The 55,382-nt window shown below is 38.3% G+C and carries 69 protein-coding genes (1 of these 69 only partly in view); 25 read left to right on the forward strand and 44 right to left on the reverse strand.

Going from position 1 to position 55,382, the window contains the following annotated elements; translation table 11 throughout:
• Window positions 1–179 precede the first annotated feature (179 nt).
• The 4 genes from frdA to frdD are packed head-to-tail and all read left to right on the forward strand — an operon-like array spanning window position 180 to window position 3,519.
• Window positions 180–1,979: a fumarate reductase (quinol) flavoprotein subunit gene (gene frdA / locus ACPT9C_RS00535; protein ID WP_021034728.1), complete on the forward strand. Its 1,800-nt coding sequence runs from the start codon at window positions 180–182 to the stop codon at window positions 1,977–1,979.
• Complete coding sequence (locus tag ACPT9C_RS00540; RefSeq protein ID WP_005639269.1) at window positions 1,972–2,742, forward strand: succinate dehydrogenase/fumarate reductase iron-sulfur subunit; 771 nt, start codon at window positions 1,972–1,974, stop codon at window positions 2,740–2,742. Before frdA ends, ACPT9C_RS00540 begins: the two co-directional genes overlap by 8 nt.
• Before the next feature lie 10 nt (window positions 2,743–2,752).
• Window positions 2,753–3,163, forward strand: a complete 411-nt coding sequence (gene frdC / locus ACPT9C_RS00545) for a fumarate reductase subunit FrdC (protein ID WP_061671283.1) — start codon at window positions 2,753–2,755, stop codon at window positions 3,161–3,163.
• Window positions 3,164–3,174: 11 nt separating this feature from the next.
• A complete protein-coding gene (gene frdD / locus ACPT9C_RS00550; protein ID WP_061671284.1) occupies window positions 3,175–3,519 on the forward strand; it encodes a fumarate reductase subunit FrdD in 345 nt (114 codons plus the stop codon).
• 107 nt (window positions 3,520–3,626) lie between these two features.
• On the opposite strand, the gene mtgA is transcribed toward frdD, so the two are convergent.
• The 11 genes from mtgA to ACPT9C_RS00605 all read right to left on the reverse strand — a co-directional run bounded on the left by mtgA (window position 3,627) and on the right by ACPT9C_RS00605 (window position 13,505).
• Window positions 3,627–4,367: a monofunctional biosynthetic peptidoglycan transglycosylase gene (mtgA, locus tag ACPT9C_RS00555; protein ID WP_061671285.1), complete on the reverse strand. Its 741-nt coding sequence runs from the start codon at window positions 4,365–4,367 to the stop codon at window positions 3,627–3,629.
• A complete protein-coding gene (gene trpR / locus ACPT9C_RS00560) occupies window positions 4,354–4,659 on the reverse strand; it encodes a trp operon repressor (RefSeq protein WP_041175277.1) in 306 nt (101 codons plus the stop codon). The genes mtgA and trpR overlap by 14 nt, the downstream gene beginning before the upstream one ends.
• A 32-nt stretch (window positions 4,660–4,691) precedes the next feature.
• A complete protein-coding gene (locus tag ACPT9C_RS00565; protein WP_111688743.1) occupies window positions 4,692–6,473 on the reverse strand; it encodes a transglycosylase SLT domain-containing protein in 1,782 nt (593 codons plus the stop codon).
• A 15-nt stretch (window positions 6,474–6,488) separates the two neighbouring features.
• The gene (locus ACPT9C_RS00570; protein ID WP_105892946.1) at window positions 6,489–6,785 is read right to left on the reverse strand and encodes a YciI family protein; all 297 of its coding nucleotides are present in this window, start codon (window positions 6,783–6,785) and stop codon (window positions 6,489–6,491) included.
• Window positions 6,786–6,801: 16 nt separating this feature from the next.
• Complete coding sequence (gene yciA, locus ACPT9C_RS00575; RefSeq protein WP_111688744.1) at window positions 6,802–7,278, reverse strand: acyl-CoA thioester hydrolase YciA; 477 nt, start codon at window positions 7,276–7,278, stop codon at window positions 6,802–6,804.
• Complete coding sequence (locus ACPT9C_RS00580) at window positions 7,278–7,835, reverse strand: septation protein A (protein WP_111688745.1); 558 nt, start codon at window positions 7,833–7,835, stop codon at window positions 7,278–7,280. The genes yciA and ACPT9C_RS00580 overlap by 1 nt, the downstream gene beginning before the upstream one ends.
• A 5-nt stretch (window positions 7,836–7,840) precedes the next feature.
• Entirely contained in the window at window positions 7,841–8,575 is a 735-nt protein-coding gene (locus tag ACPT9C_RS00585; RefSeq protein WP_111688746.1) for a hypothetical protein, read from the reverse strand.
• 145 nt (window positions 8,576–8,720) lie between these two features.
• Complete coding sequence (gene mglC / locus ACPT9C_RS00590; protein ID WP_005686030.1) at window positions 8,721–9,731, reverse strand: galactose/methyl galactoside ABC transporter permease MglC; 1,011 nt, start codon at window positions 9,729–9,731, stop codon at window positions 8,721–8,723.
• 17 nt (window positions 9,732–9,748) lie between these two features.
• Entirely contained in the window at window positions 9,749–11,269 is a 1,521-nt protein-coding gene (gene mglA / locus ACPT9C_RS00595; protein WP_012055245.1) for a galactose/methyl galactoside ABC transporter ATP-binding protein MglA, read from the reverse strand.
• A 64-nt stretch (window positions 11,270–11,333) separates the two neighbouring features.
• Window positions 11,334–12,329: a galactose/glucose ABC transporter substrate-binding protein MglB gene (gene mglB, locus ACPT9C_RS00600; protein ID WP_021034716.1), complete on the reverse strand. Its 996-nt coding sequence runs from the start codon at window positions 12,327–12,329 to the stop codon at window positions 11,334–11,336.
• A 174-nt stretch (window positions 12,330–12,503) separates the two neighbouring features.
• The gene (locus ACPT9C_RS00605) at window positions 12,504–13,505 is read right to left on the reverse strand and encodes a substrate-binding domain-containing protein (RefSeq protein ID WP_012055243.1); all 1,002 of its coding nucleotides are present in this window, start codon (window positions 13,503–13,505) and stop codon (window positions 12,504–12,506) included.
• Between the two features lie 208 nt (window positions 13,506–13,713).
• Here ACPT9C_RS00605 and galT point away from each other — a divergent pair, with 208 nt between their 5' ends.
• From galT to ispC, 14 genes are all read left to right on the forward strand, one after another.
• Complete coding sequence (gene galT, locus ACPT9C_RS00610; RefSeq protein ID WP_114934744.1) at window positions 13,714–14,757, forward strand: galactose-1-phosphate uridylyltransferase; 1,044 nt, start codon at window positions 13,714–13,716, stop codon at window positions 14,755–14,757.
• A 143-nt stretch (window positions 14,758–14,900) separates the two neighbouring features.
• Complete coding sequence (galK, locus tag ACPT9C_RS00615; protein ID WP_114934745.1) at window positions 14,901–16,055, forward strand: galactokinase; 1,155 nt, start codon at window positions 14,901–14,903, stop codon at window positions 16,053–16,055.
• A gap of 9 nt (window positions 16,056–16,064) precedes the next feature.
• The gene (gene galM / locus ACPT9C_RS00620) at window positions 16,065–17,087 is read left to right on the forward strand and encodes a galactose-1-epimerase (RefSeq protein ID WP_111688751.1); all 1,023 of its coding nucleotides are present in this window, start codon (window positions 16,065–16,067) and stop codon (window positions 17,085–17,087) included.
• Window positions 17,088–17,257: 170 nt separating this feature from the next.
• Window positions 17,258–17,806, forward strand: a complete 549-nt coding sequence (locus ACPT9C_RS00625) for a YecA family protein (protein WP_005663084.1) — start codon at window positions 17,258–17,260, stop codon at window positions 17,804–17,806.
• An 11-nt stretch (window positions 17,807–17,817) separates the two neighbouring features.
• Window positions 17,818–19,110 (forward strand): Xaa-Pro aminopeptidase, encoded by a 1,293-nt coding sequence (gene pepP, locus ACPT9C_RS00630; protein WP_118879795.1) that lies wholly within the window; start codon window positions 17,818–17,820, stop codon window positions 19,108–19,110.
• Window positions 19,111–19,211: 101 nt separating this feature from the next.
• A complete protein-coding gene (gene uspA / locus ACPT9C_RS00635; protein WP_005690415.1) occupies window positions 19,212–19,637 on the forward strand; it encodes a universal stress protein UspA in 426 nt (141 codons plus the stop codon).
• Between the two features lie 186 nt (window positions 19,638–19,823).
• Window positions 19,824–22,448 carry an alanine--tRNA ligase gene (gene alaS / locus ACPT9C_RS00640; RefSeq protein ID WP_118879796.1) on the forward strand — a complete coding sequence of 875 codons (2,625 nt, stop codon included), beginning with the start codon at window positions 19,824–19,826 and terminating at the stop codon, window positions 22,446–22,448.
• A 77-nt stretch (window positions 22,449–22,525) separates the two neighbouring features.
• Window positions 22,526–22,717, forward strand: a complete 192-nt coding sequence (gene csrA, locus ACPT9C_RS00645) for a carbon storage regulator CsrA (RefSeq protein ID WP_050822941.1) — start codon at window positions 22,526–22,528, stop codon at window positions 22,715–22,717.
• A gap of 21 nt (window positions 22,718–22,738) precedes the next feature.
• The gene (galU, locus tag ACPT9C_RS00650; RefSeq protein ID WP_005632779.1) at window positions 22,739–23,626 is read left to right on the forward strand and encodes a UTP--glucose-1-phosphate uridylyltransferase GalU; all 888 of its coding nucleotides are present in this window, start codon (window positions 22,739–22,741) and stop codon (window positions 23,624–23,626) included.
• A 125-nt stretch (window positions 23,627–23,751) separates the two neighbouring features.
• Window positions 23,752–25,125 (forward strand): argininosuccinate lyase, encoded by a 1,374-nt coding sequence (gene argH, locus ACPT9C_RS00655; protein WP_050948731.1) that lies wholly within the window; start codon window positions 23,752–23,754, stop codon window positions 25,123–25,125.
• A 143-nt stretch (window positions 25,126–25,268) separates the two neighbouring features.
• A complete protein-coding gene (gene hslO / locus ACPT9C_RS00660) occupies window positions 25,269–26,150 on the forward strand; it encodes an Hsp33 family molecular chaperone HslO (protein WP_050948732.1) in 882 nt (293 codons plus the stop codon).
• A gap of 172 nt (window positions 26,151–26,322) precedes the next feature.
• On the forward strand, window positions 26,323–27,939 hold the full coding sequence (gene pckA / locus ACPT9C_RS00665; protein WP_032824375.1) for a phosphoenolpyruvate carboxykinase (ATP): 1,617 nt from the start codon (window positions 26,323–26,325) through the stop codon (window positions 27,937–27,939).
• Window positions 27,940–28,089: 150 nt separating this feature from the next.
• The gene (gene frr / locus ACPT9C_RS00670; protein ID WP_005632773.1) at window positions 28,090–28,647 is read left to right on the forward strand and encodes a ribosome recycling factor; all 558 of its coding nucleotides are present in this window, start codon (window positions 28,090–28,092) and stop codon (window positions 28,645–28,647) included.
• Window positions 28,648–28,756: 109 nt separating this feature from the next.
• Window positions 28,757–29,950 carry a 1-deoxy-D-xylulose-5-phosphate reductoisomerase gene (ispC, locus tag ACPT9C_RS00675; RefSeq protein ID WP_050948733.1) on the forward strand — a complete coding sequence of 398 codons (1,194 nt, stop codon included), beginning with the start codon at window positions 28,757–28,759 and terminating at the stop codon, window positions 29,948–29,950.
• A gap of 31 nt (window positions 29,951–29,981) precedes the next feature.
• On the opposite strand, the gene ACPT9C_RS00680 is transcribed toward ispC, so the two are convergent.
• Window positions 29,982–30,791 (reverse strand): sulfite exporter TauE/SafE family protein, encoded by an 810-nt coding sequence (locus ACPT9C_RS00680; RefSeq protein ID WP_050948734.1) that lies wholly within the window; start codon window positions 30,789–30,791, stop codon window positions 29,982–29,984.
• Between the two features lie 133 nt (window positions 30,792–30,924).
• Here ACPT9C_RS00680 and ACPT9C_RS00685 point away from each other — a divergent pair, with 133 nt between their 5' ends.
• Together ACPT9C_RS00685 and ACPT9C_RS00690 are read left to right on the forward strand one after the other, a co-directional pair.
• Window positions 30,925–32,007 carry an anaerobic sulfatase maturase gene (locus ACPT9C_RS00685; protein ID WP_021034702.1) on the forward strand — a complete coding sequence of 361 codons (1,083 nt, stop codon included), beginning with the start codon at window positions 30,925–30,927 and terminating at the stop codon, window positions 32,005–32,007.
• A gap of 118 nt (window positions 32,008–32,125) precedes the next feature.
• Window positions 32,126–32,722 (forward strand): Crp/Fnr family transcriptional regulator, encoded by a 597-nt coding sequence (locus ACPT9C_RS00690; RefSeq protein WP_021034701.1) that lies wholly within the window; start codon window positions 32,126–32,128, stop codon window positions 32,720–32,722.
• 126 nt (window positions 32,723–32,848) lie between these two features.
• On the opposite strand, the gene rplQ is transcribed toward ACPT9C_RS00690, so the two are convergent.
• The 29 genes from rplQ to ACPT9C_RS00835 all read right to left on the reverse strand — a co-directional run bounded on the left by rplQ (window position 32,849) and on the right by ACPT9C_RS00835 (window position 47,690).
• Window positions 32,849–33,235, reverse strand: coding sequence for a 50S ribosomal protein L17 (gene rplQ / locus ACPT9C_RS00695; protein ID WP_005648400.1), 387 nt, complete (start codon window positions 33,233–33,235; stop codon window positions 32,849–32,851).
• 40 nt (window positions 33,236–33,275) lie between these two features.
• Window positions 33,276–34,262 carry a DNA-directed RNA polymerase subunit alpha gene (locus tag ACPT9C_RS00700; RefSeq protein ID WP_005690395.1) on the reverse strand — a complete coding sequence of 329 codons (987 nt, stop codon included), beginning with the start codon at window positions 34,260–34,262 and terminating at the stop codon, window positions 33,276–33,278.
• A 31-nt stretch (window positions 34,263–34,293) separates the two neighbouring features.
• Window positions 34,294–34,914 (reverse strand): 30S ribosomal protein S4, encoded by a 621-nt coding sequence (rpsD, locus tag ACPT9C_RS00705; protein WP_005648404.1) that lies wholly within the window; start codon window positions 34,912–34,914, stop codon window positions 34,294–34,296.
• A 29-nt stretch (window positions 34,915–34,943) separates the two neighbouring features.
• Window positions 34,944–35,333, reverse strand: coding sequence for a 30S ribosomal protein S11 (rpsK, locus tag ACPT9C_RS00710; RefSeq protein ID WP_005543603.1), 390 nt, complete (start codon window positions 35,331–35,333; stop codon window positions 34,944–34,946).
• Window positions 35,334–35,348: 15 nt separating this feature from the next.
• Window positions 35,349–35,705, reverse strand: a complete 357-nt coding sequence (gene rpsM, locus ACPT9C_RS00715; RefSeq protein ID WP_005648406.1) for a 30S ribosomal protein S13 — start codon at window positions 35,703–35,705, stop codon at window positions 35,349–35,351.
• Between the two features lie 139 nt (window positions 35,706–35,844).
• On the reverse strand, window positions 35,845–35,958 hold the full coding sequence (gene rpmJ / locus ACPT9C_RS00720; RefSeq protein WP_005625868.1) for a 50S ribosomal protein L36: 114 nt from the start codon (window positions 35,956–35,958) through the stop codon (window positions 35,845–35,847).
• A gap of 28 nt (window positions 35,959–35,986) precedes the next feature.
• Window positions 35,987–37,312 (reverse strand): preprotein translocase subunit SecY, encoded by a 1,326-nt coding sequence (secY, locus tag ACPT9C_RS00725; RefSeq protein ID WP_005652382.1) that lies wholly within the window; start codon window positions 37,310–37,312, stop codon window positions 35,987–35,989.
• Between the two features lie 7 nt (window positions 37,313–37,319).
• Window positions 37,320–37,754 carry a 50S ribosomal protein L15 gene (rplO, locus tag ACPT9C_RS00730; RefSeq protein WP_005648410.1) on the reverse strand — a complete coding sequence of 145 codons (435 nt, stop codon included), beginning with the start codon at window positions 37,752–37,754 and terminating at the stop codon, window positions 37,320–37,322.
• 3 nt (window positions 37,755–37,757) lie between these two features.
• On the reverse strand, window positions 37,758–37,937 hold the full coding sequence (rpmD, locus tag ACPT9C_RS00735; RefSeq protein WP_005543631.1) for a 50S ribosomal protein L30: 180 nt from the start codon (window positions 37,935–37,937) through the stop codon (window positions 37,758–37,760).
• A gap of 6 nt (window positions 37,938–37,943) precedes the next feature.
• A complete protein-coding gene (rpsE, locus tag ACPT9C_RS00740; protein WP_005625871.1) occupies window positions 37,944–38,444 on the reverse strand; it encodes a 30S ribosomal protein S5 in 501 nt (166 codons plus the stop codon).
• Window positions 38,445–38,458: 14 nt separating this feature from the next.
• Window positions 38,459–38,812 (reverse strand): 50S ribosomal protein L18, encoded by a 354-nt coding sequence (gene rplR / locus ACPT9C_RS00745; protein WP_005690393.1) that lies wholly within the window; start codon window positions 38,810–38,812, stop codon window positions 38,459–38,461.
• A 13-nt stretch (window positions 38,813–38,825) separates the two neighbouring features.
• Window positions 38,826–39,359, reverse strand: a complete 534-nt coding sequence (gene rplF / locus ACPT9C_RS00750; RefSeq protein ID WP_005690391.1) for a 50S ribosomal protein L6 — start codon at window positions 39,357–39,359, stop codon at window positions 38,826–38,828.
• Window positions 39,360–39,374: 15 nt separating this feature from the next.
• Complete coding sequence (gene rpsH, locus ACPT9C_RS00755; RefSeq protein WP_050948735.1) at window positions 39,375–39,767, reverse strand: 30S ribosomal protein S8; 393 nt, start codon at window positions 39,765–39,767, stop codon at window positions 39,375–39,377.
• Between the two features lie 36 nt (window positions 39,768–39,803).
• Window positions 39,804–40,109: a 30S ribosomal protein S14 gene (gene rpsN / locus ACPT9C_RS00760; protein WP_005625879.1), complete on the reverse strand. Its 306-nt coding sequence runs from the start codon at window positions 40,107–40,109 to the stop codon at window positions 39,804–39,806.
• A gap of 11 nt (window positions 40,110–40,120) precedes the next feature.
• Entirely contained in the window at window positions 40,121–40,660 is a 540-nt protein-coding gene (rplE, locus tag ACPT9C_RS00765; protein ID WP_005625881.1) for a 50S ribosomal protein L5, read from the reverse strand.
• A gap of 17 nt (window positions 40,661–40,677) precedes the next feature.
• Window positions 40,678–40,989, reverse strand: coding sequence for a 50S ribosomal protein L24 (rplX, locus tag ACPT9C_RS00770; protein ID WP_005635734.1), 312 nt, complete (start codon window positions 40,987–40,989; stop codon window positions 40,678–40,680).
• A gap of 10 nt (window positions 40,990–40,999) precedes the next feature.
• A complete protein-coding gene (rplN, locus tag ACPT9C_RS00775) occupies window positions 41,000–41,371 on the reverse strand; it encodes a 50S ribosomal protein L14 (protein ID WP_005548786.1) in 372 nt (123 codons plus the stop codon).
• Between the two features lie 232 nt (window positions 41,372–41,603).
• The gene (rpsQ, locus tag ACPT9C_RS00780) at window positions 41,604–41,861 is read right to left on the reverse strand and encodes a 30S ribosomal protein S17 (RefSeq protein WP_005625886.1); all 258 of its coding nucleotides are present in this window, start codon (window positions 41,859–41,861) and stop codon (window positions 41,604–41,606) included.
• The gene (gene rpmC, locus ACPT9C_RS00785) at window positions 41,861–42,052 is read right to left on the reverse strand and encodes a 50S ribosomal protein L29 (protein WP_005625888.1); all 192 of its coding nucleotides are present in this window, start codon (window positions 42,050–42,052) and stop codon (window positions 41,861–41,863) included. Before rpmC ends, rpsQ begins: the two co-directional genes overlap by 1 nt.
• The gene (gene rplP, locus ACPT9C_RS00790; protein ID WP_005625890.1) at window positions 42,052–42,462 is read right to left on the reverse strand and encodes a 50S ribosomal protein L16; all 411 of its coding nucleotides are present in this window, start codon (window positions 42,460–42,462) and stop codon (window positions 42,052–42,054) included. The genes rpmC and rplP overlap by 1 nt, the downstream gene beginning before the upstream one ends.
• 13 nt (window positions 42,463–42,475) lie before the next feature.
• On the reverse strand, window positions 42,476–43,183 hold the full coding sequence (rpsC, locus tag ACPT9C_RS00795) for a 30S ribosomal protein S3 (protein WP_021034699.1): 708 nt from the start codon (window positions 43,181–43,183) through the stop codon (window positions 42,476–42,478).
• Between the two features lie 17 nt (window positions 43,184–43,200).
• A complete protein-coding gene (gene rplV, locus ACPT9C_RS00800) occupies window positions 43,201–43,533 on the reverse strand; it encodes a 50S ribosomal protein L22 (protein WP_005625897.1) in 333 nt (110 codons plus the stop codon).
• An 11-nt stretch (window positions 43,534–43,544) separates the two neighbouring features.
• Window positions 43,545–43,820 (reverse strand): 30S ribosomal protein S19, encoded by a 276-nt coding sequence (gene rpsS / locus ACPT9C_RS00805; RefSeq protein WP_005539416.1) that lies wholly within the window; start codon window positions 43,818–43,820, stop codon window positions 43,545–43,547.
• A 25-nt stretch (window positions 43,821–43,845) separates the two neighbouring features.
• Window positions 43,846–44,667: a 50S ribosomal protein L2 gene (gene rplB, locus ACPT9C_RS00810; RefSeq protein ID WP_050948736.1), complete on the reverse strand. Its 822-nt coding sequence runs from the start codon at window positions 44,665–44,667 to the stop codon at window positions 43,846–43,848.
• Between the two features lie 17 nt (window positions 44,668–44,684).
• On the reverse strand, window positions 44,685–44,984 hold the full coding sequence (gene rplW, locus ACPT9C_RS00815; RefSeq protein WP_005632756.1) for a 50S ribosomal protein L23: 300 nt from the start codon (window positions 44,982–44,984) through the stop codon (window positions 44,685–44,687).
• On the reverse strand, window positions 44,981–45,583 hold the full coding sequence (gene rplD / locus ACPT9C_RS00820) for a 50S ribosomal protein L4 (RefSeq protein ID WP_050846563.1): 603 nt from the start codon (window positions 45,581–45,583) through the stop codon (window positions 44,981–44,983). The genes rplW and rplD overlap by 4 nt, the downstream gene beginning before the upstream one ends.
• A gap of 15 nt (window positions 45,584–45,598) precedes the next feature.
• Complete coding sequence (rplC, locus tag ACPT9C_RS00825; RefSeq protein WP_050948737.1) at window positions 45,599–46,225, reverse strand: 50S ribosomal protein L3; 627 nt, start codon at window positions 46,223–46,225, stop codon at window positions 45,599–45,601.
• A 16-nt stretch (window positions 46,226–46,241) separates the two neighbouring features.
• Window positions 46,242–46,553 carry a 30S ribosomal protein S10 gene (gene rpsJ / locus ACPT9C_RS00830; protein WP_001181005.1) on the reverse strand — a complete coding sequence of 104 codons (312 nt, stop codon included), beginning with the start codon at window positions 46,551–46,553 and terminating at the stop codon, window positions 46,242–46,244.
• A 234-nt stretch (window positions 46,554–46,787) separates the two neighbouring features.
• A complete protein-coding gene (locus ACPT9C_RS00835) occupies window positions 46,788–47,690 on the reverse strand; it encodes a LysR family transcriptional regulator (RefSeq protein WP_032822986.1) in 903 nt (300 codons plus the stop codon).
• A 250-nt stretch (window positions 47,691–47,940) separates the two neighbouring features.
• On the opposite strand from ACPT9C_RS00835, the gene atoD reads away from it, so the two are divergent.
• Genes atoD through ACPT9C_RS00855 form a run of 4 tightly spaced genes read left to right on the forward strand, consistent with a single transcriptional unit; the run spans window position 47,941 to window position 51,812 of the window.
• Window positions 47,941–48,594: an acetate CoA-transferase subunit alpha gene (atoD, locus tag ACPT9C_RS00840; RefSeq protein WP_005648442.1), complete on the forward strand. Its 654-nt coding sequence runs from the start codon at window positions 47,941–47,943 to the stop codon at window positions 48,592–48,594.
• Between the two features lie 10 nt (window positions 48,595–48,604).
• Window positions 48,605–49,270 (forward strand): 3-oxoacid CoA-transferase subunit B, encoded by a 666-nt coding sequence (locus ACPT9C_RS00845; protein ID WP_038440343.1) that lies wholly within the window; start codon window positions 48,605–48,607, stop codon window positions 49,268–49,270.
• A gap of 2 nt (window positions 49,271–49,272) precedes the next feature.
• The gene (locus ACPT9C_RS00850; RefSeq protein WP_005652362.1) at window positions 49,273–50,616 is read left to right on the forward strand and encodes a TIGR00366 family protein; all 1,344 of its coding nucleotides are present in this window, start codon (window positions 49,273–49,275) and stop codon (window positions 50,614–50,616) included.
• 14 nt (window positions 50,617–50,630) lie between these two features.
• Window positions 50,631–51,812 (forward strand): acetyl-CoA C-acetyltransferase, encoded by a 1,182-nt coding sequence (locus tag ACPT9C_RS00855; protein ID WP_050948738.1) that lies wholly within the window; start codon window positions 50,631–50,633, stop codon window positions 51,810–51,812.
• A gap of 94 nt (window positions 51,813–51,906) precedes the next feature.
• Here ACPT9C_RS00855 and ftsX read toward each other — a convergent pair whose 3' ends face one another.
• Genes ftsX through ftsY form a run of 3 tightly spaced genes read right to left on the reverse strand, consistent with a single transcriptional unit; the run spans window position 51,907 to window position 54,738 of the window.
• Entirely contained in the window at window positions 51,907–52,836 is a 930-nt protein-coding gene (gene ftsX, locus ACPT9C_RS00860; protein WP_050948739.1) for a permease-like cell division protein FtsX, read from the reverse strand.
• A gap of 9 nt (window positions 52,837–52,845) precedes the next feature.
• Window positions 52,846–53,502 carry a cell division ATP-binding protein FtsE gene (gene ftsE, locus ACPT9C_RS00865; RefSeq protein WP_005635730.1) on the reverse strand — a complete coding sequence of 219 codons (657 nt, stop codon included), beginning with the start codon at window positions 53,500–53,502 and terminating at the stop codon, window positions 52,846–52,848.
• 18 nt (window positions 53,503–53,520) lie between these two features.
• Window positions 53,521–54,738 (reverse strand): signal recognition particle-docking protein FtsY, encoded by a 1,218-nt coding sequence (gene ftsY, locus ACPT9C_RS00870; protein WP_050948740.1) that lies wholly within the window; start codon window positions 54,736–54,738, stop codon window positions 53,521–53,523.
• A 96-nt stretch (window positions 54,739–54,834) separates the two neighbouring features.
• Here ftsY and rsmD point away from each other — a divergent pair, with 96 nt between their 5' ends.
• Window positions 54,835–55,382 carry the 5' portion of a 16S rRNA (guanine(966)-N(2))-methyltransferase RsmD gene (gene rsmD, locus ACPT9C_RS00875; RefSeq protein WP_014551074.1) on the forward strand. The gene runs 34 nt beyond the window's last position, so 548 of the gene's 582 nt are visible here — the first part of the coding sequence; its start codon is at window positions 54,835–54,837; its stop codon lies off the right edge, out of view.

Below are 55,382 nucleotides of genomic sequence, written 5' to 3' on the forward strand. Positions count from 1 at the left end.
GTAAACGAGAGCTGCTCTCAACTCAATCTTAGCTTTTTTGAGGTAGATCACAAAATACGATCTTTTCCATCTTTAGACATAAAAAACGTTATTAATTTGTAACAAAAAATGGCACAATGCCCACGTAATATTACCCTTTTAGGGGATTTATTTTTACTTTCTATTGATTGGAGGATATCGTGCAAACAGTTAATGTCGATATTGCGATTGTTGGTGCTGGTGGCGGTGGTTTACGTGCAGCGATTTCCGCAGCAGAAGCAAATCCTAACCTAAAAATTGCATTAGTTTCTAAAGTATACCCGATGCGTAGCCATACCGTGGCAGCAGAAGGTGGCGCAGCGGCAGTTATCAAAGAAGAAGATTCTTACGATAAACACTTTCAAGATACCGTTGCTGGTGGGGACTGGCTTTGTGAGCAAGATGTAGTGGAATATTTCGTACAACATTCCCCTGTAGAAATGACTCAATTAGAACGTTGGGGATGCCCTTGGAGTCGTAAAGCTGATGGCGATGTAAACGTGCGTCGTTTTGGTGGAATGAAAATTGAACGTACTTGGTTCGCAGCGGATAAAACAGGTTTCCATTTACTACACACACTTTTCCAAACTTCTATTCAATATCCACAAATCCAACGTTTTGATGAACACTTCGTATTAGATATTCTTGTTGATGATGGCCATGCTCGTGGTATGGTTGCAATGAATATGATGGAAGGTTCACTTGTTCAAATTAATGCCAATGCGGTTGTGATTGCCACTGGTGGTGGTTGTCGTGCATTTAAATTTAATACCAATGGCGGCATTGTAACAGGTGACGGCTTATCTATGGCGTATCGTCATGGTGTACCACTTCGTGATATGGAGTTTGTTCAATATCATCCAACAGGCTTACCTAATACGGGTATTTTAATGACCGAAGGTTGTCGTGGCGAAGGCGGTATCTTAGTGAATAAAGATGGCTATCGCTATCTTCAAGATTATGGTCTAGGACCTGAAACGCCAATTGGCAAACCTCAAAATAAATATATGGAGCTTGGCCCTCGTGATAAAGTTTCTCAAGCATTCTGGCAAGAATGGAAAAAAGGTAATACCTTAAAAACCGCGAAAGGCGTGGATGTTGTGCATTTAGATTTACGTCATCTTGGCGAAAAATATTTACACGAGCGTCTGCCATTTATTTGTGAATTAGCAAGTGCTTATGAAGGTGTAAATCCAGTAAATGAACCAATCCCAGTTCGTCCAGTTGTTCACTATACAATGGGCGGTATTGAGGTTGATTTTAACAGCGAAACTCGTATCAAAGGTTTATTTGCTGTAGGAGAATGTGCATCTTCAGGTTTACACGGCGCAAACCGTTTAGGATCTAACTCTTTAGCTGAACTTGTTGTGTTAGGTCGTGTAGCAGGGGAATATGCGGCACAACGTGCAGTTGAAGCTCAATCGGTAAATCAAAGTGCGGTTGATGCTCAAGCAAAAGATGTTGTTGCTCGTTTAGAAGCCCTTCATAAACAGGAAGGTAATGAATCTTGGTCTGAAATCCGTGATGAAATGGGTACTGTGATGGAAGAAGGTTGTGGTATTTACCGTGACCAAGCAAGCATGCAAAAAGCAGTAGATAAAATTGCAGAATTAAAAGAACGTTACAAACGTATTCGCATATCAGATAATTCAAGCGTGTTCAATACAGATGTGCTTTACACCGTTGAGTTGGGTTACATTCTAGATGTTGCACAATCTATTGCAAATTCAGCGATTGAACGTAAAGAATCTCGTGGTGCCCATCAACGCTTAGATTACACTGAACGCGATGATGTAAATTATTTAAAACACACACTTGCTTTCTACAATGAAAATGGCGCACCGCGCATTGAATATAGCCCAGTGAAAATTACCAAATCTCAACCTGCAAAACGTGTTTACGGTGCGGAAGCAGAAGCTCAAGAAGCAGCTGCGAAAGCTAAGGAGCAAGCAAATGGCTAATTCACCAGTAATGAATGTAGAAGTATTACGCTACAATCCTGAAATCGATCAAGAGCCGCATCTAAGTACGTATCAAGTACCTTATGATAATCAAACCTCCTTGCTTGATGCATTAGGTTATATTAAGGATAAACTTGAACCCTCTCTTTCTTATCGTTGGTCTTGCCGTATGGCGATCTGCGGTTCTTGCGGGATGATGGTAAATAATAAACCGAAATTGGCTTGTAAAACGTTCTTACGTGATTATAGCGGCCATATGCGTATTGAGCCGTTAGCAAACTTCCCAATTGAACGCGACTTAGTGGTTGATTTAAGCCACTTTATCGAGAGTTTAGAGGCAATTAAACCTTATATTATTGGTAACGAAGCGCCAGCATTAGATGGTAAACCACATCCATCAAAAGAGTTGCAAGTAAGCCGTACTAAACAAACGCCAGCACAGCTTGAGAAATATCGTCAATTCTCAATGTGTATCAACTGTGGTTTATGCTATGCCGCTTGCCCTCAATTTGGTTTAAATCCTGAATTCTTAGGCCCTGCAGCTATTACTATGGCTCATCGTTATAATCTTGATAACCGTGACCATGGTAAAGCAAAACGTATGTCATTATTAAATGGTAAAAATGGGGTTTGGAGTTGTACTTTCGTTGGTTATTGCTCAGAAGTTTGTCCAAAACATGTGGATCCTGCTTCTGCAATTAACCAAGGAAAAGTGGAAAGTGCCAAAGATTATGTTATCTCTATGCTAAAACCAAAAGGCTAAGGGGAAGAATATGTCAGTAACAGTGAGTAAACGTAAAAAATATGTTCGTCCAATGACAGCGACTTGGTGGAAAAAATTGGACTTCTATAAAGCTTATATGCTACGTGAAGCGACTTCAATCTTTGCTGTATGGTTTTGTATTGTATTGCTTTATGGTGTTCTTTGTCTCGCAAGCAATCCAATACCAGGCTTAGGCATCTTGAGCTTTATTGAGTTTTTAAGAAACCCAATTGTGGTTTTCTTAAATATTATTACGCTTATCGCAACGCTTTATCATACGGTGACATATTTCTTAATGACACCAAAAGTGATGAATATCATTGTGAAAAATGAACGCTTACCACACCACGTTGTAAGAAATGCACTTTGGGCGGTAACCGCATTAGTTAGCGTGATTGCGTTAGTTTTAGTTTATATCTAAGGGGAGAAAAAATGGTTGATCAAAATCCAAAACGCTCCGGCGAACCGCCAGTATGGTTAATGTTCGGAGCAGGTGGCACAGTGAGTGCAATTTTCCTTCCTGTCGTTATTCTAATCATCGGTTTGTTATTACCATTTGGTTTAGTCGATGCGCATAATTTAATTACTTTTGCTTATTCTTGGATTGGTAAATTAGTTATTTTAGTGCTTACTATTTTTCCAATGTGGTGTGGTTTACACCGTATTCATCACGGTGTGCACGATCTTAAAGTGCATGTGCCAGCAGGTGGATTTATCTTTTATGGTTTAGCCACAATTTATACTGTTTGGGTGTTATTTGCGGTAATAAACCTGTAATAAAAATGATATAAAATAAAAAAACGAGTCTAAGACTCGTTTTTTTATTTTATATATCAAGTAAACATTTTTTAGTTTGTTTTACTTTAGAAATTTGATTGGATTTTTTATAAATGGCTCAAGCATTCAGTACCTAAATTTCCCATTTGTCTCAAAATCCAAGTTTGTTTTTTACGAACTAATAAGCTTGGCTTATTTACTTTATAAATGATTGGATTGGGCAACACCGCTGCTAAAAGAGCGGCTTCATTTTGCGATAAATTTTTAGCTGATTTTTTAAAGTAATAGCGACTTGCCGCTTCCACACCAAAAATGCCGTTCCCAAATTCTGCAATATTTAAATACACTTCTAAAATACGTTTTTTTGACCAAGTCAGCTCGAGCAACATAGTTGCTGGAACTTCTAAACCTTTTCGTAGCCAGTTTTGTCCGTGCCAAAGCATTAAGTTTTTAGCGGTTTGTTGGGAAATGGTTGATGCCCCTCTAATTCCTTTTTTAGATTTTTCGTTATACCGAATTGCTCGTTGGATAGCCTCAAAATCAAAGCCTAAATGTTCAGGAAAACGCTGATCTTCTGATGCAATCACGGCTAGCTGAATATTGGGAGAAATATTTTCTAGGCTGACCCAGTCATATTGAATTTGGTATCGAAAATCGCCTTGTAAAAGATTAGCGACTTTTTGTTGTACCATATAAGCGGAAAATGGAATAGGGACAAAGCGAAAAATCAGTAACAAAGCAAAAACGGCGAAAAAAAAACGAAAGACAACTCGCTGCCAGTTTTTTTTCCACCATTTAGGACTAAATAAGCGTGAAAGTGCGGTAAAAATTCGCTTAGTTTTTTTCAATGAGATCAAGATGTTGTTTCATCCATTGCATAAAATCAGGATCCATCGTTTTAATCATATTGGAACCTCGAGTAATGGTGGCGGCGCTTGTATTCAAGTTTTGCTGAATTTCTCGTTGTGGGAGATTTTTATCCAAGAGTTGAGAAACAATTTGCAAGCGTAATCCTACGGCATCTCGTTCATCAGCTGTTAATAATAAAGTGAGAAATTCTTGGGCTTTATCTTGCTCAAATGCTGTCTTCAGCATAGTCAAAAATGTGTTCCATTGTTCCAAATTACGACTAATATACATAATGATCACCTTATACTATTAAACTAGTATGTTTAGTATAGCCGATCCCATTCTTCATGGCGAAAAGTTTTTGGGCGTGCTTTGTTTTGTAAAATTTGGTAGTAAAAATCATAAGCGACGACATTTTGCACATAACCACGAGTTTCATAAAAAGGAATAGATGCGACAAATTCGTCTAATGCTAATTTTCCATTAGATCGTGCTAACCATTTTTCTACTCGATTTGCCCCTGCATTGTAAGCAGCTGCAATCAATATTCGATTATTAGGATATTTTCCATTGAGTTCATTCAGATGTGCTGTGCCGAGCGAAATATTATTTAATGGTTTAAATAAATCTTGTTCGCCTTGATAAGGTAGTTGATTATTCTCTGCAGTCAATTTTGCCGTGCTTGGCAGAAGTTGCATTAAGCCCCGCGCATTTGCTGAAGATTGTGCCATTGGATTCCAAGCACTTTCTTGACGAGCGATTGCCATAGCAAAAGTTTTGCTGACATTCAAATTTTGCAATGCTGCATTGAAGTATTCAGAATAAGCATTTGGCAGACGAAGGGACAGATAATCCCACGCTTTTGCCACAATAGAAGCATCAACAGCTAATTCAAACCATTGCTGATTTTTGGCATATTGTGCAAGTTTTAGCTGAGTTATGAAATCCGCATTATCCAGCATAATTCGCCAACGTTGTTTTGCTAAACCATTTCGTCCAAGTTCTCTTAATTCTGTAATCATTGCAAAAACTTGCTTAAAAGGAAATTGTTCAGCTTGAGTAAAACTTGGCGCGACAGGGACATTCAGTTGATATATTTGTTTTAATTGTATTGCCGCTAACATTGGATAAAAGCCACGCTCTTTGGAAAGTGCGGTCAGTTTTTCTGTATTTTTTGATATATCTTGTTTCGCTTCCCAGTAACGCCATTCTTGCTTACTTTTTGATTCAGCAGAAAGCAAATTCAGCCAAGAGGTTAATTCAGTTTTTTGCCAAATTGCCATTCGTAAACGGCGCTCGGTTAGATTATCAGTTTTTAATTGTTGGATTTGTTCATCACGCCATTTTTGAAAATCAGCGTTTTCATTATCAAAAAAACGATTTAAAAAAGCGACTTTCCACTGTTTAATTTCATCCTCTGAAAGCTGCCAAGTATTTGCCCATTTTTGATAAGATTCAAAATTTGGGTTATTCATTTGTTCAGGTAACGTTTTAAGATAACGTGGGAAAGCATCAATTAATACGGTTTTATCTAAAGTGTTAGGATCGTTTTTTCTTACAATTTCAGCAAGTTGTTTAGGATTTTCTACTTGATTTTGTTCTTTTTGATTCGTGTTATTTTCTTTAGCATTATCCGACGTTGCTGATGTTTGCTGTTCGTTTAAAGTGGATAGCTTTTGTAATAAGGCTTGAAATGCTGGCGTTACAAAAGGGTAATTTTGTTGCACTAATGCATTCAGTTCATTTATTGCTTGTTGTTTGCCTTGAATGTCATCACTTTTTAAAAAAGCGATTTTAGTTTCCCAAAAGCGTGCTAGTAAATCGTATTGCAAAGGATAGCCTTGCAATAAACCTATTAAGTTTTTTGTGATATTTTGAGTCGCTTCAGAAAACTGTTGATTTTTTACCGCACTTTTTAGCATTCCTTCAACTTGCAAGAAGATTTCACGTTGCTTTAAACGTTTTAAATAGTCTTGATGCTGTACAGACGCCCAGTTTTGTTTTTCTTGCTCAAGATTAATGGAACTACTTGCCGTGTTAGATGATTCGGCAAAAGCAGAAAGTGCGGTCAAAATACAGAGAGAAATTAAGGCAACTTTTTTCATATTACGTTATTTAAATTAAAAGACTTTTTTAAACGGCTTTACAATAACATCCGCATATACGCCAGCTTCTACATAAGGATCTTGTGCCGCCCAGTCTTTTGCTGCTTGTAAGTTTGCGAATTGTGCAATAACGGTTGAACCAGTAAAACCTGCTTCTCCTGGATTTTCATCATCAATTGCAGGATTTGGGCCTGCTGTAAGTAATCGGTTTTCTGCTTGAAGCTGTTTTAAACGAGCTAAGTGTTGCTCTCGTACGGCAAGACGTTTTTCTAACGTATTGGGAATATCTTGGGCAAAAATAACATAGTACATAATGATTTCCTTTTATTTACAAGGGTTGTTCTACTTCTAGTTCTGAAATTAAGGCTAATGCTTTTTCTAACTCTTGGTTATTTTCACGGGGAATCGTGCGAGAGCGACCATTATTATCAACTGCAACAAAAGTAAATACCGCATCAGTTACACAATAACGTTCGCCAATTGGCTCACTCGCCACTTTTTTCACCCATACTTCTACTTTAATTTTAATGGAAGAACGCCCAACTTTGAGACATTGTCCGTAGCAACAAACTACGTCGCCTACAGAGATTGGTTTAATAAAATTCATACTTTCAACGGCAACAGTAACCACTCGCCCGTGTGCAATTTCTTTCGCTAAAATTGCCCCACCCATATCCATTTGAGACATAATCCAGCCACCAAAAATATCTCCGTTGGCATTGGTGTCAGAAGGCATAGCCAAAGTTCGTAGTAAAAGAACACCTTTTGATTGGCGACCATTTTTATCAATAAAATTGGCAGACATTATTTTTCTCCATCTTTTGAATTTGAATCATCTTTAGGTAAATAGCGGTAGATATAAGCCCCCGAAATAATGGTTGCAATCAGCGTCATACCAATAATTCCGAAAGATTTGAAATCAACCCAAGCTTCTTCCGACATATTATGGCTGATATAAATATTTACCAACATACAAATAATAAAGAATATTGCCCAGCCGAAATTCAATGTATTCCAAGCCTTTTCTGGCAGTTGTAGCTCTTTACCAAGTAACTTTTTGATTAATGGGGTTTTAAATTGAAATTGTGCGATAAGTAAAACAATGGCAAATAAGCCATTGATAATCGTCACTTTCCATTGCAAATAGCGGATTTCATTAAAGTAAGCGGTTAAAAGTCCAAAAAAAACGACCGCACTTGCCATAATTTTTTGTTGTTTTTCAACGGTTCCGTATTTCCATTTTAAAATCACGATCTGCAAAATTGTTGCAACCACTAATACGATGGCTGCTTCACGTACACCACCGAGTTTGTAAGTGACAAAAAATAAAATTAAAGGGATAAAGTCAAGGAGTTGTTTCATATTGATTAATCCTTCATAAATAAGCTATAGAAACGATAAGTCACTACTAGCATAAAAATATTAAGTAATGCGCTGAAAATACCTATCGCCATATCAAACACAGCATTATTTGAAAGCGAACTTAATTGGAAAATAAGAATTGGCACGAGAAAATAAACCAGTAAGGTGTAAATAAACAATACGCCTTTTCTAGCGTTTCCCCTCATCCAAATTTTTCGGATAGTTTGCGAAAGTGTATCTTGGCTCGAAAGATAATGTACTACCGTTAAATTTAAACGAACAAAGAACCAAACGCCAACAAGCATCGCGATAAGTGACATAATAGAGGGCGATTTTTTTGTGAGCAATGCAGCAAACGCTTCCCCAAGACCAAGTAACATTGGTGCAACCATTAATAAATCTAACAGAATTACACCTGCAAAACGGCGCAAGGTAAGTGAGAAGGTTTCACCTAAAGTGCGGTAATTTTGTAGGCTAATTTTATGGATTGAGGTTAATCCCCAAGCTGCAATAAAGCTCGTTAAAATTTGAGTGATTGCAACTGAAAAGATAAAACTTGTGATATCTGTATTGGCGAGATTTAATACATCATTTTTATTTTCATCATTAACTGAAAAACTTAAAAGTGCACTCGCACTTTGCACAATAAATAAAATTGCGACAAATTGCAGCATAATTTTTTTCTGATTACGGAAGAAATTCCAACTGTCTTGCAATACTTGTGTAAAGTTAATTAGCATTTTTTTCTCTCTATGAAAATGGTGGCGCAATTATACAAGGTTTGCCGATTATTGCATAAATATCCTTAATTCAGAATTGAATAGATAAAACAAAAGTGGACAAATTTGCCCACTTTTCATTCATTTTATTAAGATTGCGTCAGCTTTATTTTTTCTTCGCATATTTTAACGAGTCAATGGCTACCGCTAGAATGATAATGCTACCTTTAATGATGTATTGCCAGTAAGGGTTTACACCGATGTAAGTTAAACCGTAGTTGATAACAGTAAAGATAATAACCCCAGTGATAACACCAATTACGGTACCTACCCCACCAGCGAAAGATACACCACCCACTACGCAAGCTGCGATAGCATCTAATTCATACATAAAACCCAAGTTGTTAGTTGCAGAACCGATACGACCAGCTTCAAGCATACCACCAAAAGCATAGAACATACCTGCAATCATATAGATTACAACTAAATTACGTGCAACATTTACACCAGATACTTTTGCAGCTTCAGGATTTCCCCCAATGGCAAAGACATTTTTACCAAAACGCGTTTTATTCCACATAATCCATACTAATAATGCAGCTATCGTGGCATAGATAGTGATGTAAGAGAGTTTAAAGCTGCCGACTCGGAAGAATCCTTGAGCAAATGTTGAGAAATTTTCACTAAAACCTGCGATTGGCGAACCACCTACAGCATCATAGTAAAGTGAGTTGAAACCATATACGATAATCATCGTACCCATTGTCGCAATAAATGGCGTCACATTTAAATAAGCAATAACTAAACCATTAATCAAACCGATTAGCGCACCTACGGCACATACTGCGAGAATAACCACTGGAATTGGGATTTGTCCCATTTCAGGGAACACACGGTTTATATTATCCATTGATTGCAACATTGTTGCAGAGATAACTGCAGCCAAACCAACTTGACGCCCAGCAGATAAGTCTGTCCCTTGTGTAATCAATAAACCCGCAACCCCTAAAGCAATAATTAAACGCACAGAAGATTGAGTGAGAATATTACTGAAATTGACTAAATTTAAGAATGTTGGATCTTGTGCAATGATGATGCCGAGCAAAATCAATAGCACAAAATAAATCGCATTTTGTTTTAAGAGATCAAAGGATTTGTTTTTTTCTAAGGCACTCATAATTCATTCCTTAATGTTTATAAATATTTTGCCGCGAGTTGCAAAATTTCTTCTTGCGATGTTTTTGCAGTTTCAACGATACCCGCTAATTTACCGTTACTCATCACTAAAATGCGGTCAGTTACGCCCAATAATTCTGGCATTTCTGATGAAATCATAATAATGCCTTTATCTTTTTTAGCGAGTTCTTGAATGAGTTGATAAATTTCAAATTTTGCCCCGATGTCGATACCCCGTGTCGGCTCATCTAGCATCAGAATTTCAGGTTGAGTTAAAAGCCAACGACCAATAATGACTTTTTGTTGGTTACCACCAGAAAGAGAACCGATTGTAGTTCTGTGTGATGGTGTTTTAACATTCATTGAATCAATTACCCACTGGGTATCACTTTTCATTTTCTTCGTGCTAAGTAATTTCCACGGAGTGAGATAAGATTTCATATTTGAAATCAGTGAATTAAACTCAATGCTTAAATTAGAATAAATCCCCGTTGAACGACGTTCTTCAGTTACCAATGCAAAGCCATTATTAATTGCTTCAAGTGCGGTGTGATTTGTTACTGTTTTTCCATGTAACTTAATGGTTCCTTCAGTTAATTCTCGCACACCAAAAATTGCTTCAACAATATCAGTACGTTTAGCCCCCACCAACCCTGCGATACCGAGAATTTCGCCTTTACGCAACTCAAAAGAGACATTTTGAATAGAGGGTTGATTTTTTGCAGTAAGATTTTCTACTTGCAAAATCACTTCTTTTGGCACGTTGGTTTTTTCAGGGAAGCGTTGTGTTAATTCGCGACCAACCATCATTCCCACGATTTGTTCCATAGTGGATTCTTTCACATTGACCGTATTGATCCATTTGCCATCGCGTAAAATAGTAATTTCATCACAAATTTTGAAGATTTCATCCATTTTGTGAGAAATATAAATAATGCCACAACCGCGTTGTTTTAATTTGTCAATAATTTTAAATAGATGCTCGACTTCTTTTTCAGAAAGTGAGGATGTGGGTTCATCCATTATCACTATTTTCGCGTTGTACGAGAACGCCTTCGCGATTTCGATCATCTGCATTTGGGAAACTGAAAGCTTTGCGACTTTTTCTTTCGGATCTACATCAATATCCAATTCATCAAAAATCGCTTTAGTATCACGGTACATTTTCGCGTGATCAACAAAAGGCCCTTTAAGTGGATAGCGTCCAAGCCACAAGTTATCCATTACGCTAGTTTGGCGCACGAGGTTGAGTTCTTGGTGTACCATTGAAATACCATTTTCAAGGGCTTCTTTTGATGTTTTAAAATTGACAGGTTTGCCTAAGAAAAGAATTTCGCCTTCATCTTTGGCATAAATTCCGAACAGGCATTTTAGTAATGTAGATTTACCTGCACCATTTTCACCCATTAAAGCGTGAACAGAATGAGAACGAACAGTTAAGTTTGCGTTATCTAAGGCTTTGACACCCGGAAAGGACTTGCAGACATTGGTCATAGTGAGCAGCACTTGGCTGTCTTGACATTGAGTTTGAGCTGTCATATCCAACCTCTTTAAAAAGGGGAAGAAAACTTCCCCTTAGATTACAACAAAAATCGATGGAAAATTATTTTAAGAAGTCACTTAAGTTGTCTTTATCCACACCAACATAAGGAATACGTACAACACGATCTTTTAATTCCCATTTTGTGCCTTCAGTTGCAGATTTACCTTGCGCTAGATTATTAGATAATTGAACAACCGCTTTGCCTTGATTAACACCATCGTTTAATACTGTGCCAGCAAGTTCACCTTTTTTAATGAGTTGTAATGCTTCTGGTAATGCATCCACGCCAAAGATAGGCAGTTTTTTACCGTGTGCTTTTGTTGCTTCTAAAGCACCTAAAGCCATACCATCATTGTTAGAAATGATAACTTCAATATCGTTCGCCTTAGAGCTAGATAACCAAGCATCCACTTTATCTTTCGCCATTGCAGCATCCCACATACCAGTATCAATAAATAATTGCTCAGTTTGGATACCCTTAGCATTAAGTTCTTCTACAACATATTTTGTACGAGCTTCCGCATCTGGGTGACCAGGTTCACCTTTTAATAATACAAATTGGATTTTGCCATCTTTATTTAAGTCAAGAGCTGGATTAGCTTTCCATTGTTTTGCAATAAGCTCCCCTTGAATTAAACCAGATTCTTTCGGATCAGTGCCCACATAGTAAGCATTGTCATAAGAGCTAATGACTTTTCTACCAGGATCTTTATTAAAGAATACGACAGGAATATTATCTGATTTGACTTTATTAATGATAGTTGGAGCCGCAGCAGGATCCACTAAATTGATAGCAAGTGTTTTCACACCTTTAGAAAGCAATACATCAACTTGGTCATTTTGAATAGATTGTGCGTTTTGTGAATCATTCATTAAAAGTTTAATGCCACCAACTGCTTTTGCTTCTTTATCGATTTCTTTACGCATTAAAGACATAAAGTTATCATCGTATTTATAAATAGTTACACCAATTTTATTATCGGCTGCAAAACTTGAAGATGTGCTACCTAAGCCAATAGCCAAAGCAATCGCACTTAATACTACTGTTTTTTTCATAATAACGCTCCTATATTTGGAATGTTGATATTCACTGATAAATGTTGCTCAGAACGGCAACTGCTCGCATCATAACTGAATTTTCTTTCAGAATCTGTGATCGAACTCACAGAAATGAAAACGATTACATTAAAAATTAATATTTGTGATCTAGATCACATTTTATCGCTAATATTATATTTTAGATTCCACTGAAAAACGGCGTACCAAAGTAGGGTTAAATTGAACCATTGGTGGGGTAATTATTTTCTCATCGGTTAAACTTAATGCTAATTTAGCGGCATAAGTTGCCATTAAATCAATAGGATAGCGAATTGTGGTTAGCTTTGGGATCAAATAACGGGCAATCGGCATATCATCAAAACCAACAATTGAAAATTGGCTTGGTACACTGATACTGTTTTCATTAAGCACAGAAATTGCGCCTGCTGCCATTGAATCATTATAGGCAACGACTGCAGTAAGATTTTTGTTATAACTGAGTAAATCAATCATTGCCTTTTCACCGCCTTCAAAATCTGGCGTATTGAGAGTTATCGCCTGTTCAATGATGGGGTAATTGTGATCTTTTAATGCGGCAAGATAACCATTTCGTCTTTCAACTTCGTCAAAAATGGCGTGATTTGAACCGATATATGCAATATGTTGATGCCCATAACGAATAAGCATTTCAGTGGCTAAATAGGTGCCTTTTTGATTATCTAAACTGACACAACGATGTTCATAACCTTTAATAACACGGTTAATGATCACCATTCCCGGCACGGTATTTAAATAATGGCTTAATTCATCATCAGATAAGGCTTTAGAATGTACAACAAGAGAACTACAACGTTTACGCAATAAGGTATTAATTGCTTCCCGCTCTTTTTCCGCATGATGATAACCAATGCCGATTAAAATCGTTTTTTGATGCGCTTCTGCTACTTTGTCCACCGCTTTCACTAAAATAGCAAAAAAGGCATCAGTCACATCGGTCACTACCACTCCAATTGTATCCGTGTTTTGCACAGCAAGGGCTTGAGCATTCGCGTTAGGTTGATAATATAACTGCGCAATAGCTTGTTCCACCACAAGACGCGTATTTTCACTGACGGAAATCGAGTGATTTAATACTCGGGAGACCGTGGCGACAGAAACATTGGCTAATTTAGCGACATCTCGAATAGTACTCATAACGTTTTCCCTTGTTATAATCTATAAATCTTATACTTTGATCATAAATAATTTGAGCCAAATTGAAAGCGGTTACTTGTATAATTATGAACTAAATCATAAAAAATTTTGCTTATTTTCTTATTTTGTGACAAAGATCACGGTTTATTCACAATAATTTAGTATAAATTAATGTAATCGCTTACATTGCTAAAAAACAGGAGTCAAAATGACCGCACTTTTTGAACCTACAGAACATCCACATCGTCGCTACAATCCGTTAATCGATCAATGGGTTTTAGTTTCGCCACATCGTGCCAAACGCCCGTGGCAAGGACAACAAGAAAAAGTGAATGAAGAACAAAAACCAAGTTATGATCCAACTTGTTATCTTTGCCCAAACAATAAGCGTATTACAGGGGAATTAAATCCAGATTATCGTAAACCTTATGTGTTTAAAAATGATTTTTCCGCGCTTTTAGAAGATACGCCAGCCCCTAAAAAATCCTCAGATCCTCTTTTCCTAAGTTCTCAAGCTCGTGGCGAAAGTCGAGTTATTTGTTTCTCTCCAGATCATAGTAAAACATTGCCATTATTGACCGCACTTGAGATTGAAGATGTGATTAAAGTATGGCAAGAACAACTTCGTGAGCTTGGTGCGAAATACCAATGGGTGCAAATTTTTGAAAACAAAGGTGCGGCAATGGGCTGTTCTAACCCACATCCGCATGGTCAAATTTGGGCGAATAGTTTCTTGCCAAATGAAGTTGCTCGTGAAGATCGTACACAACGTGATTATTTATTAAAACATAGTTCAGTAATGTTAGTTGATTATGTAAAACGAGAACTAGAGTTAAAAGAACGTATTGTGGTTGAAACTGAATATTGGGTAGCTTTAGTGCCTTATTGGGCTGTTTGGCCATTTGAAACATTGCTTTTGCCAAAAACTCACGTAAAACGTTTAACTGAATTAAGTGACGAACAATCAAAAGATCTTGCGGTTATTTTGAAAAAATTGACGACCAAATACGATAATCTCTTTGAAACCTCTTTCCCATATTCAATGGGATTTCATGCTGCACCATTTAATGGCGAAGATAACGAACATTGGCAGCTACACGCTCATTTTTATCCTCCTCTTTTACGTTCAGCAACCGTGCGTAAATTCATGGTGGGATATGAAATGTTAGGCGAAAGCCAACGCGATTTAACAGCGGAACAGGCTGCAGAAAGACTGCGTGCCTTGAGTGAAGTTCATTATAAAGAAAGATAAGCCTGTTAGCGTGGGTAAGTATACCCACGGTTACTAAAAGTGGTTTCCCTTTGGGAAACTTATTATTGAACAAATAATTTACCCCAGAGGGGTAGCATTTCAGCTAGCTTAGGGTAGGCTACCCTAAGCAAAAGGAAGTTAATATGAATCCAATTAAAAACGCCCAACAACTCTTTACGCAAAAACACCAAAAACAACCAGCTCTTACCGTCTATGCGCCTGGCCGAGTAAATATCATCGGCGAACATACCGATTACAACGACGGCTTTGTTATGCCTTGTGCGATTAATTTTGGTACGGCCGTTTCTGGTACAAAACGAGATGATCATATTTGGAATGTTTATGCGGCGGATCTTGATGAAACTGATGAATTTTCTCTCAATGTTGAAATTCCTAAGAGTGAACACAAATGGGCTAATTACGTGCGTGGGGTGGTAAAATTTATCCAAGAACGTTACCCGCACTTTCAACAAGGTGCAAATTTAGTGATTTCTGGAAATGTGCCGCTTTCTTCTGGATTAAGTTCATCTGCAGCGTTAGAGGTTGCGGTAGGTAAATTCTGCCAACAACTTGGCGATTTACCACTTTCTCATACGGATATTGCATTGAATGGGCAAAAGGCTGAAAACCAATTTGTCGGTGCTAATTGTGGCAATATGGATCAGTTAATTTCCGCACTTGGGCAGGAAAATCACTTGCTGATGATTGATTGTCGTAGTCTTGAAACCACTCCAACACCCGTGCCACAAGATGTCGCCGTTATTATTGTGAACTCAAATGTACCGCACGATTTAGTAACAGGCGAATACAATACTCGCCGTCAGCAATGTGAAGAGGCGGCAAAATTTTTTGGAGTAAAAGCATTACGTGATGTTTCAGTTGAGCAATTCCGAAAAAGAGAAGCGGAATTGACCGCACTTTCTCCGTTAGTGGCAAAACGCGCTCGTCATGTCGTAACAGAAAATCAACGAGTACTCGATGCAGTAGAAGCATTGAAGAAGAATGATTTGACTCGTTTAGGTGAGTTAATGGGGGAATCTCATGATTCAATGCGTGATGATTTTGAAATCACCGTGCCACAAATTGATTATTTAGTTGAATTGGCTCAACTTGTTATTGGCAAAAATGGCGGTGCGCGTATGACGGGCGGCGGTTTTGGTGGCTGTATTGTTGCACTTGCGCCGCATGATAAAGTCGATGCAGTTCGTAAAATTATTGCGGATAATTACGAGAAAACCACAGGTTTAAAAGAAACTTTTTATGTGTGTACCGCATCACAAGGTGTTCGAGTGATTTAAGAGAAAATGATGTTAGAACAAACCACTTTTAATGCGCCTGATGGTGCACCTTATCAGCTTATAACCCTGCAAAATGAAAATGGGATGCGTATTCAATTTCTGGATTGGGGCGCAACTTGGCTTTCTTGTAAAGTGCCAGTAAATGACACATTACGCGAGGTTTTATTGGGTTGTAAGGTAGAGAATTATCCCACTCATCAAAGCTATTTAGGCACAAGCGTAGGGCGTTATGCAAATCGTATTGCAAATGCACAATTTGAATTGAATGGCGAACTTATTAAATTAAGTAGTAATCAAGGAAAGCACCAGCTTCATGGTGGAGAGGGTTTTGATAAACGTCGTTGGAAAATTCAAGAGTGCGGTGAGAATTTTGTGTGTTTTTCATTACATTCAGAGCATGGCGATCAGGGTTTTCCTGGTAATGTGGATGTGTCTGTAACCTATACGCTAACAGATGATAATAGCGTAAAAATTGAATATGCAGGGATTTGTGATAAGGATACTGCATTGAACTTAACGAATCATGCTTATTTCAATTTAGAAAATGCAGAGCAAGGCAGTGACGTGCGTGAACATACATTACGTTTAAATGCTGATTTTTATCTGCCTGTAGATAATGAGGGGATTCCTAATTCTCCATTAAAGCACGTGGTGAATACAAGTTTTGACTTCCGTATTGCTAAACCCATCAAGCAAGATTTTTTACAAGGGGATCAGCAAGCAACAAAAGGTTACGATCATTCCTTTATTGTCAATAAAGCTTGGCAAAAGCCTTGTGTGTTACTAACCTCTCCAGCTGGCGATTTAAGTTTGGAAGTAAGAACCTCGCAAGCTGCATTGCAGGTTTATACGGGTAATTATCTTGCAGGTACACCAACGAGAAATGGCGAATTATATACCGATTTTTCTGGCATAGCATTAGAAACTCAATGCTTACCCGACACCCCTAATCATCCTGAATGGCAAAATTACGGCGGAATTCAAAAAGCAGGCGAGCAATATTATCATTGGACGGAGTTTAAATTTAAATAAGCCATTATTTATAATAAAAATGTCATTATAAGATCTATAAATTAGGTTCATTTCTAGCGTTAAAAGCGGTAATACACCACCAGCCCCTTAATCTAATTTAATTGGTCAAGCAATGGCTTTTTTATTTACAAAGGTTTACACTAATTTCAAATTTACTCAGGAAATCTATTATGCTCATTTCTCATTCTGACCTTAACCAACAACTTAAATCTGCTGGAATCGGCTTTAATGCAACAGAACTACATGGCTTTTTAAGCGGTTTACTTTGTGGTGGCTTAAAAGATCAAAGTTGGCTACCGCTCTTATATCAATTCAGCAATGATAATCACGCTTACCCAACAGGATTAGTCCAACCCGTTACAGCACTTTATGAACAAATTAGTCAAACCTTATCAGATGTTGAAGGATTTACCTTTGAACTTGGTTTAACCGAAGATGAAAATGTCTTTATACAAGCGGATAGCCTATCTGACTGGGCAAACCAATTCTTACTTGGTCTTGGCTTAGCACAACCTGAATTAGCAAAAGAAAAAGGCGAAATTGGCGAAGCGGTAGATGATTTACAAGATATTTGCCAACTTGGTTATGATGAAGATGATAATGAAGAAGAGCTTGCGGAAGCACTAGAAGAAATCATTGAATATGTTCGCACCATTGCAATGTTGTTCTATTCTCATTTCAACGAAGGGGAAATTGAGAGCAAACCTGTATTACATTAAGGAGATCTAGAATGGAATTGGCTTATATGGCTAAATTGCCTAAAGAAGAATTTGAGGAACGTCGCACACGAGTATTCGCTCAAATGCAACCTAATTCGGCATTATTGCTTTTTTCTGAAATCGAAAAACGCCGTAATAATGATTGTACCTATCCTTTCCGTCAAGATAGCTATTTTTGGTATTTAACAGGCTTTAATGAACCGAATGCAGCTCTGTTATTACTGAAAACAGAACAAGTAGAAAAAGCCATTATTTTTCTTCGTCCACGCGATCCGTTACTTGAAACGTGGAATGGTCGCCGATTAGGTGTTGAGCGTGCACCACAGCAACTTAATGTAAATGAAGCCTATTCTATTGAAGAATTCGCTACCGTACTGCCAAAAATACTGAAAAATTTGACCGCACTTTACCATGTGCCAGAAATTCATACTTGGGGTGATACATTGGTGTCAGAAAGTGCGGTGAATTTTAGCGAGATTTTAGATTGGCGACCAATGCTCAGCGAAATGCGCCTTATAAAATCGCCGAATGAAATCCGCTTAATGCAACAAGCGGGACAAATTACGGCACTTGGGCATATTAAAGCGATGCAAACAACACGCCCAAATCGCTTTGAATATGAAATTGAAAGCGATATTTTGCATGAATTTAATCGCCATTGCGCCAGATTTCCTTCTTACAATTCCATTATTGCAGGGGGAAGTAACGCCTGTATTTTGCACTATACAGAAAACGATAGCCCACTAAATGATGGGGATTTAGTGCTGATTGACGCTGGCTGTGAATTTGCCATGTATGCAGGCGATATCACCCGCACTTTTCCTGTAAATGGAAAATTTAGCCAGCCTCAACGTGAAATTTATGAGTTAGTTTTAAAAGCCCAAAAACGTGCGATTGAATTGCTTGTACCTGGCAATTCCATTAAGCAAGCCAATGATGAAGTTATTCGTATTAAAACCCAAGGATTAGTGGATTTAGGTATCTTGAAAGGAGATGTGGATACACTTATTGAACAACAAGCTTATCGCCAATTTTATATGCACGGATTAGGTCACTGGCTAGGTTTAGATGTGCATGATGTGGGTAGTTATGACCAAGATAAACAACGGATACTCGAAATCGGTATGGTAATTACCGTTGAGCCTGGTATTTATATTTCAGAAGATGCTGATGTGCCAGAGCAATACAAAGGCATTGGCGTGCGCATTGAGGATAATTTACTGATGACTGAATATGGTAATAAAATCCTAACCGCTGCTGTCCCTAAAGAAATTGCAGAAATTGAAAATTTAATGAATTTTTAATAAAAATGTTTAAATTGTGATCTAGTACACAGTTTTTTATTGCTCAAAATGTTAGCATTGGAGCCAGTTAAAAACCGAACCAATCAGTTAAGGAGTCGATTATGTACAAACACATTTTAGTGGCAGTAGATCTTTCTGAAGAAAGTCCAGTTTTACTTAACAAAGCAGTTGGGATTGCTAAACGCCACGACGCAAAACTTTCTATCATCCACGTTGATGTGAACTTTTCGGATCTTTATACTGGATTGATTGATGTGAATATGTCTTCAATGCAAGACAGGATTTCCACGGAAACACAAAAAGCCTTATTAGATTTAGCTGAAAGTGTGGATTATCCAATTTCAGAAAAATTGAGTGGCAGCGGCGATTTAGGACAAGTTTTAAGTGATGCCATCGAACAATATGATGTGGATTTATTAGTGACGGGACATCATCAGGATTTTTGGAGTAAGTTAATGTCTTCAACACGTCAAGTGATGAATACGATTAAAATTGATATGTTGGTTGTTCCACTTAGAGATGAATAATTAACAAGAAATTGTTTTTTGAATAATCTGAAATAACTTAAATTTTAACCGCACTTCTCAAATAGCGTCGTGAAGTGCGGTTTTATTTTGGGGTTTTGGCAAAAAGCCTTTTTATAAATTTCAAAAATATGCAAAAATAAGGCGATTTAGTTTTTATTTTATTATGGGTAACAAGGATTCTTTTTAATGAAAACAACAGCAGAAATAAGACAATCATTCCTTGATTTTTTCCATAGCAAAGGCCACCAAGTAGTTGAGAGTAGCTCACTTGTGCCGGAAAATGATCCGACTTTGCTTTTCACAAATGCGGGGATGAACCAATTTAAGGATGTATTCCTTGGAATGGATAAACGCCCTTATTCTAGAGCGACCACTGCGCAACGTTGCGTACGTGCTGGTGGTAAGCATAACGACTTAGAAAATGTTGGTTATACCGCACGTCACCATACTTTCTTTGAAATGCTCGGAAACTTCAGTTTTGGCGATTACTTTAAACAGGATGCCATTAATTTTGCTTGGGAATATTTAACTTCTCCACAATGGCTTGGTTTACCTAAAGAAAAACTCTGGGTAACAGTATATGAAACCGACGACGAAGCCTACAATATCTGGAATAAAGAAGTCGGTGTGTCTGCAGAACGTATTATTCGCATTGGTGACAATAAAGGCGCGCCTTACGCATCAGACAATTTCTGGGCAATGGGCGATACGGGTCCTTGCGGTCCTTGTACTGAAATTTTCTACGATCACGGCGATCATATTTGGGGTGGCCCTCCGGGTTCTCCAGAAGAAGATGGCGACCGTTATATCGAAATCTGGAACGTTGTGTTCATGCAATTCAACCGTTTAGCCGATGGCACAATGGAAAAATTACCACGTCCATCAGTTGACACTGGTATGGGCTTAGAGCGTATTTCTGCTGTATTGCAACACGTTAATTCAAACTACGAGATTGATATTTTCAAAACATTAATCGCTAAAACGGCTGAAGTTGTAGGTACAAAAGATTTAAGTAATAAATCATTACATGTTATTGCTGACCATATTCGTTCTTGTGCATATTTAATCGCCGATGGCGTTATTCCATCAAATGAAGGTCGTGGTTATGTATTACGTCGTATTATTCGCCGCGCAGTTCGTCACGGTCACTTATTAGGTGCCAAAGAAGCCTTTTTCTATAAACTTGTGCCAACTCTAATTGAAGTAATGGCTGAAGCTGGGAAAGATGTAAAAGCCAAACAAGCAAATGTTGAAAAACTATTACGTTTAGAAGAAGAACAGTTTGCTCGCACACTGGAACGTGGATTGAGTTTATTAGATGAAGCCCTTTCTCAAGTGAAAGATGGCATTCTTTCAGGTGAAATTGCATTCAAACTTTATGATACTTATGGTTTCCCATTGGATTTAACGGCTGATGTATGTCGTGAACGCAATATCACTATTGATGAACAAGCCTTTGACCGTGAAATGGAAGCACAACGCACTCGCGCTCAAGCAGCGAGCCAGTTTGGTGTGGACTACAACAGCGTTATTCGTGTAGATGGCGAAACTAAGTTTGAAGGCTATACTGAAGTCGAATCTCAAGCAAAAATCACCGCACTTTTCTATGATGGAAAATCAGTAGAAAGTATCGAAGCAGGTCAAAATGCAGTCGTTATTTTAGAAAATACGCCATTTTATGCAGAATCAGGTGGTCAGATTGGCGATAGCGGATATTTAAGCGCAGAAGGTGTAACCTTTAATGTGAAAGATACCCAAAAATATGGGCAAGTATTTGGACACATTGGAGAATTAACGCAAGGAAGTTTGAAAGTTGGGCAAACTGTGAATGCGATTGTGGATGCGGAACGTCGCCATAACACATCGCTCAATCACTCCGCGACACACTTATTGCACGCGGCTTTACGTCAAGTTTTAGGTCAACATGTTGTGCAAAAAGGCTCACTTGTTTCAGATAAAGCCTTGCGTTTTGACTTTGCACAACCAGAAGCCATTACAAAAGAACAATTAACTCAAATTGAAACATTAGTAAACCAAAAAATCCGTGCTAACTTCCCTGTTCAAACGGATATTATGGATATTGATTCCGCAAAAGCGAAAGGAGCAATGGCTCTCTTTGGCGAAAAATATGGCGATAAGGTTCGTGTATTAACGATGGGCGATTTCTCAATTGAGCTTTGTGGTGGGATTCACGCAAAACGCACTGGGGATATAGGTCTATTTAAAATTATTACTGAAAACGCAGTGGCTGCAGGCGTTCGTCGTATTGAAGCTGTGACTGGTGAAAATGCGATTGAATGGTTACATAATCAACAACGAATTCTGACCCAAAGCGCGGACTTATTAAAATCAGATGTAAATACTTTAGCGGAAAAAATCCAACAACTTCAAGAAAAAGCGAAGAAAGTGGAAAAAGAATTACAAGGTCTAAAAGAAAAAGCAGCAATGCAAGCTGGTTCTGATTTTGTAAAAAGTGCGGTCAAAATCAACGGTGTTTCTGTTATTGCACAACAATTAGATGGTATAGAAACAAAATCATTACGCGTAATGGTCGATGATTTAAAAAATCAACTCGGATCAGGCGTAATTGCATTTGCATCAATATTAGATGAAAAAGTTAATCTCGTCGTTGGAGTGACAAATGATTTAACCGCCAAAATAAAAGCTGGAGAACTTGTTAATTTAATGGCTCAACAAGTTGGAGGAAAAGGCGGTGGTCGTCCAGATATGGCAATGGCAGGAGGTTCCCAACCAGAAAATGTGGCACAAGCTGTTAAAGTGGCACAAGACTGGTTAAACAAAAATCTGTAGTACAAGCTGGTTGGTGGGATGCCAACCGTTCCTTGATTGATAGGATATCTAATAAATGCAAACTAAGGAGATAAAAGATGTTAATCTTAACTCGTAAAGTTGGCGAAAGTGTACTTATTGGAGATGATATTTCTATCACGGTTTTGAGTGTACGTGGAAACCAAGTTAAACTCGGTGTTGAAGCGCCTAAAGAAGTATCCGTTCACCGAGAAGAAATTTACCAACGAATTAAACAAACGAAAGATGAACCCCATTCAGGCTCCTCTTAGTTAAACAATGGATATGATAACATGAAAGCAATTATTCCTGTCGCCGGTCTTGGCACACGTATGTTGCCCGCCACGAAGGCGATTCCGAAGGAAATGCTCACTTTGGTGGATAAACCGTTAATTCAATACGTGGTAAATGAATGTGTAGCTGCTGGCATAAAAGAAATTGTGCTGGTAACACATTCATCAAAAAATGCTATCGAAAACCATTTTGATACATCTTTTGAATTAGAAACGATGCTGGAAAAACGTGTGAAGCGTCAGCTTCTAGAAGAAGTTCGTTCTATCTGTCCAAAAAATGTAACCATTATGCACGTTCGTCAAGGTAATGCGAAAGGCTTAGGTCACGCCGTGTTATGCGGTCGTCCTTTAGTAGGAAATGAATCTTTTGCCGTTATGTTACCAGATGTATTATTAGCTGAATTTAGTGCAGATCAGAAAAAAGAAAATCTTGCTGCAATGATTCAACGCTTTAATGAAACTGGCGCAAGCCAAATTATGGTAACCTCAGTTCCGCAAGAAAATGTGAGTAGCTATGGTGTTGCAGATTGTGGTGGCATTGAGCTTAATGGCGGCGAAAGTGCAAAAATTAATAGTATTGTTGAAAAACCTTCTATTGAAGACGCACCATCAAATCTTGCTGTGGTTGGGCGTTATGTTTTTTCAGCAGCAATTTGGGACTTGTTGGAAAAAACACCAATTGGTGTTGGCGATGAAATTCAATTAACCGATGCTATTGATATGCTAATTGAAAAAGAAACCGTTGAAGCATTTCATATGACAGGGGAAACTTTTGATTGTGGCGATAAAATTGGCTATATGGAAGCTTTCGTAGAATATGGTATTCGTCACGAAAAATTAGGTAAAGAATTTAAATCCTTTATCAAAAATTTGGCAAAAACGCTATAAATAGCACCAATATAGATAAAATGGACAAAATGAGAGGTTTTGTCCATTTTGTTTTATTATTCAATAGGATATTACTACTATACATAATGGTAGAATAATTAAAATGAAAATAAAAAGGAAGAATTATGGCACTTTGGGGTGGGCGTTTTACACAAGCCGCAGACAAACGTTTTAAAGATTTTAATGATTCATTACGGTTTGATTACCGTTTGGCTGAGCAGGATATTCAAGGCTCAATTGGTTGGTCCAAAGCCTTGGTTAAAGTCAATGTATTAACTATCGAAGAACAACATCAACTTGAGCAAGCACTAAATGAACTACTTGTTGAAGTGCGGTCAAATCCGCAAGCAATTTTACAAGATGACGCTGAAGATATTCATAGTTGGGTTGAAAGTAAGCTAATTGATAAAGTAGGCAATCTTGGTAAAAAATTACATACTGGTCGTAGCCGTAACGATCAAGTGGCAGTCGATATAAAACTATGGTGCAAACAACGTGTGATTGAATTACAAGAATCCGTGCGTAATTTACAACGCCATTTAGTTCAAACCGCAGAAAACACACAACAAGCAGTAATGCCTGGCTATACCCATTTACAACGAGCTCAACCAATCACTTTTGCCCATTGGTGTATGGCATATGTGGAAATGTTCGACCGCGACTATTCACGTTTAACAGATGCTTATAATCGAATGAATACCTGCCCACTTGGTAGTGGTGCCTTGGCTGGTACGGCTTATGCTGTAGATCGTGATTCACTTGCGCACGATCTTGGTTTTGCTTTCGCAACTAGAAATAGCTTAGATAGCGTCTCTGATCGCGATCATGTCGTAGAATTACTTTCTATCGCTTCTCTTAGTATGGCACATCTTTCTCGCTTTGCTGAAGATATGATTATCTTTAACAGCGGAGAGGCAAATTTCGTAGAACTATCCGACCGCGTGACTTCTGGCTCATCATTAATGCCACAAAAGAAAAATCCTGATGCGTGCGAGTTAATTCGAGGCAAAGCAGGCAGAGTGATCGGCTCATTAACAGGCATGCTAGTTACCTTAAAAGGCTTGCCACTTGCGTATAACAAAGATATGCAAGAAGACAAAGAGGGTATTTTTGATGCCTTAGATACTTGGCAAAACTGTGTGGATATGGCAACGTTCGTATTAGATGAATTGAAAGTAAATGTTGAACGTACTCGTGAAGCTGCATTAAAAGGCTATTCAAACGCAACGGAATTAGCGGATTATTTAGTTTCCAAGGGCGTACCTTTCCGAGATTCCCATCATATCGTGGGCGAAACAGTGGTTTATGCAATCGAGAAAAGCAAAGGATTAGAAGATCTGACTATCCCTGAATTCCGCCAATTTAGTGAAGTAGTGGGAGATGATGTTTACGAGATTCTTTCCCTCCAATCTTGCTTAGACAAACGTTGTGCAAAAGGTGGCGTATCGCCATTGCGTGTTGCCGAAGCTATTGCAGAAGCCAAAATAAGATTTGCTTAATTGATATTATAATTTAGAGATCAAATTGGCTCCTACAAGCATCTAAATGCCGCCCGTTATAAGCAAAAACACTTAAATAAAATGACAAAGACAAAAAGTGCGGAAAAAACCACCGCACTTTTTATTTCAATTAGGAATATTCAATGACCAATCAACAAGACTATACTCAAGACAATGACAAACTTTACCGTTATCTTTTCCAACATCGTGCGGTTCGTGGGGAATGGGTTCGCTTAAATAAAACATTCACTGATACATTAAATACCCATCATTATCCTAAAGCAGTACAGGATTTATTGGGTGAAATGATGGTGGCGACTAATTTGCTTACTGCCACACTAAAATTTGACGGCAATATCACCGTACAAATTCAAGGCGATGGTCCATTACGCTTAGCATTAGTAAATGGCAATGATCAACAACAAATCCGCACCCTTGCTCGAGTGGATGGGGACATCACTGAAAATATGAACCTACATAATATGATTGGTAAAGGCGTATTGGTCATTACTATTGCACCAAAAGAAGGCGAACGCTATCAAGGTATAATTAGCTTGGATAAACCCACGATCACAGAATGCTTAGAAGATTATTTTGTACGTTCAGAACAGCTTAAAACTCAATTAATTATTCGCACTGGAGAATATGACGGCAAGCCAGTGGCAGCAGGGATGTTATTACAGATTATGCCTGATGGTTCTGGTACATCAGAAGATTTTGAGCATTTAACTACGCTCGCAGCAACAGTAAAAGATGAAGAATTATTTGGTCTCCCTGCAGAAGAGTTACTCTATCGTTTATATCACGAAGAAACCGTTAATCTTTATCCAGCACAAGATGTACAATTTTTCTGTGGCTGCTCTGCTGAGCGTTCTGGTTCAGCATTACTTTTAATCTCTGATGAAGAAATTGATGAAATATTAGCCGAGCATAAAGGCAGTATTGATATGCAATGTGAGTGTTGTGGCACACACTACTTCTTTAATAAAGAAGCGATTGAAAAATTAAAATCAACAAGACTTTAAAAACAATCCCGACACAATGTTGGGATTTTTGATCTATATTACAACATCACTAAAAAGAGGTAAAATTTTTAAAGAAATGTTCAAAAATGAGATCTACTTAACATTTTTTTATATTGATATCCATTAGAATAAACCACAGTTAAATTTTAATCTTACATATTAGAGGTGACTTATGACAGACTTAAATAAAGTGGTAAAAGAACTTGAAGCTCTTGGCATTTATGATGTAAAAGAAGTTGTTTACAATCCAAGCTACGAGCAATTGTTTGAAGAAGAAACTAAACCAGGTTTAGAAGGCTTTGAAAAAGGTACTTTAACTACGACTGGTGCAGTGGCAGTAGATACAGGTATCTTCACAGGTCGTTCTCCAAAAGATAAATATATCGTGTTAGATGAAAAAACCAAAGATACTGTTTGGTGGACATCTGAAGTAGCAAAAAACGACAACAAGCCAATGAACCAGGCTACTTGGCAAAGCTTAAAAGACTTGGTAACTAACCAACTTTCTCGTAAACGCTTATTTGTAGTTGATGGCTTCTGTGGTGCGAGCGAACACGACCGTATTGCAGTGCGTATTGTCACTGAAGTAGCGTGGCAAGCACATTTTGTAAAAAATATGTTTATTCGCCCAACTGAAGAACAACTCAAAAATTTTGAACCAGATTTCGTTGTAATGAACGGTTCTAAAGTCACTAATCCAAACTGGAAAGAACAGGGTTTAAATTCAGAAAACTTTGTTGCATTCAACTTAACTGAGCGTATCCAATTAATCGGTGGAACTTGGTACGGCGGCGAAATGAAAAAAGGTATGTTCTCAATGATGAACTACTTCCTACCACTTAAAGGTGTAGGTGCAATGCACTGTTCAGCTAACGTTGGTAAAGATGGCGATGTAGCAATCTTCTTCGGTTTATCTGGTACAGGTAAAACAACCCTTTCTACCGATCCAAAACGTGAATTAATCGGAGATGATGAACACGGTTGGGATGATGTTGGTATCTTTAACTTTGAAGGTGGTTGTTATGCGAAAACCATTCATCTTTCAGAAGAAAATGAACCAGATATTTACCGCGCTATCCGCCGCGATGCATTATTAGAAAACGTGGTTGTTCGTGCTGATGGTTCTGTTGATTTCGATGATGGTTCAAAAACAGAAAATACTCGCGTATCTTACCCAATTTATCACATCGATAATATTGTAAAACCAGTTTCTCGTGCAGGTCACGCAACTAAAGTTATTTTCTTAACTGCAGATGCATTTGGCGTATTACCACCAGTATCTAAATTGACACCAGAACAAACTAAATACTACTTCTTATCAGGTTTCACTGCAAAATTAGCAGGTACTGAACGTGGTATTACTGAACCAACGCCAACTTTCTCAGCATGTTTCGGTGCAGCATTCTTAACCCTTCATCCAACTCAATATGCTGAAGTATTAGTAAAACGTATGCAAGCAGCAGGTGCTGAAGCTTACTTAGTGAATACTGGTTGGAATGGTACAGGTAAACGTATCTCAATCAAAGATACTCGCGGAATCATTGATGCAATCTTAGATGGCTCAATTGAAAAAGCTGAAATGGGCGAATTGCCAATCTTCAACTTAGCAATTCCTAAAGCATTACCAGGTGTAGATTCTGCTATCTTAGATCCTCGCGATACTTACGCAGATAAAGCACAATGGCAATCAAAAGCTGAAGACTTAGCTGGTCGTTTTGTGAAAAACTTTGTTAAATATGCAACTAACGAAGAAGGTAAAGCGTTAATTGCAGCAGGTCCTAAAGCTTAATTAAAAATACTAAAAATATTAACCGCACTTTGGGTAACTGAAGTGCGGTCATTTTTTATCTGTTTTCAAGCTGATAAATGTATTCAAAAATTGACAAAAATCCAGTAAAATCACTGTGTTTTAACTTTCGTCAATTAAAAGGACAATGCAATGCTTAACCAAATCAAAAAAGATGCTCAAGATCGTATGGAAAAAAGCCTTGAAGCATTAAAAGGCCATATTTCAAAAATCCGTACCGGTCGCGCACAACCAAGTTTACTCGATGCAATTCAAGTTGAATATTATGGTGCTGCGACCCCACTTCGCCAATTAGCAAACGTAGTAGCAGAAGATGCACGTACTTTAGCTGTAACTGTTTTTGATCGTTCTTTAATCTCTGCAGTAGAAAAAGCAATTTTAACCTCAGATTTAGGTTTAAATCCATCTTCAGCTGGCACAACAATCCGCGTTCCGCTTCCTCCATTAACAGAAGAACGCCGTCGTGATTTAATCAAAATTGTGAAAGGCGAAGGTGAACAAGGTAAAGTTGCGGTTCGTAATGTGCGTCGTGATGCGAATGATAAAATCAAAGCATTATTAAAAGACAAAGAAATCAGCGAAAATGAACAACATAAAGCAGAAGAAGAAATCCAAAAAATCACAGATATTTACATTAAAAAAGTAGATGAAGTATTAGCGGATAAAGAAAAAGAATTAATGGATTTCTAATCATCAAAAATGCGAAAGGCAGACAGTTTTGTCTGCCTTTATTTTATTAGGTATGCGAATTTAGACGTACCAATGAAAATATAATCAACAAAAGTGCGGTAAAGATTCTATGCAAAAACAAAACATTGTCATTCTTGGTTCAACGGGATCAATCGGTAAAAGTACCCTTTCTGTTATCGAAAATAACCCTCAGAAATATCATGCATTTGCACTCGTAGGCGGAAAAAATGTAGAAGCAATGTTTGAACAATGCATAAAATTCCGACCGCACTTTGCGGCTCTTGATAATGTAAATGCGGCTAAAATTTTACGTGAAAAATTAATTGCACATCATATTCCAACAGAAGTATTAGCAGGACAACGAGCTATTTGTGAACTCGCAGCACACCCTGATGCCGATCAGATAATGGCATCGATTGTTGGTGCAGCAGGATTGTTACCGACTCTTTCAGCGGTTAAAGTGGGTAAACGGGTATTACTGGCAAATAAAGAATCACTGGTAACCTGCGGACAGCTTTTTATTGATGCCGTAAAAAACTATGGCGCGAAGCTTTTACCAGTAGACAGTGAACATAATGCGATCTTTCAATCGTTACCCCCAGAAGCACAAGAAAAAATTGGTTTTTGCCCACTTTCTGAATTAGGCGTAAGTAACATTATACTCACTGGTTCTGGCGGACCATTTCGTTACACACCACTCGAACAGTTCGCTAACATCACACCAGAACAAGCAATTACACACCCTAATTGGTCTATGGGTAAAAAAATCTCTGTCGATTCAGCCACAATGATGAATAAGGGCTTGGAATACATTGAGGCTCGCTGGCTTTTCAACGCAAATGCGGAAGAAATGGAAGTCATTATTCACCCACAATCTATTATCCATTCTATGGTACGGTATGTTGATGGCTCGGTCATAGCTCAAATGGGAAATCCAGATATGCGTACACCAATTGCAGAAACTATGGCATATCCTCACCGCACTTTTGCTGGAGTAGAACCACTCGATTTCTTTAAAGTCAAAGAACTGACGTTTATTGAACCTGATTTTAATCGTTATCCAAATTTAAAACTGGCTATTGATGCCTTTGCTGTGGGTCAATATGCAACAACAGCAATGAATGCAGCTAATGAAATTGCCGTACAAGCATTTTTAGATCGTCAAATTAGTTTTATGGATATTGCAAAAATTAATTCGAAAACAATTGAGAAAATTTCGCCTTATACCATTCAAAATATTGATGATGTACTCGAAATTGATGCACAAGCAAGAGAGATTGCGAAAACGCTAATTAGTAAATAGACCTAGAATAACTAGGTCTAGTTTATTCGATTTAATGGAATACAAATTCCAAAATGCACATATAGGCTGCAATACAAAATAAGATAATCGCCAATAATTTTCTTGTTAAAGCTGGATTCATTAATCCACGCAATTTCATTGAGAAGAAACTCATTCCAAATGAACCCAAGGTAACGACACCAACTACAAGAAAATTTACATACCCTAATTGACCACTTAGGCTGACATCATAAGGGAAGGCTCTTGTGAGATAACCATATAAATTACCAATACCGCCAATAATCATCATATAGTTCGTATAAACGGCAATTTGTTGCGTTTTTACCCCCTTTAATTGCCCGACAAGGGGCGCAATGATAGATCCGCCTCCAATACCTGTAATACCCGCAATTAATCCTCCGCCACAACAGCTAATGCTACCTTTCGCTCGTTCTATAGGAGACATATTAGGCACTTCTATTTGTGTTCTCGATCTGTTTAAAAATGTTTTAATTGCTAGTGCACTCAAACTAACCGTAAAAATTAAACTAATTACCACAGTAGAAAAATAAAAACTTAATTCAAAGCCAATTTGCACGCCAATAACCATCGCAATAGACCATAAAATCATATTGATATAATCAATTTTAATTTTTTGCTTATGGAAAAATAATAAATTAATCAATGCAGTACACATCACTATGGTAAGTGATGTAGCTGAAATAACTTGAATCGGCAATTCAGGAAATAATGTACGTAAAATTGGCACCATCAACACCCCACCGCCAATACCAAAAATAGCAGAAACCATATTGGTACAAATACCGCAAATCAGTAAGATAAAAATTGTGCTAAGTGCCATCTTAGATCCTATTTAAAAATTCATTTAATCATACTTCATTTTGACGTAAGAGCATATGCTCAGCTTATGATCGCTATCATATACAGTTAAAATTATTCTGTTATGATAAAAAGAATAAGGAGGATACGTAGATATGAATTCATTTCAATTAATGGCAAAACCTACTGGTTCAATTTGTAATTTAGATTGTCAATATTGCTTTTACTTGGAAAAACCTCACTTAAACCAACGGGCTATGACTAATGAAGTATTAGAAGCCTATATCAAATCCTATATTGAAACAACGCCTCAACAACAAGTTACTTTCCTATGGCAAGGCGGCGAGCCAACCCTAGCAGGTCTTGATTTCTACAAAAGAGCGGTCAATTTTCAGCATAAATATGCTAATGGCAAACAAATTGAAAATTCTCTACAAACGAATGGGGTATTACTTAATGCCGATTGGTGCCGTTTTCTTCACGATCATCACTTTCTTGTAGGGCTTTCTATAGATGGACCTAAGCACTTACACGATACCTATCGTTTAACTAAAAATGGAAAAGGCTCATTTCAACAAGTAATAAATGCTCTCGATTTACTCTATAATTACCAAGTTTCTTTTAATACGCTAACTGTGGTACATAATCTCAATGTCCAATATGCTAAAGAAATCTACCATTTCTTGAAAAGAATAGGTTCATCTTATATGCAATTTATTCCACTAATGGGCGATTACAAGCAACAAGCTACAGCAAAAGACTACGGTCAATTTTTAATTGATATTTTTGATGAATGGTATGCCAATGATGTAGGCAAAATTGGTATTCAATTTATTGAACAATGGTTTATGGCTTACCTTGGTTTACAACCAAGTTTATGTATTTTTCGTGAAACCTGCGGCGATCAATTGGTTATTGAACAAAATGGCGATATTTATAGTTGCGATCATTATGTTTATCCTGAATATAAACTCGGAAATCTTATTGAAACCCCTCTAATACAGCTCCTTGATAATAATACTAAACAAAAGAATTTTGGCGCAGCAAAATCTTTTCTTTCCGAACAGTGTAAAATCTGCAAGTTTCGCTTTGCCTGTCACGGAGGCTGCCCAAAACATCGTACAATTCAAGGATTTGGTAAAGCACATAATCAACTTTGTGAGGCATATTATTCTGCACTTTCTCATATGGATCCATATTTAAAGTCATTTGCAAAATCATTTGGCAAAATAAAATAATATTTATCTAGCTTAAAATTTTGTTAAACACTTCACATTTTTATAATTTGCTTATAGCAGAAAAATATAGAAATTTGTATAGTAATCTGAAGTTATTTATATATTAAAAGACGCCTTTATGTTTACATTGCCCTATTATTTACCACAAAACTTAAATGAATGTATTATTTCTGAGAGTAAAACTCTAGAAAAAAACAGCTTAATTTATGCACAAGGCGAGAAGCCTAAAGAATTTTATTTTTTAAAACAAGGGCTAGTTGGTCTGTATCATAGTCTAGAAAATGGCAAAGAAACATTGACTCGACTTTATCACGCTAATGAATATTTTGGTTTTCGTACTATTTTTAGTGAAACATCTTATCATTGCAGTGCAAAAGTATTAATGGAAGCCGATATCGTTAGAATATTTCCTGGTAATCACGCAAATTTTATTGCAAATAACCCTGATTTTTCTTGTTATCTTATGAAACAACTTTCTAATGAATTATATGATGCAGAACACCGAATAAGTAATACAGCTTATAAGCGTAGTTACGAACGTATTATTGATGCCATTGAAAATTTAACAGAAAGTTATCCCGATTACCCTTGGACCTACCGAGAAGTAGCGGAATTTTGTGGATGTGAAACTGAAACCGCAATTCGTATTAGTAGAGAGCTTAAAAAACAAGGAATTTTAGATAAAAATACACGACATCTACGAATATGCTCTTAAAATTTACTACTGTTCACTGATTGTAAATAATATATCTAAGTAATGATTAAATCAGATAAAGATTTTTTTAATATATAAAATAAAAAAGCCCACTATATGAAGTGAGCTTATTTTTAGAATTAATTTTTATTCCTCAGTTGTTGCCTCAGCAACTTCTGGACGATCAACTAACTCAATGTATGCCATTGGTGCATTATCGCCTGCACGGAAACCACATTTCAAAATGCGAGTGTAACCACCTGCACGTTGAGCAAAACGTGGACCTAATTCATTAAATAATTTTGCAACAGTTTCAACGTTGCGAGTACGAGCAAATGCTAAACGACGGTTAGCAACGCTATCTACTTTTGCTAATGTAATTAACGGTTCAACTACACGGCGTAATTCTTTAGCTTTAGGCAAAGTAGTCTTAATGATTTCATGACTAACTAAAGCACTTGCTAAGTTACGGAACATCGCTTGGCGATGACTACTATTACGGTTTAGTTGACGACCACTCTTACGATGGCGCATGATCTTATCCTTCTCAGAAAAATCTTAACCTATGACCAAACTAGTCTTCAGCAATACTTGCTGGTGGCCAATTTTCAAGGCGCATACCAAGTGACAAGCCACGAGAAGCAAGAACATCCTTAATTTCAGTAAGAGATTTCTTACCAAGATTAGGGGTTTTTAATAATTCTACTTCAGTACGTTGTACTAAATCACCGATATAATGAATTGTTTCTGCTTTCAAACAGTTAGCAGAACGAACTGTCAGCTCTAAATCATCTACAGGACGTAATAAAATCGGATCAAACTCCGGTTTTTCTTCCTTAATCTCAGGCTGACGAACATCACGTAAATCAACGAATGCATCAAGTTGCTCCGCCAAGATTGTTGCTGCACGACGAATTGCTTCTTCTGGCTCAAGTGCACCATTAGTTTCTAACTCAATAACGAGCTTATCCAAATCTGTACGCTGCTCAACACGAGCTGCCTCTACATTATACGTAATTCGTTCAACCGGACTATAACAAGCATCAACAAGCAAACGACCAATTGGACGCTCTTCTTGCGTATGTGTACGAGATGAAGCAGGAACATATCCTCTACCACGCTGAACACGTATACGCATACTAATTGAAGCGTTTTCATCAGTTAAATGACAAATCACATGATCTGGATTTACAATTTCAACATCACCATCATGGGTAATGTCCGCTGCAACAACAGGGCCAATTCCAGATTTATTTAATGTCAGAATAACGTCATCTTTATTCTGTACCTTAACCGCTAGACCTTTAAGGTTCAAAAGTACTTCAAGAATATCTTCTTGAACACCTTCCTTACTACTATATTCATGCAATACGCCATCAATTTCTACTTCAGTTACAGCACAACCTGGCATTGAAGACAGAAGGATACGACGCAATGCATTACCTAGAGTATGACCAAAACCACGCTCTAACGGTTCTAAGATCACTTTAGCATGTGTTGAACTAATTTGTTCAATATCTACTAAACGTGGTTTTAAAAATTCTGTAACAGAACCCTGCATTTTATCCTCTCTTTGGTTTTAAGCTTAACTATTATTTAGAGTAAAGCTCAACGATCAGATGTTCGTTAATGTCTGCTGATAAATCAGAACGTTCAGGAACACGTTTGAATACACCTTCCATTTTTGCAGAATCAACTTCTAACCATGTTGGTTTTTCTCTTTGCTCTGCTAATTCTAATGATGCTTTAATACGAGCTTGTTTTTTCGATTTTTCACGAATAGCAACTACATCATTTACAGAAACTTGGAAAGATGGAATATTAACAACACGACCATTCACAACAATTGCTTTATGGCTCACTAATTGACGAGCCTCTGCACGAGTTGCAGCAAATCCCATGCGATAAACAACGTTATCCAATCTACCTTCTAATAACACTAATAAATTTTCACCAGTGTTACCTTTCAAACGGTTTGCTTCTTTATAGTAGTTACGGAATTGACGTTCTAAAATACCATAGATACGACGAACTTTTTGTTTTTCACGTAACTGACTACCATAGTCAGACAAACGCGGTTTACGAGCACCGTGCTGACCCGGTGCTGTATCAATTTTACATTTTGAATCAATCGCACGCACGCCTGATTTAAGGAATAAATCAGTGCCTTCACGACGGCTGAGCTTGAGTTTAGGACCCAAATATCTTGCCATTTTCTTTCTCCAACTATCCTATATACGTCTTAAACACGACGTTTTTTCGGTGGACGACAACCGTTATGAGGAATCGGAGTCACATCAGTAATATTCGTGATACGGAAACCCGCTGCGTTTAACGCGCGAATTGTAGATTCACGACCTGGACCCGGACCTTTAACCATAACTTCCAAGTTCTTTAAGCCAAATTCTTTAACGATTTCAGCACAACGCTCTGCCGCAACTTGCGCTGCGAACGGAGTTGATTTACGAGAACCACGGAAACCTGAACCACCTGCAGTTGCCCAAGCTAGAGCATTACCTTGACGGTCAGTAATAGTAACGATTGTATTATTGAAAGATGCGTGAATATGTGCTACGCCATCTACAACTTGTTTTTTTACACGTTTACGTGCACGAACTGGTGTTTTAGCCATTCTTATTTACCCCGACTATTTTTTGATCGGCTTACGTGGACCCTTACGGGTACGCGCATTAGTTTTAGTACGTTGACCACGTACCGGTAAACTACGACGATGACGTAAACCACGATAACATCCTAAGTCTAAAAGACGTTTGATGTTTAGTGTTACTTCACGACGTAAGTCACCTTCAACGGTAAATTTACCAACTTCGTCACGCAGTTTGTCAATCTGCTCTTCAGACAATTCTCTGATCTTAACATCTTCAGCAATACCCGCTGCTGCACAAATAGCTTGTGAACGAGTTTTACCAATACCGTAAATTGCAGTTAAAGCGATTACAGCGTGTTTATGATCAGGAATGTTAATGCCTGCAATACGGGCCACTATGCACTCCTATATTTTAATTAATTTGATATTCTGATCTTGAAAAGCCCGTTTTCAGGATACTCAAACAGAATATCAAGGACATAAATGAGTTGAGCAGTATAACTACTCAACTGGTTCTTGGCAAGAAAAATGTTAATTAACCTTGACGTTGTTTGTGTTTAGGGTCGCTACACAATACGCGTACAACACCCTCACGTTTAACAATCTTACAGTTACGACACATTTTCTTTACGGAAGCACGAACTTTCATTGCTTATCCTTTTACTTTAAATGAACAATTATTGTCCAAAACCCTTAAGGTTTGCTTTTTTCAACGCAGATTCATATTGAGAAGACATTAAATGACTTTGAACCTGAACGATGAAATCCATAATTACAACGACTACAATTAAAAGAGATGTTCCACCGAAGTAAAATTTAACATCCCAAGCCGATGTCATAATATAAGGAACTAAACATACAAACGTTACATAGAGACCGCCAATTAATGTAAGACGAGTCATCACTTTATCAATATAACGTGATGTTTGTTCACCGGGTCTAATTCCTGGAATAAATGCACCAGATTTTTTTAGATTATCTGCTGTATCACGAGGATTATATTGCATTGCTGTATAGAAAAAACTGAAGAAAATAATTGCGACAGCATAAACAAGCAAATAAAGTGGCTGACCAGGATTCAATAACATTGATAAATTATTTAACCATTCAAATTTATCATTTTGCCCAAACCATTGTGTTAATGTAGCTGGGAATAAAATAATACTTGAAGCAAAAATTGCTGGCATTACATTTGCCATATTCACTTTCAATGGTAAATGTGTTGAATGACCACCTAAAATTTGACGACCTTGTTGACGCTTCGCATATTCAACGCGAATTCTACGTTGTCCTCTTTCAACAAAAACAACAAAATAAGTTACTGCAAATACAATAGCTGCGATCAGAAGAAGAACTAATGGATGCATCTGTCCTTGACGAGCCTGCTCAATAGTTTGAAGAATAGCCGATGGTAAACCAGCTACAATACCGCCAAAAACAAGAATTGAAATACCGTTACCAATACCTCTTTCAGTTATTTGCTCACCCAACCACATAAGGAACATTGTACCAGTGACTAAACTAACAACTGAAGTAAAGTAAAAACTAAATCCAACATTTGGCACTAAGCCAGACAACATATTTGGTAAACCTGTTGAAATAGCTACTGCCTGAATCGTTGCAAAAACAACTGTCGCATAACGAGTATATTTAGAAATTTTACGCTGACCAGCAGCACCTTCTTTCTTTAATTCTGCTAAAGCAGGAGAAACCGTTGCAAGCAATTGAATTACAATAGATGCCGATATATATGGCATGATTCCTAATGCTAAAATGGATGCACGGCTTAGAGCACCACCAGAGAACATGTTAAACATGTCAATGATAGTGCCTTTTTGTTGTTCAACTAATTGAGCTAGAACAGCCGCATCAATACCAGGAACCGGAATGAATGAACCAATTCGATAAACGATAAGTGCACCTAAAACGAAAAGTAATCGGCTTTTTAATTCACCTTTACCGCTATTAGTACTTCTTGCTTGATAACCTGGTTGTTTAGCCATTTGCTAATTATTCCTCAATTGAACCGCCAGCAGCTTCAATTGCTGCTTTTGCACCTTTAGTTACACGTAAACCGCGTACCGTTACTGCAGATTTCACTTCTCCTGCTAAAATTACTTTAGCGAATTGGATATCTTTAGTTAAGATATTTGCTGCTTTTAATGTTTCTAAAGTTACTACATTACCTTCAACTTTGGTTAATTCATTTAAACGAACTTCTGCAGTCACTGCAGATTTCATTGAAGTAAAACCAAATTTTGGTAAACGACGGTATAACGGCATTTGACCACCTTCGAAACCGCGACGAACACCGCCACCAGTACGAGATTTTTGACCTTTATGACCGCGGCCACCAGTCTTGCCTAAACCTGAACCAATACCACGACCGAGGCGTTTAGCACTATGCTTTGCACCTTCAGCCGGAGATAGAGTATTTAAACGCATCTCTTACTCCTCCACTTTAACCATGTATGAAACTTGGTTAATCATACCACGTACTGCAGGCGTATCAATTAACTCAACAGTGTGGTGCATATGGCGAAGACCAAGACCACGCAAGGTAGCTTTATGCTTCGGTAAACGAGCAATTGAGCTACGAACTTGTGTTACTTTAATAGTTTTAGCCATTATTCATTACCCCAAGATTTCATCAACAGTTTTACCGCGTTTTGCAGCAACCATTTCTGGTGATTTCATATTTGCTAATGCATCAATAGTTGCACGAACAACGTTAATTGGGTTGGTAGAACCATACGCTTTAGAAAGAACGTTACGTACACCTGCAACTTCCAATACCGCACGCATTGCACCACCAGCGATGATACCTGTACCTTCGCTTGCTGGCTGCATAAATACACGTGAACCAGTATGAACACCTTTAACTGGATGTTGTAATGTACCTTCATTTAAAGCGACATTAATCATATTGCGACGTGCTTTTTCCATCGCTTTTTGGATCGCTGCTGGAACTTCGCGCGCTTTACCATAACCAAAACCTACTCGGCCATTACCATCGCCCACCACAGTTAATGCAGTGAAACTCATAATACGACCACCTTTTACAGTTTTTGATACACGGTTTACTGCGATTAGCTTCTCTTGCAGTTCACCAACTTGTTTTTCGATGTTTGACATCTCAATTTACCTCATTAGAACTGTAGACCAGCTTCACGTGCAGCGTCCGCTAAAGTTTGGACACGACCATGATATTTAAAACCGGAACGATCAAAAGCAACAACTTGAACGCCTTTTGCTAATGCGCGTTCTGCAACAGCTTTACCTACTGCAGCAGCTGCATCTTTATTACCGGTGTATTTTACTTGCTCACGAATTGCTTTCTCAACAGTTGAAGCAGCGGCAAGCACTTCTGAACCGTTTGGTGCAATAACTTGTGCATAAATATGACGTGGAGTGCGGTGAATAACTAAACGAGTTACACCTTGCTCTCTCATCATATGACGTGCACGAGCTGCACGACGGATACGAGCTGATTTCTTATCCATAGTGTTACCTTAATTATTTCTTCTTAGCCTCTTTGATACGCACTACTTCATCAGCGTAACGTACCCCTTTACCTTTATAAGGTTCAGGACGGCGATAAGCACGAATATCTGCTGCAACTTGACCGATCAACTGTTTGTCTGTACCTTTCAACACGATTTCGGTTTGAGATGGACATTCTGCTGTAATACCTGCCGGCAAAGTGTGCTCTACTGGGTGAGAATAGCCTAAACTTAATGCAATTGCATTGCCTTTAAGTTGAGCTCTGTAACCTACACCCACCAATACTAATTTTTTAGTGAAACCTTCAGTAACACCGATAACCATTGCATTAACTAATGCACGTGCAGTACCCGATTGAGCATTTGCTTCAACAAAACCTTCACGTGGAGTGAACGTAAATTGTCCGTTATCTTGTTTTACTTCAACTGATTCATGAATTTTGCGAGATAACTCGCCATTTTTACCTTTTACTGTTAATAGCTGACCGTCGAGTTTAACTTCAACGCCGGCAGGAATATTAACAGGTGCCTTTGCAACACGAGACATTTTCCTACCTCTCTATTAAGCTACATAACAGATGATCTCACCGCCTAAACCTGCTTGACGAGCAGCGCGGTCAGTCATAACACCTTTAGATGTAGAAATAACTGCAACACCTAAACCGCCCATAACTCTTGGTAATTCATCTTTACGTTTGTAAATACGAAGACCAGGACGACTTACACGTTGGATGCTTTCTACAACTGGTTTGCCTTGGAAATATTTTAAAGTAATTTCCAATTCAGGTTTAGCACCTTCTAAAACTTTTACGCTTTCGATATAACCTTCAGCAGCTAATACATTGGCAATTGCCACTTTTAGCTTGGAAGAAGGCATATTGATTGCAACTTTGTTCGCAGCTTGACCGTTACGAATACGGGTCAGCATATCTGCGATTGGATCTTGCATACTCATTGTACTTTTTCTCCGATTCCAAAATAAAGTGGTATATTACCAGCTCGCTTTTTTAAGGCCAGGGATTTCACCGCGCATTGCAGCTTCACGAACCTTAATTCGGCTTAAACCAAACTTACGTAAAACGCCATGAGGACGTCCAGTTTGGCGGCAACGGTTACGTTGACGAGATGGGCTAGAATCACGTGGTAAAGTTTGTAACTTTAACACTGCATCCCAACGATCTTCATCAGAGGCATTGACATCAGAAATGATTTTCTTTAATTCAACACGTTTTGCGTAGAATTTTTCAGCCAATTTAACGCGTTTTACATCGCGTGCTTTCATTGATTGTTTAGCCATTATAACCTGCCTTATTTACGGAATGGGAAATTAAAGGCAGCAAGTAGTGCTTGACCTTCTTCATCATTCTTAGCAGTAGTTGTGATAGTGATATCTAAACCACGTACACGATCTACTTTATCGTAATCGATTTCAGGGAAGATGATTTGTTCACGCACACCCATGCTATAGTTACCACGACCATCGAACGATTTCGCGCTTAAACCGCGGAAGTCACGAATACGTGGAACAGCAATTGTAATTAAACGTTCAAAGAACTCCCACATACGCTCACCGCGTAGTGTTACTTTACAACCGATTGGATATCCCTGACGGATTTTAAAGCCAGCAACAGATTTACGAGCTTTAGTTACTAAAGGTTTTTGACCGCTGATTGCTGCTAAATCCGCTACTGCGTTGTCTAGCAATTTTTTGTCGGTCAATGCTTCACCCACACCCATATTCAGGGTAATCTTTTCGATTCGTGGGACTTGCATGACAGATTTGTAGCCGAATTTATTTTTTAATTCGCTTACTACTTGATCTCTGTAGTAATCATGCAGTTTCGCCATCGCATTACTCCAGTTTGTTAGATAATTTCATTGTTAGATTTGAAGAAACGTACTTTTTTGCCGTCTTCGAATCTAAAACCTACACGGTCAGCTTTATTTGTTTTAGGATTGAAAATCGCAACATTTGAAGCATCAATTGCAGCTTCTTTTTTCACTAAACCACCAGCTTTTCCTAATGCAGGAACTGGTTTCTCATGTTTAGTAATGATGTTGATACCTTCAACAAACACTTTACCGTTTGGTAACACTTTAGTTACCTTGCCACGTTTGCCCTTATCTTTACCAGTAAGAACAATTACTTCATCATTTTGACGGATTTTAGCAGCCATTACATTCCCCTTACAGTACTTCTGGAGCTAAAGAAATGATCTTCATGAATTTCTCAGAACGAAGTTCACGAGTCACTGGTCCAAAAATACGAGTACCGATTGGTTGCTCAGTGTTATTATTTAAAATTACACAAGCGTTACCATCGAAACGAATAACTGAGCCATCTGGGCGACGAACACCCTTCTTGGTGCGCACAACAACTGCTTTTAATACATCACCTTTTTTTACTTTACCGCGTGGAATTGCTTCTTTTACAGTAATTTTGATAATGTCACCAATCGCAGCATAACGACGGTGCGATCCACCTAGAACCTTGATACACATTACGCTGCGAGCGCCTGAATTATCAGCAACATCCAGCATAGTCTGTTCTTGGATCATATTAGTGCTCCGTTAAGATTAAAAAAACACCCTTTCGGGACGAACCCATCCGCACTACTCAGATAGAATGGCGGATAGGTGGCGAATTCTAACAAAAGAAAAAGAGAAAGGCAATGATAATTTACCTTTATCCTCTCAACTCGTTTATTAAAAGTGCGGTTGAAATTTACAAGATTTTGAATGTAAAAAAGCCAATGGATTAACCATTGGCCTTTCATTGTTATATTGTGAATTAAGCGATTACCGCTTTCTCAACAACGCGAACTAAAGTCCAAGATTTGGTTTTTGATAGAGGACGACATTCGCGAATCTCTACGGTATCACCAACTTTGGCTTCATTATTCTCATCGTGTACGTGTAATTTAGTTGTACGACGGATAAACTTACCATATAAAGGGTGTTTTACCTTACGTTCAATAGCAACAACGAAAGATTTTTCCATTTTGTCGCTAACAACTTTACCTTGTACGCTACGAATTTTATCAGTCATTACTCACCCGCCTTTTCGGTTAATACAGTTTTTACACGTGCAATATCACGACGCACTTGTTTAGCCTGATGGGTTTGTTGAAGCTGACCGGTGGCTGTCTGCATACGCAACTTGAATTGTTCACCTAAAAGGTTTACTAATTCAGCATTCAGCTCTTCAACACTTTTTGTACGTAAATCTTGAGCTTTCATTACATCACCGTCTTAGTTACGAAAGTGGTCTTAACTGGCAATTTAGCAGCTGCTAATGCAAATGCGTTTCTTGCTACTTCTTCAGACACACCATCCATTTCATAAAGCACTTTACCCGGTTGGATTAAGGCTACCCAGTACTCAACGTTACCTTTACCTTTACCCATACGGACTTCTAATGGTTTTTCAGTAATTGGTTTATCTGGGAATACACGAATCCAGATTTTACCTTGACGTTTTACTGCACGTGACATTGCACGACGTGCCGCTTCAATTTGACGAGCGGTTAAACGACAACGACCAACTGCTTTTAAACCGTAAGTACCGAAGCTAACTTCAGTACCGCCCGCGATACCACGGTTGCGGCCTTTGTGAACTTTACGGAATTTTGTACGTTTTGGTTGCAACATTTAGCGTTTCTCCTTACTTACGACCTTTACCGCGAGGAGCCTTTTTAGGCTTGTCGGTAGGTTGTTGTTCTGATTGCGCAACGGCAGCCATTCCACCAAGAATTTCACCTTTGAAGATCCACACTTTAACGCCGATTACGCCGTAAGTTGTGTGAGCTTCTGCAGTGTTATAATCGATGTCCGCACGAAGAGTATGTAGAGGTACACGACCTTCACGATACCATTCTGAACGTGCGATTTCTGCACCACCTAAACGACCGCTAACCTCAACTTTGATACCTTTAGCACCTAAACGCATTGCGCTTTGTACCGCACGTTTCATTGCTCGACGGAACATTACACGACGTTCTAATTGAGAAGCGATGCTATCTGCAACTAATTTCGCATCTAATTCAGGTTTTTTCACTTCAGCAATGTTGATTTGAGCAGGAACGCCAGCGATTTTAGACACTGCGTTACGTAATTTTTCAACATCTTCACCTTTTTTACCGATTACGATACCAGGACGAGCTGTGTGAATAGTTACACGAATACTTTTAGCTGGACGCTCAATAGTAATACGTGAAACTGAAGCATTTGCTAATTCTTTATTTAAGAATTTGCGTACTTTGAAATCGCCTTCAAGATTGTCAGCGAAGTCTTGTGTATTCGCGAACCAAGTAGAGCTCCAAGGTTTAACAATACCTAGGCGAATACCATGTGGATGTACTTTTTGACCCATTGCTATTCCTCTACTTATTAACGATCTGACACAACCACAGTAATGTGGCTAGTACGTTTTAAAATACGATCTGCACGACCTTTAGCACGTGGCATAACACGTTTCATGCTAGGACCTTCATCAACGAAGATTTTAGCAACTTTAAGATCATCGATATCTGCACCGTCATTGTGCTCTGCGTTTGCAATAGCTGATTCTAAAACTTTCTTCACTAAAGCTGCTGCTTTTTTGTTAGTGAAAGTTAAGATTTCTAATGCTTGCGCAACTTTTTTACCACGAATTAAATCGGCAACTAAGCGAGCTTTTTGGGCAGAAGTGCGAGCGTAACGATGTTTTGCGATAGTTTCCATCTATTTACCTCTTATTTCTTAGCTTTCTTATCTGCCGCGTGACCGCGGTATGTACGAGTCGGTGCAAATTCACCAAGCTTATGACCGATCATTTCATCAGATACATAAACAGGAACGTGCTGACGACCATTATGGACTGCGATGGTCAATCCGATCATTGATGGAATGATCATTGAACGACGGGACCAAGTTTTGATTGGTTTTTTATCCCCGCTTTCCACCGCCTTCTCTACCTTCTTCAACAAGTGTAGGTCAAGGAAAGGACCTTTCTTGAGAGAACGTGGCATGGCTAATCCTCTTTAATTTAATCTATTATTTGCCACGACGACGTACGATATATTTATCAGTACGTTTGTTGTGACGAGTTTTCTTACCTTTAGTTTGAACGCCCCAAGGAGTTACTGGGTGTTTACCAAAGTTACGACCTTCACCACCACCGTGTGGGTGATCTACTGGGTTCATTGCAGTACCACGAACTGTAGGGCGAATGCCTCTCCAGCGGTTAGCACCAGCTTTACCCAATACGCGAAGCATATGTTCTGAGTTACCAACCTCACCGATTGTTGCAACACATTCAGCTAATACTTTACGCATTTCGCCAGAACGTAAACGTAAAGTTACATAGTTGCCTTCACGTGCGATGATTTGTACATAAGCACCAGCAGAACGAGCGAGTTGACCGCCTTTACCTGGTTTTAATTCAACGTTATGTACTGTTGAACCAACTGGGATATTACGCATTGGTAATGAATTACCCACTTTAATTGGTGAGTTTATGCCAGCTTGGATTTGATCGCCTACTGACAAACCTTTAGGTGCTAAGATATAACGGCGTTCACCATCTTTATAAAGCACTAAAGCAATGTTAGCAGAACGGTTTGGATCATATTCCAAACGCTCAACAACCGCTGGGATGTCTAACTTGTTACGTTTGAAATCGATTAAACGGTAGTGTTGTTTGTGACCGCCACCAATGTGACGAGTAGTAATACGACCATAGTTGTTACGACCACCAGTTTTAGATTTAGTATCTAGAAGAGGTGCGTAAGGTTTACCCTTGTGTAATTCAGGGTTCACGATTTTAACAACGTGACGACGACCAGCGGAGGTCGGCTTACATTTAACGATAGCCATTCTCTAATTTCCTCCGATTACTCTGCACTGTCCACGAAGTCCAAATTTTGGCCTTCGGCTAAAGTTACATAAGCTTTTTTCCAGTCGCTGCGACGACCCATTTTGTTACCACGGCGTTTAGTTTTACCTTTAACAACCACAGTACGAACAGAGTCAACTTTTACTTCAAATAATTGAGCAACAGCAGCAGCAATTTCAGCTTTGTTCGCATCTAAAGCAACTTTAAGTACAACAGTGTTAGATTTTTCAGCATTGTTCGTTGCTTTTTCAGAGATGTGCGGTGCACGTAGCACGCTTAGCAAACGTTCTTGACTCATGCTAGGATCTCCTCAATTTGTTTCACAGCATCAATAGTAACAATCACTTTATCGAAAGCAATTAAGCTAACTGGATCGATACCTTGAACATCACGTACATCAACTTTATATAAGTTACGTGCTGCTAAGAATAGATTTTCATCTAAACTTGCTGTGATAATTAACGCATCTTCAACGGCTAAATCTTTTAATTTTTGTACTAAAACTTTAGTTTTTGGTGCATCTAATTCAAATTTTTCAACAACAACCAAACGGTCTTGACGAACTAATTCAGAAAGAATGCTTTTGATAGCACCACGGTACATTTTCTTGTTCACTTTTTGGCTGTGATCTTGTGGTTTAGCCGCGAAGGTTGTACCACCAGAACGCCAGATTGGTGATTTAATATCACCAGCACGAGCACGACCTGTACCTTTTTGACGCCAAGGTTTTTTACCTGAACCAGACACTTCAGCACGAGTTTTTTGCGCACGAGTACCTTGACGCGCACCTGCCGCATAAGCAACAACAACTTGGTGGATCAACGCTTCGTTAAACTCACGTCCGAAGGTAGTTTCAGAAACAGTTAGTGCGTTTGCACCTACAACTTGTAATTCCATCTCTATCTCCTAGACTTATGCTTTAACTGCTGGCTTAACGATAACATCGCCATTAATAGCACCAGGCACAGAACCTTTTACTAATAGCAATTTACGCTCAGCATCTACACGAACAACTTCAAGTGATTGAACAGTTACACGTTCAGCACCTAAATGTCCTGCCATTTTTTTACCTTTAAACACACGACCCGGAGTTTGGTTTTGACCAATAGAACCAAGTACACGATGTGATAAAGAGTTACCATGTGTAGCATCTTGAGTACGGAAATTCCAACGTTTAACACCACCTTGGAAACCTTTACCTTTAGAAGTACCGGTAATATCTACTTTTTTAACATCTGCAAAGATGTCTACATTGATTTCTTGACCTAAAGTGAATTCTTCACCTTCAGTACGAAATTCCCATAAACCGCGACCAGCTTCAACACCTGCTTTCACGAAATGGCCTGCTTCAGGTTTAGTTACACGATTCGCTTTTTTAGAACCAGTAGTAACTTGAACTGCAGTATAGCCATCGTTTTCAAGAGTTTTAACTTGAGTTACGCGGTTGGCTTCGATTTCGATAACGGTAACTGGTACAGAAACACCGTCTTCATTGAAGATACGGGTCATACCAACTTTACGACCGACTAAACCAATCATTGTAATAACCTCTTAATTAACCTAGGCTGATCTGCACGTCCACGCCGGCAGCCAAATCTAAACGCATTAATGCATCAACAGTTTTTTCTGTTGGCTCTACGATATCTACTAAACGTTTGTGAGTACGAATTTCGTATTGGTCACGTGCGTCTTTGTTTACGTGTGGAGAAATCAACACGGTGAAACGCTCTTTACGAGTTGGTAAAGGGATTGGACCACGAACTTGTGCACCAGTACGTTTAGCTGTTTCTACGATCTCCGCAGTAGATTGATCGATCAAACGGTGATCGAAAGCTTTTAAGCGGATACGGATTCTTTGGTTCTGCATTAGACCAGAGCTCCAATAAAATTTAGCTAATAAAAAACTAACACCAATCACAATTCTAACTTCAAAATAGAAAAGGAGGTGCAAGTTACCTGTTATATAGTCTCCAAATCGGAAACATTGTTAGCCTGACATATCGTCACGCTCGTTTAATAAATGATTACATTAAACGGCTCTCATATTAAGGGCTCGTAGATTCTATAGAAAGACAACCCTATTTGCAAGCTTTTATTTTAACTATTTTGTTGGCCTAAAAGCCTCTAATAATTTATCAAAAATATATTCTTCAAGATGTGTGTAGACCGTTTTTCTTTGACGACATAGTGTCACTTTCCACGGAACAGGACTTTCGATTTTACGACACAAAAATTCTTTTGAATGATAAAGCTCAGCCATAGGTAACGGTAGAATAGTTAATAATTCTTTGTTTGTTTTGACCGCACTTAGCAGAAAATCCCAACAGCTCGAATCCAAAACAATATCTGGATAACAATTATTGCGCTCAAAAGCTTCCTTCAAATGATGATGAATCATAAATGTTTGATCAAAAATTGCCATTTTCTGGTGATGTAAATCGGCCCATGTGATTTGTTGTTTTTTTGCTAAAACATGCTTTGGTGAAAGAAATAAGGCTAATTCAGAACTATGAATTTCAATTGAATCAATAATATTTTTTGATATTCGCTCGGGATATAACAACACGGCTAAATCAACTTTATCTAAAAGAAGTTCACTCTTTAGAGCATAAGCTCCAATTTCTTTAATAATGAAATTAATATCTGGATTCTTAAGAATAAGATTAGGCAATACAGAAGAAAACACGGCTGATAAAACTAAGGGAGGAATACCAATTGTTATCGTACCTTTCTTACAATCTTTTGATTTATAAAGATTTGTTCTCATATCATTGTAACGCTTGATCACTTCTTTTGCATCACGATAATAATTCTCCCCCGCAAAGGTTAGTCCAATAATTTTTCCTGATGCCCGTTTAAATATCTGAATATTTTCACGATTCTCAAACTCTGTAATCATCATACTTAATGCAGGTTGAGACACATATAAATTTTGAGACGCTCGGCTTAAATTAAAATCATTATCTACGATTGAAACAAAATATCTTAGATGCCTAATATCCATCATTTTCACCCCCCTAAGGGCTGCCATTTTTATAAAATATAGCACAAGGATTGTTTAAAACACTATCAAAATAACTTATACCCCCCTAAGAAAGATGTATTTCTTTTACGAAATTTTTTTTGCTATTTTCAATATCAATCTAGTTCCTTTATCGCCTATCAAGGATCATCACAAGAAACATATCCATTTGAAATATAAGATACTTATTTGTTGATATTCTTTCTTTTAATCTCGTTATTAGGAGGTCTCTATGACACAAAAACATCTTAAGCTTAATAATCTAAATCAACACCTACATGATGGTATGAGCATCATGTTTGGTGGATTTATGGGTATCGGCACTCCAGCCAAACTTGTCCAACAAATCTTAGATTCTGGCGTAAAGGATCTCACACTCATAGGCAATGACACAGCCTTTATTGACACTGGCGTAGGCCCTTTAATTGTAAATAATCGAGTCAAACGTTTAATTACATCCCATATTGGTACAAATCCAGAAACTGGTAAAAAAATGATTGCTGGTGAAATAGATGTAGAACTCGTTCCACAGGGTACCTTAGCTGAACGGATTCGTGCAGGTGGTGCTGGATTAGGTGGTATTTTAACACCTACGGGTGTCGGTACTGTTGTTGAAGAAGGAAAACAAAAAATTCAAATTGATGGCAAAGAATATTTGCTTGAACTCCCACTAAAAGCTGATATTGCCATTATCCATGCTCAAAAAGGTGACATGAATGGCAATTTAGCTTATGAATTATCTGCTAGAAACTTTAATCCACTCGTTGCTTTAGCAGCCAAAACTGTCATTGCCCAAGTTGATAATCTACTAGAGGTCGGTCAGTTACCCCCAGATGAAGTCATCACGCCAGCCGCATTAATTGATTACATTGTTTGTTCAGAATAAGGAGAACGCCATGAATGCAAAAGAATTAATCGCTCGCCGAATTGCGATGGAATTACATGATGGAGATATTGTTAATCTTGGTATTGGTTTACCAACACAGGTTGTTAATTATTTACCTGATAATGTCAATATTACACTTCAATCAGAAAATGGCTTTCTTGGTTTAACTGCATTTGACCCAGAAACTGCTAATTCAAACTTAGTAAATGCTGGTGGTCAGCCTTGTGGAATTAAAAAAGGCGGTGCTACTTTTGATAGTGCTTTTTCCTTCGCTTTAATTCGTGGCGGTCATGTTGATGCCTGTGTGCTAGGTGGACTTGAAGTTGATCAAGAAGCAAATCTCGCTAACTGGATGGTACCTGGCAAAATGGTACCAGGAATGGGCGGAGCAATGGACTTAGTGACGGGTGCAAAAAAAGTGATTATTGGCATGGAACATTGTGCCAAGTCAGGTTCCTCAAAAATTCTAAAGAAATGTACCTTACCGCTCACAGCAAGTAAAAAAGTTGCCATGGTGGTTACCGAATTGGCAGTATTTAACTTCATTGAAGGCAGATTAGTTCTAAAAGAACACGCTCCTCATGTGGATTTAGAAACAATTAAAGCCAAAACAGAAGCCGATTTCATTGTTGCCGATGATTTCAAAGAAATGCAAATCAGCCAAAAAGGACTTTAATTATGATTAGTCGCGTTTCTCGTTTTATGACGACATTCGTCAGTAAATACCTGCCAGACCCACTTATTTTTGCCGTGTTACTCACCTTTGTCACATTCATTTGTGCTTGGGGATTAACCGATAGTACACCTGTTGATTTAGTTAATATGTGGGGTAATGGCTTTTGGAATTTACTTGGTTTTGGTATGCAAATGGCATTAATTGTCGTAACTGGTAATGCTCTTGCAACCTCACCACAAATTCGTAAGTTTCTTTCTACAATCGCTTCAATAGCAAAAACACCAGCACAAGGTGTTGTCTTAGTTACGTTTATGGGTTCAATTGCCTGTATCATTAACTGGGGCTTCGGTTTGGTCGTTGGTGCGATGTTTGCAAAAGAAGTCGCACGGAGAATAAAAGGCAGTGACTACGCCTTACTGATTGCCTGTGCCTATATTGCATTTATGACATGGGGTGGAGGTTTTTCAGGCTCAATGCCACTTTTAGCCGCAACACCAGGCAACCCAGTTGCTCATTTAATGGTGAGCGAAAGCAACCCACAAGGTATTATTCCTGCAGTTAGTACGCTTTTCTCTGGGTACAATATTTTTATCACGTTAAGTTTAGTCATTTGCTTGCCTTTCATTACCTATATGATGATGCCCAAAAATGGCGAAGCAAAAAGTATTGATCCAAAACTTATTGCGCCCGATCCAACATTTGATAAAAAATTGGATAAAGATGCAACACTTGCTGAAAAAATGGAAGAAAGCCGCTTCTTAGCCTATACAATCGGGGCATTAGGATATAGTTACCTCGGTATGTATTTCTACAAAAACGGATTCAATCTCACAATTAATAATGTAAACCTTATTTTCTTAATCACAGGAATTGTGCTTCATGGCTCGCCAATGGCCTATATGCGAGCAATTATTAATGCCACACGAAGCACAGCAGGGATCTTAGTGCAATTCCCATTCTATGCGGGTGTGCAACTAATGATGGAGCATTCAGGCTTAGGTGGTTTAATCACCGAATTCTTTATCAATGTTGCTAACAAAGATTCTTTCCCATTATTAACCTTCTTTAGTTCTGCTTTTATTAACTTTGCAGTGCCTTCTGGTGGCGGTCACTGGGTCATCCAAGGACCATTTGTTATCCCTGCTGCTCAAGCATTAGGTGCAGATCTAGGTAAGTCTACAATGGCAATTGCCTATGGTGAGCAGTGGATGAACATGGCTCAGCCATTTTGGGCATTACCAGCACTGGGTATCGCAGGGCTTGGCGTGAGAGATATTATGGGCTTCTGCATGACCGCACTTATCTTCACCGCACCAATTTTTATTATTGGTTTATATTTCTTATAGAAAAGGAGTTAAAAATGGAAAATGTTGTTATTATTAGTGCAGTTAGAACACCGATCGGCAGCTTTAATGGTGCATTATCTTCCGTAAGTGCGGTTGATTTAGGTGCAATTGTGATACAAGAAGCCATCAAGCGTGCCAACATTGAAAGTGCATTAGTTAATGAAGTCATCATGGGGAACGTATTACAAGCAGGACTAGGGCAAAATCCAGCCCGTCAAGCAGCATTAAAAGCAGGAATAGAGAAAGAAATCCCTTCTTTAACAATCAATAAAGTATGTGGATCTGGTCTAAAAAGTGTCGCATTAGGTGCACAGTCTATTACCAGTGGTGATGCTGATATTGTTGTTGTGGGTGGCATGGAAAATATGAGCCAAGCACCTTATCTTTTAGATAGCAAAGTACGACAAGGCGTCAAAATGGGTAATCTCACATTAAGGGACACAATGATTGAAGACGGACTAACTTGTGCTAGCAATCACTATCATATGGGGATTACTGCCGAAAATATTGCAGAACAATATGGCATTAGCCGCCAAGCACAAGATGAACTCGCATTACGTTCACAAACCTTAGCATCTCAAGCCGTGCAATTAGGTGTATTTGATAAGGAAATTGTCCCTGTTATGGTAAAAACTCGCAAAGGTGACATTATTGTTTCACGAGACGAGTATCCTAAAGCAGATACTACAGCTGAAGGTTTAGCTAAATTAAAACCTGCTTTCAAAAAAGAGGGTACTGTCACCGCAGGTAACGCTTCTGGCATTAATGATGGTGCTGCAGCACTTATTTTAGTTAGCGAAAGCAAAGCTCATGCACTTGGATTAAAAGCCATTGCAAAAATTAGAAGCTATGCCAGCGGTGGGGTAGATCCATCTGTTATGGGATTAGGTCCAGTTCCAGCAACGCAAAAAGCATTGAAAAAAGCAGGAATAAATCTTGATGATATCGATCTGATAGAAGCAAATGAAGCCTTTGCCTCACAGTTCTTAGGTGTTGGCAAAGATCTCAATTTGGATATGAATAAAACCAATATTCATGGTGGAGCTATCGCACTTGGGCATCCAATCGGCGCGAGTGGTGCAAGGATTTTAGTAACGTTATTGCACAATCTTATCGAAAAAGATAAAAAACTTGGGCTTGCTACACTTTGTATTGGCGGTGGTCAAGGTATTTCTATGATTGTAGAACGCTTATAACCATTTACTTCCTAAACTACAACAGCGAAATATTTCACTTCTAACTAAAAAAGCGAATTTCTTTTAAGAAATTCGCTTTTCTTTTGATATCCAATTATTCTTTCCTCTCCATCATCGCAATATGCCTTGTCGCGGCAATCCACGCCCCAACATAGCCCATAATTAAACAGCACACTAATAGGAATATAAATTCGCCAACGCCTAATCCATTCAAACTGAATTGGACGGCAAAAATATCCGTTACATATTTCACTGCAGAAGTAAAATAGCTGATAATAAAACTACTAAAAATTGCAGCGGCTAATCCACCTAATACAGCATAAATCATCCCTGTATAAAGGTAAGGACGAAGAATAAATTGATCTGTTGCACCAAGCAATTTCATCACATCAATACTTGATCGGCTACTATACACATCAGAGCGGATACTGTTACCAATAACCAAGAATACCGCTATCGCCATTAATACAGTACAGAAAATTGCCACGTGAGCAATTAACCAAGAAAGTGCGGTTAATTTTTCCATCCAATCATTATCCAAGCGAACTTCTTGTACCCCTTTGATTTTATTTAAATTGGTACGTAACTCATCACGTTTTTCTGACACATTAAATTCGCTCGTCGGTTTTACTATCACGACCGCAGGTAATGGATTATCATCTAAAATTTCTAATTCTTCGCCAAAGCCAGACCAGCTTTTAAATTCCTTTAAACTTTCTTGGCGAGAAACATAATTAAGGGATTCCACCCCATTTTGTTGGCGGATTTTTTCCACCACCAAATTTGCGTCTTCTTCACTTAAGTTTTTATGCAGATAAATCGTCAATTCACTTTCAGGATAAAATTGTGTGGTCGCTAAATGTAAATTTTTCCACATTAAATAGCTCACGGTTGGGATCGTCAGAGATACAGCAATCACCAAAATCGTGAGCAGCGTGCCAAATTTACGTTGCCATAAATCCGCCCATACTGCACGCAAAGTATAGGCTGTTTGAACAAAAACAGATGCATCCGGTCGGCTCATGATTATTCCTTAATAACGTAAATAACCTTGTTCAAGCACAAGACAAGGTTTTGGTTTTTGTTGAATTAAATTAATGTCGTGAGTAGCAATTAACACTGTCATTCCGAGACGATTAAATTCTTCAAACAAATTAAAAATGCCTAAAGAAAGTTCATCGTCTAAATTACCCGTTGGTTCATCTGCTAGTAAGAGCTGAGGTTTATGCACAATCGCACGCGCAATATCAACACGTTGCTGCTCCCCTCCAGAAATTTGTGGTGGCAAATAGTGCGCTTTATTACGCAATCCTACACGATCTAAAGATGCCATAGCACGTGTATGCGCATCTTTTGGATGCATACCTGCAATAATCAACGGCAATGCCACATTTTCCACCACAGTACGATCTGTTAATAAACGATAATCTTGATGAACCATACCAATTTGGCGACGCAAAAACGGAATTTCATATTTTGACAAACGAGTAATATCGTGTCCGTTAAACCAAATCTGACCTGCGTTGGCTTTTTCCATCCCCATAATAAGCTTGAGTAATGTACTTTTCCCTGCGCCTGAATGCCCAACCAAATAAGTCATACTTCCCACTGGAAGATGAAAATTCAAGCCTTGTAACGCAGGCTGCGTTGCACCGTGATAGGCTTTAGAAACATTTGAGAACTTAATCACAATTTTTCCTTATTCTTTTTATTCTTCTTCATGAACGAATAATGCCTCAATAAATTCCTTGGCATTAAACTCACGTAAATCTTCTATTTTCTCGCCCACGCCAATATAACGAATAGGCAACTTAAACTGATCGGCTATGGCAAAAATCACGCCGCCTTTTGCCGTGCCGTCTAATTTTGTGAGTGAAATTCCTGTTAAACCCACAGCTTCATTAAATAATTTCGCTTGGCTAATGGCATTTTGTCCTGTGCCAGCATCCAGCGTAAGCATAATTTCATGTGGCGCAGTTTCGTCATATTTTTTCATAACACGAACAATTTTTTTCAGTTCGTCCATTAAGTTATTTTTATTTTGCAAACGACCCGCCGTATCCGCAATAAGAATATCAATATTGCGTGCAGCCGCTGATTGCATCGCATCAAAAATCACCGATGCAGAATCAGAACCCGTGCTTTGCGCAACAACTGGAATATGATTACGTTCTCCCCAAACTTGAAGCTGCTCAACAGCCGCTGCACGGAAAGTATCGCCCGCCGCAAGCATCACTGATTTTCCTTCAGCCTGAAATTTACGTGCGAGCTTACCAATTGTCGTCGTTTTACCCACACCATTTACGCCCACCATTAAAATCACATAAGGTTTTTTCGTGCTATCAATCTCTAACGGTTGTGCTACTGACTCAAGAATATCCGCCATTTCTACTTTTAATTGCTGATATAAAAGCTCGGCATCTTGTAATTCTTTGCGGCTTGCATGTTCAGTCAAATTTTTGATGATTTTACTTGTTGTCGGCACGCCAATATCCGCAATCAAAAGTTGTTCTTCCAATTCTTCAAACAACTCATCATCAATTTTCTTTCCTAAGAAAAAGCTACGAAAACCCGCGCCAACATTTTGTTTAGTTTTCAGTAATCCCTTAACTAAACGACTAAAAAAGCCCCCTTCACTTGGTTTTCCGCGAGTTTCAATTTCAACAACGGGCTGAAGATCATCTTCTAAATTTTTCGCTTCGATGATTTCTTCGACTGGCTCAAGTGCAACTGGCTCAAGTGCGGTTGAAATTTCCTGTATTTTTTCTTCTTCGACTAAATCATTAGCTTCAAATTTTTCAATAGACGGCTCGACATCTTTAATCTTTTCTTCTTCAATTATTGGCTCTATTTTAGGTTCATCTTGCTTTTTATTACGCCCAAATAACGATGCCCAAAATCCGCCTTTTTTATTTTCTTCAGCCATAAAATGCTCTCTTAACTGTAATCCGATAAAAATGTCGTTCATTCTAGCAAAAAATCGTCTAAACTAAGCAAAATTTTCAATAAAAATCGAATCTTTATGAAAAAAATACAAACGCCAAATGCAAAGGGCGAGGTTCGCATTATTGCTGGGCTATGGCGAGGTCGAAAACTTCCAGTATTAAATTCTGAAGGCTTACGCCCAACTGGCGATAGAGTGAAAGAAACGCTTTTTAATTGGTTAATGCCTTACATTCATCAGTCTGTATGTTTAGATGGCTTTGCGGGGAGTGGTTCGTTAGGTTTTGAAGCACTTTCTCGCCAAGCGAAAAAAGTGACTTTTTTAGAATTGGATAAAACCGTTGCCAATCAATTAAAAAAGAATTTACAAACACTCAAATGCTCATCAGAACAGGCTGAAGTAATTAATCAAAGTAGTTTGGATTTTCTAAAACAGCCACAAAATCAACCGCACTTTGATGTGGTGTTTTTAGATCCACCTTTTCATTTTAATTTGGCAGAACAAGCAATTAGTTTACTTTGTGAAAATAATTGGCTAAAACCCAATGCGTTAATTTACGTAGAAACAGAGAAAGATAAACCGCTTATTACTCCTGAAAACTGGACGTTATTGAAAGAAAAAACGAC

Origin of the sequence: Haemophilus sp. HN_Hi16 (assembly GCF_049823435.1) — a bacterium.
Lineage (GTDB): Bacteria > Pseudomonadota > Gammaproteobacteria > Enterobacterales > Pasteurellaceae > Haemophilus > Haemophilus influenzae_D.

What these genes read in the sequence shown, in the direction of transcription:
- rplC (WP_050948737.1), bottom strand. Translation starts at nt 46,225, where the DNA reads ATGATTGGTTTAGTCGGTCGTAAAGTTGGTATGACCCGTATCTTCAAT.
- csrA (WP_050822941.1), top strand. Translation starts at nt 22,526, where the DNA reads ATGTTAATCTTAACTCGTAAAGTTGGCGAAAGTGTACTTATTGGAGAT.
- ftsX (WP_050948739.1), bottom strand. Translation starts at nt 52,836, where the DNA reads ATGAGCCGACCGGATGCATCTGTTTTTGTTCAAACAGCCTATACTTTG.
- hslO (WP_050948732.1), top strand. Translation starts at nt 25,269, where the DNA reads ATGACCAATCAACAAGACTATACTCAAGACAATGACAAACTTTACCGT.
- rpsJ (WP_001181005.1), bottom strand. Translation starts at nt 46,553, where the DNA reads ATGCAGAACCAAAGAATCCGTATCCGCTTAAAAGCTTTCGATCACCGT.
- trpR (WP_041175277.1), bottom strand. Translation starts at nt 4,659, where the DNA reads ATGTATATTAGTCGTAATTTGGAACAATGGAACACATTTTTGACTATG.
- ACPT9C_RS00625 (WP_005663084.1), top strand. Translation starts at nt 17,258, where the DNA reads ATGCTCATTTCTCATTCTGACCTTAACCAACAACTTAAATCTGCTGGA.
- rplD (WP_050846563.1), bottom strand. Translation starts at nt 45,583, where the DNA reads ATGGAATTACAAGTTGTAGGTGCAAACGCACTAACTGTTTCTGAAACT.
- rplB (WP_050948736.1), bottom strand. Translation starts at nt 44,667, where the DNA reads ATGGCTATCGTTAAATGTAAGCCGACCTCCGCTGGTCGTCGTCACGTT.
- ACPT9C_RS00540 (WP_005639269.1), top strand. Translation starts at nt 1,972, where the DNA reads ATGGCTAATTCACCAGTAATGAATGTAGAAGTATTACGCTACAATCCT.
- uspA (WP_005690415.1), top strand. Translation starts at nt 19,212, where the DNA reads ATGTACAAACACATTTTAGTGGCAGTAGATCTTTCTGAAGAAAGTCCA.
- mglA (WP_012055245.1), bottom strand. Translation starts at nt 11,269, where the DNA reads ATGACAGCTCAAACTCAATGTCAAGACAGCCAAGTGCTGCTCACTATG.
- galK (WP_114934745.1), top strand. Translation starts at nt 14,901, where the DNA reads ATGAATCCAATTAAAAACGCCCAACAACTCTTTACGCAAAAACACCAA.
- rplN (WP_005548786.1), bottom strand. Translation starts at nt 41,371, where the DNA reads ATGATCCAAGAACAGACTATGCTGGATGTTGCTGATAATTCAGGCGCT.
- rplR (WP_005690393.1), bottom strand. Translation starts at nt 38,812, where the DNA reads ATGGATAAGAAATCAGCTCGTATCCGTCGTGCAGCTCGTGCACGTCAT.
- rpsQ (WP_005625886.1), bottom strand. Translation starts at nt 41,861, where the DNA reads ATGACTGATAAAATTCGTAGCGTACAAGGTAAAGTTGTTAGCGACAAA.
- galT (WP_114934744.1), top strand. Translation starts at nt 13,714, where the DNA reads ATGACCGCACTTTTTGAACCTACAGAACATCCACATCGTCGCTACAAT.
- rplE (WP_005625881.1), bottom strand. Translation starts at nt 40,660, where the DNA reads ATGGCGAAACTGCATGATTACTACAGAGATCAAGTAGTAAGCGAATTA.
- ACPT9C_RS00700 (WP_005690395.1), bottom strand. Translation starts at nt 34,262, where the DNA reads ATGCAGGGTTCTGTTACAGAATTTTTAAAACCACGTTTAGTAGATATT.
- frdC (WP_061671283.1), top strand. Translation starts at nt 2,753, where the DNA reads ATGTCAGTAACAGTGAGTAAACGTAAAAAATATGTTCGTCCAATGACA.
- rpsS (WP_005539416.1), bottom strand. Translation starts at nt 43,820, where the DNA reads ATGCCACGTTCTCTCAAGAAAGGTCCTTTCCTTGACCTACACTTGTTG.
- rpsE (WP_005625871.1), bottom strand. Translation starts at nt 38,444, where the DNA reads ATGTCAAACATCGAAAAACAAGTTGGTGAACTGCAAGAGAAGCTAATC.
- rplO (WP_005648410.1), bottom strand. Translation starts at nt 37,754, where the DNA reads ATGCGTTTAAATACTCTATCTCCGGCTGAAGGTGCAAAGCATAGTGCT.
- rpmJ (WP_005625868.1), bottom strand. Translation starts at nt 35,958, where the DNA reads ATGAAAGTTCGTGCTTCCGTAAAGAAAATGTGTCGTAACTGTAAGATT.
- ispC (WP_050948733.1), top strand. Translation starts at nt 28,757, where the DNA reads ATGCAAAAACAAAACATTGTCATTCTTGGTTCAACGGGATCAATCGGT.
- ftsY (WP_050948740.1), bottom strand. Translation starts at nt 54,738, where the DNA reads ATGGCTGAAGAAAATAAAAAAGGCGGATTTTGGGCATCGTTATTTGGG.
- pckA (WP_032824375.1), top strand. Translation starts at nt 26,323, where the DNA reads ATGACAGACTTAAATAAAGTGGTAAAAGAACTTGAAGCTCTTGGCATT.
- galM (WP_111688751.1), top strand. Translation starts at nt 16,065, where the DNA reads ATGTTAGAACAAACCACTTTTAATGCGCCTGATGGTGCACCTTATCAG.
- ACPT9C_RS00690 (WP_021034701.1), top strand. Translation starts at nt 32,126, where the DNA reads ATGTTTACATTGCCCTATTATTTACCACAAAACTTAAATGAATGTATT.
- ACPT9C_RS00850 (WP_005652362.1), top strand. Translation starts at nt 49,273, where the DNA reads ATGATTAGTCGCGTTTCTCGTTTTATGACGACATTCGTCAGTAAATAC.
- secY (WP_005652382.1), bottom strand. Translation starts at nt 37,312, where the DNA reads ATGGCTAAACAACCAGGTTATCAAGCAAGAAGTACTAATAGCGGTAAA.
- ACPT9C_RS00845 (WP_038440343.1), top strand. Translation starts at nt 48,605, where the DNA reads ATGAATGCAAAAGAATTAATCGCTCGCCGAATTGCGATGGAATTACAT.
- rplW (WP_005632756.1), bottom strand. Translation starts at nt 44,984, where the DNA reads ATGAGTCAAGAACGTTTGCTAAGCGTGCTACGTGCACCGCACATCTCT.
- atoD (WP_005648442.1), top strand. Translation starts at nt 47,941, where the DNA reads ATGACACAAAAACATCTTAAGCTTAATAATCTAAATCAACACCTACAT.
- ACPT9C_RS00580 (WP_111688745.1), bottom strand. Translation starts at nt 7,835, where the DNA reads ATGAAACAACTCCTTGACTTTATCCCTTTAATTTTATTTTTTGTCACT.
- pepP (WP_118879795.1), top strand. Translation starts at nt 17,818, where the DNA reads ATGGAATTGGCTTATATGGCTAAATTGCCTAAAGAAGAATTTGAGGAA.
- yciA (WP_111688744.1), bottom strand. Translation starts at nt 7,278, where the DNA reads ATGTCTGCCAATTTTATTGATAAAAATGGTCGCCAATCAAAAGGTGTT.
- ACPT9C_RS00680 (WP_050948734.1), bottom strand. Translation starts at nt 30,791, where the DNA reads ATGGCACTTAGCACAATTTTTATCTTACTGATTTGCGGTATTTGTACC.
- rplV (WP_005625897.1), bottom strand. Translation starts at nt 43,533, where the DNA reads ATGGAAACTATCGCAAAACATCGTTACGCTCGCACTTCTGCCCAAAAA.
- frdD (WP_061671284.1), top strand. Translation starts at nt 3,175, where the DNA reads ATGGTTGATCAAAATCCAAAACGCTCCGGCGAACCGCCAGTATGGTTA.
- rpsN (WP_005625879.1), bottom strand. Translation starts at nt 40,109, where the DNA reads ATGGCTAAACAATCAATGAAAGCACGCGATGTAAAACGCGTTAAATTG.
- galU (WP_005632779.1), top strand. Translation starts at nt 22,739, where the DNA reads ATGAAAGCAATTATTCCTGTCGCCGGTCTTGGCACACGTATGTTGCCC.
- ACPT9C_RS00835 (WP_032822986.1), bottom strand. Translation starts at nt 47,690, where the DNA reads ATGGATATTAGGCATCTAAGATATTTTGTTTCAATCGTAGATAATGAT.
- rplX (WP_005635734.1), bottom strand. Translation starts at nt 40,989, where the DNA reads ATGGCTGCTAAAATCCGTCAAAATGATGAAGTAATTGTTCTTACTGGT.
- rplF (WP_005690391.1), bottom strand. Translation starts at nt 39,359, where the DNA reads ATGTCTCGTGTTGCAAAGGCACCTGTTAATATTCCTGCCGGCGTTGAA.
- rpmC (WP_005625888.1), bottom strand. Translation starts at nt 42,052, where the DNA reads ATGAAAGCTCAAGATTTACGTACAAAAAGTGTTGAAGAGCTGAATGCT.
- ACPT9C_RS00605 (WP_012055243.1), bottom strand. Translation starts at nt 13,505, where the DNA reads ATGAGTACTATTCGAGATGTCGCTAAATTAGCCAATGTTTCTGTCGCC.
- rpsC (WP_021034699.1), bottom strand. Translation starts at nt 43,183, where the DNA reads ATGGGTCAAAAAGTACATCCACATGGTATTCGCCTAGGTATTGTTAAA.
- ACPT9C_RS00570 (WP_105892946.1), bottom strand. Translation starts at nt 6,785, where the DNA reads ATGTACTATGTTATTTTTGCCCAAGATATTCCCAATACGTTAGAAAAA.
- rplQ (WP_005648400.1), bottom strand. Translation starts at nt 33,235, where the DNA reads ATGCGCCATCGTAAGAGTGGTCGTCAACTAAACCGTAATAGTAGTCAT.
- alaS (WP_118879796.1), top strand. Translation starts at nt 19,824, where the DNA reads ATGAAAACAACAGCAGAAATAAGACAATCATTCCTTGATTTTTTCCAT.
- rpsK (WP_005543603.1), bottom strand. Translation starts at nt 35,333, where the DNA reads ATGGCTAAAACACCAGTTCGTGCACGTAAACGTGTAAAAAAACAAGTT.
- argH (WP_050948731.1), top strand. Translation starts at nt 23,752, where the DNA reads ATGGCACTTTGGGGTGGGCGTTTTACACAAGCCGCAGACAAACGTTTT.
- ACPT9C_RS00565 (WP_111688743.1), bottom strand. Translation starts at nt 6,473, where the DNA reads ATGAAAAAAGTTGCCTTAATTTCTCTCTGTATTTTGACCGCACTTTCT.
- ACPT9C_RS00685 (WP_021034702.1), top strand. Translation starts at nt 30,925, where the DNA reads ATGAATTCATTTCAATTAATGGCAAAACCTACTGGTTCAATTTGTAAT.
- rpsD (WP_005648404.1), bottom strand. Translation starts at nt 34,914, where the DNA reads ATGGCAAGATATTTGGGTCCTAAACTCAAGCTCAGCCGTCGTGAAGGC.
- rpmD (WP_005543631.1), bottom strand. Translation starts at nt 37,937, where the DNA reads ATGGCTAAAACTATTAAAGTAACACAAGTTCGTAGCTCAATTGCTCGT.
- mglB (WP_021034716.1), bottom strand. Translation starts at nt 12,329, where the DNA reads ATGAAAAAAACAGTAGTATTAAGTGCGATTGCTTTGGCTATTGGCTTA.
- frr (WP_005632773.1), top strand. Translation starts at nt 28,090, where the DNA reads ATGCTTAACCAAATCAAAAAAGATGCTCAAGATCGTATGGAAAAAAGC.
- rpsH (WP_050948735.1), bottom strand. Translation starts at nt 39,767, where the DNA reads ATGAGTATGCAAGATCCAATCGCAGATATGCTGACCCGTATTCGTAAC.
- ACPT9C_RS00585 (WP_111688746.1), bottom strand. Translation starts at nt 8,575, where the DNA reads ATGCTAATTAACTTTACACAAGTATTGCAAGACAGTTGGAATTTCTTC.
- mglC (WP_005686030.1), bottom strand. Translation starts at nt 9,731, where the DNA reads ATGAGTGCCTTAGAAAAAAACAAATCCTTTGATCTCTTAAAACAAAAT.
- ACPT9C_RS00855 (WP_050948738.1), top strand. Translation starts at nt 50,631, where the DNA reads ATGGAAAATGTTGTTATTATTAGTGCAGTTAGAACACCGATCGGCAGC.
- rplP (WP_005625890.1), bottom strand. Translation starts at nt 42,462, where the DNA reads ATGTTGCAACCAAAACGTACAAAATTCCGTAAAGTTCACAAAGGCCGC.